Origin of the sequence: Bifidobacterium mongoliense DSM 21395, assembly GCF_000741285.1 — a bacterium.
Lineage (GTDB): Bacteria > Actinomycetota > Actinomycetes > Actinomycetales > Bifidobacteriaceae > Bifidobacterium > Bifidobacterium mongoliense.
In genome coordinates this window covers 1-54,785 of sequence record NZ_JGZE01000013.1, presented here as the reverse complement: position 1 = coordinate 54,785, position 54,785 = coordinate 1, and the positions used below count along the sequence as shown (strand labels likewise).

74 protein-coding genes, 1 tRNA gene and 1 pseudogene (1 of these 76 running past the window's edge) are annotated in these 54,785 nt (G+C 59.6%); 59 read left to right on the top strand and 17 right to left on the bottom strand.

Features of this window, described 5'->3' with window-relative positions:
* Nucleotides 1-290 carry the final stretch of a ribose-phosphate diphosphokinase gene (locus BMON_RS06250; protein ID WP_033512734.1) on the top strand. It extends 724 nt beyond the left edge of the window, so only the last 290 of its 1,014 coding nucleotides appear in the window; its start codon lies off the left edge, out of view; the stop codon is at nt 288-290.
* Between the two features lie 125 nt (nt 291-415).
* On the opposite strand, the gene BMON_RS06245 is transcribed toward BMON_RS06250, so the two are convergent.
* Genes BMON_RS06245 through mvk form a run of 4 tightly spaced genes read right to left on the bottom strand, consistent with a single transcriptional unit; the run spans nt 416 to nt 5,652 of the window.
* Nucleotides 416-1,030 carry a DNA-3-methyladenine glycosylase gene (locus BMON_RS06245; RefSeq protein ID WP_051917965.1) on the bottom strand — a complete coding sequence of 205 codons (615 nt, stop codon included), beginning with the start codon at nt 1,028-1,030 and terminating at the stop codon, nt 416-418.
* Nucleotides 1,031-1,032: 2 nt separating this feature from the next.
* A complete protein-coding gene (gene fni / locus BMON_RS06240) occupies nt 1,033-3,351 on the bottom strand; it encodes a type 2 isopentenyl-diphosphate Delta-isomerase (RefSeq protein WP_051917957.1) in 2,319 nt (772 codons plus the stop codon).
* 10 nt (nt 3,352-3,361) lie between these two features.
* Nucleotides 3,362-4,450: a diphosphomevalonate decarboxylase gene (mvaD, locus tag BMON_RS06235; protein ID WP_033512732.1), complete on the bottom strand. Its 1,089-nt coding sequence runs from the start codon at nt 4,448-4,450 to the stop codon at nt 3,362-3,364.
* Nucleotides 4,447-5,652 (bottom strand): mevalonate kinase, encoded by a 1,206-nt coding sequence (mvk, locus tag BMON_RS06230; protein ID WP_081882941.1) that lies wholly within the window; start codon nt 5,650-5,652, stop codon nt 4,447-4,449. Before mvk ends, mvaD begins: the two co-directional genes overlap by 4 nt.
* 69 nt (nt 5,653-5,721) lie before the next feature.
* Here mvk and rfbB point away from each other — a divergent pair, with 69 nt between their 5' ends.
* From rfbB to BMON_RS06215, 4 genes are all read left to right on the top strand, one after another.
* Nucleotides 5,722-6,816, top strand: a complete 1,095-nt coding sequence (gene rfbB / locus BMON_RS06225; RefSeq protein ID WP_033512730.1) for a dTDP-glucose 4,6-dehydratase — start codon at nt 5,722-5,724, stop codon at nt 6,814-6,816.
* 154 nt (nt 6,817-6,970) lie between these two features.
* Nucleotides 6,971-7,939 carry a hypothetical protein gene (locus tag BMON_RS09285; protein WP_051917956.1) on the top strand — a complete coding sequence of 323 codons (969 nt, stop codon included), beginning with the start codon at nt 6,971-6,973 and terminating at the stop codon, nt 7,937-7,939.
* 86 nt (nt 7,940-8,025) lie between these two features.
* A complete protein-coding gene (locus BMON_RS06220) occupies nt 8,026-9,396 on the top strand; it encodes an LTA synthase family protein (protein ID WP_051917955.1) in 1,371 nt (456 codons plus the stop codon).
* Nucleotides 9,397-9,481: 85 nt separating this feature from the next.
* Complete coding sequence (locus tag BMON_RS06215) at nt 9,482-10,453, top strand: glycosyltransferase (protein ID WP_033512830.1); 972 nt, start codon at nt 9,482-9,484, stop codon at nt 10,451-10,453.
* Here BMON_RS06215 and BMON_RS06210 read toward each other — a convergent pair.
* Nucleotides 10,450-12,153 (bottom strand): DUF6541 family protein, encoded by a 1,704-nt coding sequence (locus BMON_RS06210; protein ID WP_034885356.1) that lies wholly within the window; start codon nt 12,151-12,153, stop codon nt 10,450-10,452. The two genes, BMON_RS06215 and BMON_RS06210, sit on opposite strands and share 4 nt — an antisense overlap.
* 62 nt (nt 12,154-12,215) lie before the next feature.
* Nucleotides 12,216-12,866 (bottom strand): annotated as a pseudogene (locus BMON_RS06205) (DivIVA domain-containing protein); the annotation flags it as partial.
* A 271-nt stretch (nt 12,867-13,137) separates the two neighbouring features.
* Here BMON_RS06205 and BMON_RS06200 point away from each other — a divergent pair.
* A tRNA-Val gene (locus BMON_RS06200) sits at nt 13,138-13,211 on the top strand.
* Nucleotides 13,212-13,285: 74 nt separating this feature from the next.
* On the opposite strand, the gene BMON_RS06195 is transcribed toward BMON_RS06200, so the two are convergent.
* From BMON_RS06195 to BMON_RS06170, 6 genes are all read right to left on the bottom strand, one after another.
* Entirely contained in the window at nt 13,286-14,464 is a 1,179-nt protein-coding gene (locus tag BMON_RS06195; protein ID WP_033513178.1) for a tyrosine-type recombinase/integrase, read from the bottom strand.
* Nucleotides 14,465-14,583: 119 nt separating this feature from the next.
* The gene (locus tag BMON_RS09980; protein ID WP_272944905.1) at nt 14,584-14,829 is read right to left on the bottom strand and encodes a hypothetical protein; all 246 of its coding nucleotides are present in this window, start codon (nt 14,827-14,829) and stop codon (nt 14,584-14,586) included.
* An 18-nt stretch (nt 14,830-14,847) separates the two neighbouring features.
* Entirely contained in the window at nt 14,848-15,048 is a 201-nt protein-coding gene (locus BMON_RS06190; protein WP_033513180.1) for a hypothetical protein, read from the bottom strand.
* Between the two features lie 347 nt (nt 15,049-15,395).
* The gene (locus BMON_RS06180) at nt 15,396-16,238 is read right to left on the bottom strand and encodes an HIRAN domain-containing protein (protein ID WP_033513184.1); all 843 of its coding nucleotides are present in this window, start codon (nt 16,236-16,238) and stop codon (nt 15,396-15,398) included.
* A 51-nt stretch (nt 16,239-16,289) separates the two neighbouring features.
* Nucleotides 16,290-16,670 (bottom strand): ImmA/IrrE family metallo-endopeptidase, encoded by a 381-nt coding sequence (locus BMON_RS10405; RefSeq protein ID WP_033513269.1) that lies wholly within the window; start codon nt 16,668-16,670, stop codon nt 16,290-16,292.
* Nucleotides 16,671-16,704: 34 nt separating this feature from the next.
* The gene (locus tag BMON_RS06170) at nt 16,705-17,025 is read right to left on the bottom strand and encodes a helix-turn-helix domain-containing protein (protein ID WP_237745357.1); all 321 of its coding nucleotides are present in this window, start codon (nt 17,023-17,025) and stop codon (nt 16,705-16,707) included.
* 89 nt (nt 17,026-17,114) lie between these two features.
* Between BMON_RS06170 and BMON_RS06165 the strand changes: the two genes are divergently transcribed.
* Nucleotides 17,115-17,399 (top strand): hypothetical protein, encoded by a 285-nt coding sequence (locus tag BMON_RS06165; protein ID WP_051917952.1) that lies wholly within the window; start codon nt 17,115-17,117, stop codon nt 17,397-17,399.
* Between the two features lie 54 nt (nt 17,400-17,453).
* Here the strand turns inward: BMON_RS06165 and BMON_RS09975 are convergent, their stop codons facing one another.
* A complete protein-coding gene (locus BMON_RS09975; protein WP_152595788.1) occupies nt 17,454-18,101 on the bottom strand; it encodes a hypothetical protein in 648 nt (215 codons plus the stop codon).
* 61 nt (nt 18,102-18,162) lie between these two features.
* Here BMON_RS09975 and BMON_RS06160 point away from each other — a divergent pair, with 61 nt between their 5' ends.
* The 44 genes from BMON_RS06160 to BMON_RS05965 all read left to right on the top strand — a co-directional run bounded on the left by BMON_RS06160 (nt 18,163) and on the right by BMON_RS05965 (nt 46,762).
* A complete protein-coding gene (locus BMON_RS06160) occupies nt 18,163-18,957 on the top strand; it encodes a phage antirepressor (protein ID WP_033513188.1) in 795 nt (264 codons plus the stop codon).
* Entirely contained in the window at nt 18,954-19,151 is a 198-nt protein-coding gene (locus BMON_RS06155; RefSeq protein WP_033513190.1) for a helix-turn-helix domain-containing protein, read from the top strand. The genes BMON_RS06160 and BMON_RS06155 overlap by 4 nt, the downstream gene beginning before the upstream one ends.
* On the top strand, nt 19,148-19,330 hold the full coding sequence (locus tag BMON_RS09970; RefSeq protein WP_033513191.1) for a hypothetical protein: 183 nt from the start codon (nt 19,148-19,150) through the stop codon (nt 19,328-19,330). The genes BMON_RS06155 and BMON_RS09970 overlap by 4 nt, the downstream gene beginning before the upstream one ends.
* A gap of 98 nt (nt 19,331-19,428) precedes the next feature.
* On the top strand, nt 19,429-19,686 hold the full coding sequence (locus BMON_RS09610) for a DivIVA domain-containing protein (protein ID WP_237745358.1): 258 nt from the start codon (nt 19,429-19,431) through the stop codon (nt 19,684-19,686).
* Nucleotides 19,683-20,168: a single-stranded DNA-binding protein gene (ssb, locus tag BMON_RS06140; RefSeq protein WP_051917951.1), complete on the top strand. Its 486-nt coding sequence runs from the start codon at nt 19,683-19,685 to the stop codon at nt 20,166-20,168. Before BMON_RS09610 ends, ssb begins: the two co-directional genes overlap by 4 nt.
* Before the next feature lie 14 nt (nt 20,169-20,182).
* Nucleotides 20,183-20,686: a hypothetical protein gene (locus BMON_RS06135; RefSeq protein WP_033513195.1), complete on the top strand. Its 504-nt coding sequence runs from the start codon at nt 20,183-20,185 to the stop codon at nt 20,684-20,686.
* Between the two features lie 324 nt (nt 20,687-21,010).
* Nucleotides 21,011-21,925: a hypothetical protein gene (locus tag BMON_RS09280; RefSeq protein WP_152595790.1), complete on the top strand. Its 915-nt coding sequence runs from the start codon at nt 21,011-21,013 to the stop codon at nt 21,923-21,925.
* Entirely contained in the window at nt 21,922-22,134 is a 213-nt protein-coding gene (locus BMON_RS06125; protein WP_033513197.1) for a hypothetical protein, read from the top strand. Before BMON_RS09280 ends, BMON_RS06125 begins: the two co-directional genes overlap by 4 nt.
* Nucleotides 22,131-22,496, top strand: coding sequence for a hypothetical protein (locus tag BMON_RS06120; protein WP_033513199.1), 366 nt, complete (start codon nt 22,131-22,133; stop codon nt 22,494-22,496). The genes BMON_RS06125 and BMON_RS06120 overlap by 4 nt, the downstream gene beginning before the upstream one ends.
* 136 nt (nt 22,497-22,632) lie before the next feature.
* The gene (locus tag BMON_RS06115) at nt 22,633-22,941 is read left to right on the top strand and encodes a hypothetical protein (RefSeq protein WP_033513201.1); all 309 of its coding nucleotides are present in this window, start codon (nt 22,633-22,635) and stop codon (nt 22,939-22,941) included.
* Nucleotides 22,938-23,069 carry a hypothetical protein gene (locus tag BMON_RS10530; RefSeq protein WP_272944904.1) on the top strand — a complete coding sequence of 44 codons (132 nt, stop codon included), beginning with the start codon at nt 22,938-22,940 and terminating at the stop codon, nt 23,067-23,069. The genes BMON_RS06115 and BMON_RS10530 overlap by 4 nt, the downstream gene beginning before the upstream one ends.
* A 37-nt stretch (nt 23,070-23,106) precedes the next feature.
* Entirely contained in the window at nt 23,107-23,286 is a 180-nt protein-coding gene (locus BMON_RS06110; protein WP_156098627.1) for a hypothetical protein, read from the top strand.
* The gene (locus tag BMON_RS09965; protein WP_156098626.1) at nt 23,283-23,429 is read left to right on the top strand and encodes a hypothetical protein; all 147 of its coding nucleotides are present in this window, start codon (nt 23,283-23,285) and stop codon (nt 23,427-23,429) included. Before BMON_RS06110 ends, BMON_RS09965 begins: the two co-directional genes overlap by 4 nt.
* Nucleotides 23,426-23,830, top strand: a complete 405-nt coding sequence (locus BMON_RS06105; protein ID WP_152595791.1) for a hypothetical protein — start codon at nt 23,426-23,428, stop codon at nt 23,828-23,830. Before BMON_RS09965 ends, BMON_RS06105 begins: the two co-directional genes overlap by 4 nt.
* Nucleotides 23,827-24,039 carry a hypothetical protein gene (locus BMON_RS06100; protein WP_033513205.1) on the top strand — a complete coding sequence of 71 codons (213 nt, stop codon included), beginning with the start codon at nt 23,827-23,829 and terminating at the stop codon, nt 24,037-24,039. The genes BMON_RS06105 and BMON_RS06100 overlap by 4 nt, the downstream gene beginning before the upstream one ends.
* Nucleotides 24,036-24,212 carry a hypothetical protein gene (locus BMON_RS09960; protein ID WP_156098625.1) on the top strand — a complete coding sequence of 59 codons (177 nt, stop codon included), beginning with the start codon at nt 24,036-24,038 and terminating at the stop codon, nt 24,210-24,212. The genes BMON_RS06100 and BMON_RS09960 overlap by 4 nt, the downstream gene beginning before the upstream one ends.
* The gene (locus BMON_RS10125) at nt 24,209-24,547 is read left to right on the top strand and encodes a hypothetical protein (RefSeq protein WP_033513207.1); all 339 of its coding nucleotides are present in this window, start codon (nt 24,209-24,211) and stop codon (nt 24,545-24,547) included. Before BMON_RS09960 ends, BMON_RS10125 begins: the two co-directional genes overlap by 4 nt.
* Nucleotides 24,544-25,146, top strand: coding sequence for an oligoribonuclease (gene orn / locus BMON_RS06090; protein ID WP_033513208.1), 603 nt, complete (start codon nt 24,544-24,546; stop codon nt 25,144-25,146). Before BMON_RS10125 ends, orn begins: the two co-directional genes overlap by 4 nt.
* Complete coding sequence (locus tag BMON_RS06085; RefSeq protein WP_033513209.1) at nt 25,143-25,901, top strand: hypothetical protein; 759 nt, start codon at nt 25,143-25,145, stop codon at nt 25,899-25,901. The genes orn and BMON_RS06085 overlap by 4 nt, the downstream gene beginning before the upstream one ends.
* 67 nt (nt 25,902-25,968) lie before the next feature.
* On the top strand, nt 25,969-26,169 hold the full coding sequence (locus BMON_RS06080; RefSeq protein WP_034885352.1) for a hypothetical protein: 201 nt from the start codon (nt 25,969-25,971) through the stop codon (nt 26,167-26,169).
* A gap of 165 nt (nt 26,170-26,334) precedes the next feature.
* On the top strand, nt 26,335-26,934 hold the full coding sequence (locus tag BMON_RS06075; protein WP_161786344.1) for a DUF4145 domain-containing protein: 600 nt from the start codon (nt 26,335-26,337) through the stop codon (nt 26,932-26,934).
* Complete coding sequence (locus BMON_RS06070; protein ID WP_033513211.1) at nt 26,934-27,584, top strand: hypothetical protein; 651 nt, start codon at nt 26,934-26,936, stop codon at nt 27,582-27,584. The genes BMON_RS06075 and BMON_RS06070 overlap by 1 nt, the downstream gene beginning before the upstream one ends.
* A gap of 27 nt (nt 27,585-27,611) precedes the next feature.
* The gene (locus BMON_RS09605; RefSeq protein ID WP_081882938.1) at nt 27,612-27,959 is read left to right on the top strand and encodes an HNH endonuclease; all 348 of its coding nucleotides are present in this window, start codon (nt 27,612-27,614) and stop codon (nt 27,957-27,959) included.
* A 429-nt stretch (nt 27,960-28,388) separates the two neighbouring features.
* Entirely contained in the window at nt 28,389-28,589 is a 201-nt protein-coding gene (locus tag BMON_RS09955; protein ID WP_052122229.1) for a hypothetical protein, read from the top strand.
* Between the two features lie 64 nt (nt 28,590-28,653).
* Complete coding sequence (locus tag BMON_RS06055) at nt 28,654-30,012, top strand: terminase (RefSeq protein WP_337588750.1); 1,359 nt, start codon at nt 28,654-28,656, stop codon at nt 30,010-30,012.
* Nucleotides 30,009-31,460 carry a phage portal protein gene (locus BMON_RS06050; protein ID WP_033513219.1) on the top strand — a complete coding sequence of 484 codons (1,452 nt, stop codon included), beginning with the start codon at nt 30,009-30,011 and terminating at the stop codon, nt 31,458-31,460. The genes BMON_RS06055 and BMON_RS06050 overlap by 4 nt, the downstream gene beginning before the upstream one ends.
* On the top strand, nt 31,393-32,205 hold the full coding sequence (locus BMON_RS06045; protein WP_051917947.1) for a VG15 protein: 813 nt from the start codon (nt 31,393-31,395) through the stop codon (nt 32,203-32,205). Before BMON_RS06050 ends, BMON_RS06045 begins: the two co-directional genes overlap by 68 nt.
* A gap of 65 nt (nt 32,206-32,270) precedes the next feature.
* Nucleotides 32,271-32,825, top strand: coding sequence for a hypothetical protein (locus tag BMON_RS09275; protein ID WP_051917946.1), 555 nt, complete (start codon nt 32,271-32,273; stop codon nt 32,823-32,825).
* 13 nt (nt 32,826-32,838) lie between these two features.
* Nucleotides 32,839-33,795 (top strand): major capsid protein, encoded by a 957-nt coding sequence (locus BMON_RS06035; RefSeq protein ID WP_033513221.1) that lies wholly within the window; start codon nt 32,839-32,841, stop codon nt 33,793-33,795.
* The gene (locus BMON_RS09950; protein WP_152595794.1) at nt 33,788-34,006 is read left to right on the top strand and encodes a hypothetical protein; all 219 of its coding nucleotides are present in this window, start codon (nt 33,788-33,790) and stop codon (nt 34,004-34,006) included. The genes BMON_RS06035 and BMON_RS09950 overlap by 8 nt, the downstream gene beginning before the upstream one ends.
* Before the next feature lie 2 nt (nt 34,007-34,008).
* Complete coding sequence (locus BMON_RS06030; protein WP_033513222.1) at nt 34,009-34,404, top strand: Gp19/Gp15/Gp42 family protein; 396 nt, start codon at nt 34,009-34,011, stop codon at nt 34,402-34,404.
* On the top strand, nt 34,391-34,714 hold the full coding sequence (locus BMON_RS06025; protein WP_033513224.1) for a hypothetical protein: 324 nt from the start codon (nt 34,391-34,393) through the stop codon (nt 34,712-34,714). Before BMON_RS06030 ends, BMON_RS06025 begins: the two co-directional genes overlap by 14 nt.
* A complete protein-coding gene (locus BMON_RS06020) occupies nt 34,714-34,950 on the top strand; it encodes a hypothetical protein (protein WP_033513226.1) in 237 nt (78 codons plus the stop codon). The genes BMON_RS06025 and BMON_RS06020 overlap by 1 nt, the downstream gene beginning before the upstream one ends.
* Nucleotides 34,947-35,345 (top strand): hypothetical protein, encoded by a 399-nt coding sequence (locus tag BMON_RS06015; protein WP_033513228.1) that lies wholly within the window; start codon nt 34,947-34,949, stop codon nt 35,343-35,345. The genes BMON_RS06020 and BMON_RS06015 overlap by 4 nt, the downstream gene beginning before the upstream one ends.
* Before the next feature lie 55 nt (nt 35,346-35,400).
* On the top strand, nt 35,401-35,991 hold the full coding sequence (locus BMON_RS06010) for a phage tail tube protein (RefSeq protein WP_237745356.1): 591 nt from the start codon (nt 35,401-35,403) through the stop codon (nt 35,989-35,991).
* A gap of 95 nt (nt 35,992-36,086) precedes the next feature.
* A complete protein-coding gene (locus tag BMON_RS06005; protein ID WP_033513230.1) occupies nt 36,087-36,467 on the top strand; it encodes a hypothetical protein in 381 nt (126 codons plus the stop codon).
* Nucleotides 36,368-36,847, top strand: coding sequence for a hypothetical protein (locus BMON_RS10120; protein WP_152595795.1), 480 nt, complete (start codon nt 36,368-36,370; stop codon nt 36,845-36,847). Before BMON_RS06005 ends, BMON_RS10120 begins: the two co-directional genes overlap by 100 nt.
* 39 nt (nt 36,848-36,886) lie before the next feature.
* Nucleotides 36,887-40,063, top strand: a complete 3,177-nt coding sequence (locus BMON_RS05995; RefSeq protein ID WP_033513234.1) for a tape measure protein — start codon at nt 36,887-36,889, stop codon at nt 40,061-40,063.
* 271 nt (nt 40,064-40,334) lie between these two features.
* Nucleotides 40,335-40,925 carry a hypothetical protein gene (locus tag BMON_RS05990; RefSeq protein WP_156098624.1) on the top strand — a complete coding sequence of 197 codons (591 nt, stop codon included), beginning with the start codon at nt 40,335-40,337 and terminating at the stop codon, nt 40,923-40,925.
* A 217-nt stretch (nt 40,926-41,142) separates the two neighbouring features.
* Nucleotides 41,143-41,829: a hypothetical protein gene (locus BMON_RS05985; RefSeq protein ID WP_152595797.1), complete on the top strand. Its 687-nt coding sequence runs from the start codon at nt 41,143-41,145 to the stop codon at nt 41,827-41,829.
* Complete coding sequence (locus BMON_RS05980; protein WP_033513239.1) at nt 41,826-43,016, top strand: hypothetical protein; 1,191 nt, start codon at nt 41,826-41,828, stop codon at nt 43,014-43,016. The genes BMON_RS05985 and BMON_RS05980 overlap by 4 nt, the downstream gene beginning before the upstream one ends.
* Before the next feature lie 2 nt (nt 43,017-43,018).
* Complete coding sequence (locus BMON_RS05975; RefSeq protein WP_033513241.1) at nt 43,019-44,053, top strand: hypothetical protein; 1,035 nt, start codon at nt 43,019-43,021, stop codon at nt 44,051-44,053.
* 28 nt (nt 44,054-44,081) lie between these two features.
* Nucleotides 44,082-45,125: a hypothetical protein gene (locus tag BMON_RS05970; protein ID WP_033513243.1), complete on the top strand. Its 1,044-nt coding sequence runs from the start codon at nt 44,082-44,084 to the stop codon at nt 45,123-45,125.
* Nucleotides 45,122-46,762 (top strand): hypothetical protein, encoded by a 1,641-nt coding sequence (locus tag BMON_RS05965; RefSeq protein ID WP_034885349.1) that lies wholly within the window; start codon nt 45,122-45,124, stop codon nt 46,760-46,762. Before BMON_RS05970 ends, BMON_RS05965 begins: the two co-directional genes overlap by 4 nt.
* A gap of 368 nt (nt 46,763-47,130) precedes the next feature.
* Here BMON_RS05965 and BMON_RS05955 read toward each other — a convergent pair whose 3' ends face one another.
* A complete protein-coding gene (locus BMON_RS05955; protein WP_081882937.1) occupies nt 47,131-47,994 on the bottom strand; it encodes a site-specific integrase in 864 nt (287 codons plus the stop codon).
* 129 nt (nt 47,995-48,123) lie between these two features.
* On the opposite strand from BMON_RS05955, the gene BMON_RS05950 reads away from it, so the two are divergent.
* From BMON_RS05950 to BMON_RS09945, 6 genes are all read left to right on the top strand, one after another.
* Nucleotides 48,124-48,432 (top strand): hypothetical protein, encoded by a 309-nt coding sequence (locus BMON_RS05950; RefSeq protein ID WP_033513724.1) that lies wholly within the window; start codon nt 48,124-48,126, stop codon nt 48,430-48,432.
* A gap of 94 nt (nt 48,433-48,526) precedes the next feature.
* Nucleotides 48,527-49,717: a GH25 family lysozyme gene (locus BMON_RS05945; RefSeq protein WP_033513722.1), complete on the top strand. Its 1,191-nt coding sequence runs from the start codon at nt 48,527-48,529 to the stop codon at nt 49,715-49,717.
* A 60-nt stretch (nt 49,718-49,777) separates the two neighbouring features.
* The gene (locus BMON_RS05940; protein ID WP_202805452.1) at nt 49,778-50,068 is read left to right on the top strand and encodes a phage holin; all 291 of its coding nucleotides are present in this window, start codon (nt 49,778-49,780) and stop codon (nt 50,066-50,068) included.
* A gap of 231 nt (nt 50,069-50,299) precedes the next feature.
* Nucleotides 50,300-50,824 (top strand): DUF6932 family protein, encoded by a 525-nt coding sequence (locus BMON_RS05935; RefSeq protein WP_152595829.1) that lies wholly within the window; start codon nt 50,300-50,302, stop codon nt 50,822-50,824.
* Nucleotides 50,821-51,858 carry a hypothetical protein gene (locus BMON_RS05930; RefSeq protein ID WP_152595828.1) on the top strand — a complete coding sequence of 346 codons (1,038 nt, stop codon included), beginning with the start codon at nt 50,821-50,823 and terminating at the stop codon, nt 51,856-51,858. Before BMON_RS05935 ends, BMON_RS05930 begins: the two co-directional genes overlap by 4 nt.
* Before the next feature lie 211 nt (nt 51,859-52,069).
* On the top strand, nt 52,070-52,300 hold the full coding sequence (locus BMON_RS09945) for a hypothetical protein (protein WP_152595827.1): 231 nt from the start codon (nt 52,070-52,072) through the stop codon (nt 52,298-52,300).
* 177 nt (nt 52,301-52,477) lie between these two features.
* Here BMON_RS09945 and BMON_RS05925 read toward each other — a convergent pair whose 3' ends face one another.
* A complete protein-coding gene (locus BMON_RS05925) occupies nt 52,478-52,792 on the bottom strand; it encodes a Txe/YoeB family addiction module toxin (protein ID WP_081882934.1) in 315 nt (104 codons plus the stop codon).
* Nucleotides 52,779-53,030 carry a type II toxin-antitoxin system Phd/YefM family antitoxin gene (locus BMON_RS05920; protein WP_033513718.1) on the bottom strand — a complete coding sequence of 84 codons (252 nt, stop codon included), beginning with the start codon at nt 53,028-53,030 and terminating at the stop codon, nt 52,779-52,781. Before BMON_RS05920 ends, BMON_RS05925 begins: the two co-directional genes overlap by 14 nt.
* Before the next feature lie 208 nt (nt 53,031-53,238).
* Between BMON_RS05920 and BMON_RS05915 the strand changes: the two genes are divergently transcribed.
* Both BMON_RS05915 and BMON_RS05910 read left to right on the top strand, forming a co-directional pair.
* Nucleotides 53,239-53,949 (top strand): potassium channel family protein, encoded by a 711-nt coding sequence (locus BMON_RS05915; protein ID WP_161786354.1) that lies wholly within the window; start codon nt 53,239-53,241, stop codon nt 53,947-53,949.
* Between the two features lie 156 nt (nt 53,950-54,105).
* A complete protein-coding gene (locus tag BMON_RS05910) occupies nt 54,106-54,540 on the top strand; it encodes an arsenate-mycothiol transferase ArsC (protein ID WP_033513716.1) in 435 nt (144 codons plus the stop codon).
* 20 nt (nt 54,541-54,560) lie between these two features.
* Here the strand turns inward: BMON_RS05910 and BMON_RS05905 are convergent.
* On the bottom strand, nt 54,561-54,785 hold a 225-nt coding region (locus BMON_RS05905; protein ID WP_034885347.1), incomplete at its 5' end, for a hypothetical protein.

Genomic DNA, 54,785 nt, shown 5'->3' with positions numbered 1-54,785 from the left:
AGGCGGTGCGCACCCTGCGTTCGGCCGGCGCCCGCAGCGTCACGCTCGTGGCCACACACGGGATTCTCTCCGGCCCGGCCGTCCAACGGCTCCGCGATGCCGACGTGCGCGCCATTATCCTCATGGACACCGTGCCTGTGCCGCAGGCCAAACGCCTGCCGAACATGGTCGTACTCTCCGCGGCGCCACTGCTGGCGGCTGGTATCCGTTCGGTGTTCGAATCCGGTTCGGTGTCGACGCTGCTCAACGGCCTGCCCACCGATATCCACCCGCGCAACATCTACGCCTGATCGCTTCGTGCGGGCTCTTCGCTCGCACCGCACCCGCACCCGCACCCGCGCCGCACCACACCACGCCTGCTCGGCACTGCGCCGCACCCGCACCCGCTACACCTACACCCGCACCGCGGTACTGTTCAGCGGGAAAGGTAAAGGTTGCCCTCAATGATGTAGCGCCTGCGGCGTTCCACCGCCTTGGAGATGCCGATCCGCTCGGTCGCGTCGACATGCTCGCCGGGCTTGAGGCCCGCCAGTTCGATGCGCAGCGGCGGTCGGGTCAGGTCGTGGCCGTAGAGATCCATATCGATGCCGAGCGCCATGCACAGCTTCGCCGGTCCGTTGAGCGCCGTGGGCCCCCGTTTACCCCGTCGTTCCTCGATGATGCCGGTGCCCTCCAACGGTTCGGCGGCCCGGAGCAGCACCCCGGACCCGAATCCGTCGACGCCGGCGGTGACGTTGATGCAGTGGTACATGCCGTAGGTGAAATAGATGTAGGCGTGACCCGCGAGGCCGAACATGGCGCGGTTGCGATGGCTTTTGCCGTGGAAGGTGTGGCTGGCCGGATCGTTCTGGTCATACGCCTCCACCTCCACGACGCGCACGACGAGCCGGGCTCCGTCGAGCTCGCGAATCAGGTGGCACCCCAGCAGCCGCCGAGCGGCCTCATCGGCCGTGCCGGTCAGCGCGTCGGGGAAGGTAAGATCCGCTGCAACCGACGTGGAGCCCGGCACCGCGGCGGAATCCGCGACCATGCTCATTCCTGCGCCGCTTTCTTGACGTTCTCGTTGTTTTCGCCGTTCTTGACGTTTTCGCCGTTCTTGACGTTCTTGACGTTCTCGCTGTTCTCGCTGCGGTGGGCCAGGGACCGCACGTCGACGCCGAGCAGGTCGGCGTGCCTGGCGGTCAGCCCGTCGACGAAGAGATCGGTGTCACCCAGTTCACCGACGGTTCTGGCGCCGAGCAACGCCATGATGGAACGGATCTCGGCGGCCCAGCGACCGATCTCGGCGGCGAGCCCTCGCTCGCCTTCCCGGTCGAGCACGCCGAGGAAATGGCCGGAGACGCCGACGGCCCGCGCGCCCAAGGCGAGCGCCTTGACCACGTCCAGCGGATTGCGCACGCCACCCGAAGCGAGCACGTCGATGCCGACCGGATCGGGTCCCTGCAACGATTCGAGCAGGCACAGCGCGGTCGACTGCCCCCATTGCCCGAGGGCGGAGAAATCGCCTTGGGAACGGCGGGCATTCTCGATCACACCGAAATCGGTGCCACCCCGGCCACTCACGTCGACGGTGGTGATGCCGAGAGCGGCCAGTTCGCGGACCGTCGCACGGCTCATCCCGAAACCGACCTCCTTGACCACGACCGGCACGTCGACGGCCTGCGCGATGGCGCGGATGCGGTCCGGCCAGGTGCTGAAGTCGCGGTCTCCCTCGGGCATGATGATCTCCTGCGCGAGGTTGATGTGAATCTGCAGGGCATCGGCGTGGAGCATCCGCACGGCCTCGACGGCCTGGTCCGGGCTCACCGTGGGGCCAATGTTGGCGAACACGAAGCCCGTGGTCTGCTCGCGGATCACCGTGAAGGTCGGGGTCAGGGCGGGGTCTCGCAACGCGGCGTGCTGTGAACCGGAGGCCATGGCCACGCCGGTCTCGCCCGCCACGTGTGCCAGGGCGCGGTTGATCTCGCCCGTACGCGCCGACCCGCCGGTCATCGCGTTGATGTAGAAGGGCTGCATCCACTGGCCGCCGCACACCCGTACCGATGTGTCGACCTGGGAGACGGAGACGCCATGCAACGCGTGATGAATGAAGCGCAGGTCGTCGAAGGCGTTGGCCCCTTCATGCTCATGCTGACGCAGCGCCAGCCGGACATGGTCGTCCTTGCGCAGGGAACTGGCATCGTGCCATTCGGGGGTGTCGGCGAGGGGCTGGCCCACGGTGAGTTCGAGCGGCACGATGCCTTGCGCCGCCCACTCGCGCCGAATATCCGCGGCGCGCAGCGCATCATTGGTGATGGCGATGCCGCAGTCGCCGCCGCCGGCGCCCGAGGTCTTCGCTGCCGCATCATGTTCGAGCGCGATATCGATCAGCGCGGTGAGCTCGGGGGTCTCGATGAGCGTGCCGGTGAGGCCGGAAAGGCCGGCCAACAGGTCCCGCGCCTGACCGATATGGCGCCGTATGCCGTCCATATCCGCATGGGTCAGTGCCGTGGCCAGCTCATCGACGCAGCGGTCGCTGGCGTCGAGGAAGCGCTGGTAGCGTTCGTGATGATCCTCAGCGTTATGCCGATGCACGTGGGTGACGAGATCTTCGGTGGATGCCGGACGGCCCGTCCACCCGACCAGCAGCGACGGGGCGGGCGCAACCCCCGCCGACCCCCCGTGCGAACGGTCGCCGAACACCCGCAACCGGGTGATGCCCAAGCCCGGCCAGGGCATGGCGATCAGCGCCGACACCTCGGTGTCGGCCAGGCGCTGCTTGACCCAGGCGCGGTCCACGGCGCAGAACCTGATGCAGCCGCCGAAGAGACTGGCGGCAATATCACCGCCGGACCCGACCTTCTGGGCGCGGCTCGAGGCGATGAATGCGAGTTTGTATTGCATCGTCGGCTCGAGGTCGAGATCGTAGAACCCGAGGAGCGCCTTGACGCTGGCCACAGTGACGGCGGCGGAGGACCCCAGACCGTATTTGCGGCCCGAATCGTCATCGAGCTCGCTCACGATGGCGATGTCGAACACCCGCACCGCGATGCCGGCGTGCCTGACGACCTCATCGACGGCACGTATCGATTCAAGGATGAAGGCCGCCCCCGGCCGCGGTTCATCGACCACGCACACGCCGTCGGGGCTGCGATGCCATGTGGCATCGGCCTCGGGGTGGCCCTCGGATCGGATGCTCCCGTGACCGTCGGCGGATGCGGCGGGACTGACGCGGACGGTGACGAAACGATTCACGGCCACGAGTATGGCGGGGTGGCCCGATTCGACCACGGCGTACTCACCGGCGATGTACAGCTTGCCCGACGCCTGGGCCTCGCTCGACGGATATCCGTGTTCCTCTGCGCCCATCATGCTTTCGTCCTTACTCGTAACCGTTCTCCATCACGACACCCGGCCCACGCCGATGCACCTGAACCGCGCAGCCGGGCAGACGGTCTCGCAGTGCCTGGGCCACGCGCTGGGCATGCCCAGCATCGGTGAGGACCTTGACGTTCGGGCCCGCATCCATCGTCGACCAGGCGGGCAGACCGCTCGTGCGTACCGCCTCGACCGCATGCAGTGCGGCCACGGTCTGCGGCATCCAATAGAGCACCGCGGGCCGCGCCGCGATCATGGCGGCGTGCATGCCGAGGGCGTTCGCCTCGCTAACCTCGCCGAGCTTCTCGAGATCCTGCCGGGCCACGGCATCGAGCGCCTCGCGCATATCGCGTTCGCCCGCATCGATCCACGCCGGGTACAGCGGCGAAGTGTCCACCGTGCGCCGCATGCCCGACCGGCTGGAGAGCTTCTTCTGTCCGGTGGATACGGCGATCACGATAATGGCGAGATCCATGGCGCAAGGCACCGGCTCGGCGTAGGACGACTCGTCGTCATGCCCCGCATGCCATTGCACCAGACCGCCGAAGACGGAGCGGCAGGCCGAACCCGAACCGCGGCGGGCGAGTCGGGAGAGCCCACGTGGACTGAGGTCGAGGCCTGCGGCGCGCGAACCGGCCGCCGCCAGTGCGGCGAAAGCGGAGGCGGAACTGGCCAGACCGGCGCCGTACGGCACGGTGTTGCGCGAGACGATGCGGACAGGCGTATCGATACCCGCCATGCGGCGCACCAGATCCATGAACTTCGCGACCCGTTGCAACGCCGTGCCTTCGTGGCGCCGGCCGTCGATGATCAGGGTGTCGCCCGAGGTCGGGGCCACCGTATCGGTATCCGCGGCGGCGGCATCGGCACCGTCGGCAACACCGTTGTCAGCACCGTCGCAAGCATCGTTACCGAACGTCACCGTGGTGGTGGTGCTCAACCCATCGAGCGTGAGCGAAAGGCTGGAGGATCTGGGGATGATGAGCCGTTCATCGGCCTTGCCCCAGTATTTGATCAGTGCGATGTTCGCATGCGCGGTGGCCGTGGCCCGCCGTGCGTGACGCGTCGCGCGATCATCGACCGGCTCGGTCATAGGGCACCGCGCTCTTCCACCGTGTTTCTGGCGTCACTGGTCCTGGCACCGCTGATATCCCTGTCATCGGCGGTATTCCTGACATCGCCGGCTCCCTCGGAATCCGGGGTGTTGAACCGGGTGTTGCCGACGCTGGGATTGTTGCTCAGCTCCCGGTCCACCTCCACATCAAGCTGGTTGAGCGGATGGATCCACACGGCCGGCACCCCGAGCGCCAACAGGTCATGCCGTATCGTGCGCGCCGAGGAGAGGTCGGCCGCAAGCGCGATGATGCAGCCTCCCAGACCGCCTCCGGTCATCTTGGCGCCGACGGCGCCGCTGCGACGCGCCTGCTCGACCATGGCGTCGGCCTTGGGATGGCTGATGTGCAGTTCGCTCAACAGGGCATGGGCGCGGTTCATGCGCCGTCCCAACGAGTTCAGACCCCCGTCGCGCAGGTCATCCGCGGAGTGGGCCGCCAGATCACCGAGTCGTTCGAGGATGTCGTGGACACGGTCGTAGTCACGCTCGTATTCGCGGCGTACCGCGTCGACCGCCTCCTTCGTGCTGCCGGCGATGCCCGAATCGGCGATGACCAGGTAGGCGGGCATGCGCACGTCGATGGAGGTCATCGTGCCATTGACGAACCGAACCGGATCGTCGCCGCAGATGGTCACCGCATCGAGCCCGGACGGGTGACCGTGGGTGACGACCTCGGCGCTGTTCGTCATCGCCACGATGTCGTCATGGCCCGCCTGCACGCCGGCCGCATCGACGATGGCGCGGATGACCGCGCCGGAGGCCGCCGCCGAGGATCCCAGACCGCGACCCGCGGGGAAGTCCGAGCGAGTGACGATGTCAAATTCCTGATCCGGGTAGCCGGCGAATTCACGGGCCACCTCGACCGCCTTGAGCACACCCCCGAACTGGTCCGGTGCACCGGCCAACGGCCCGTAATAGCCCAAGGCCCGCAGGGTCCCCGGACGGCCGTTCCTGACCGGCACGGCCCACGCCCGCATCCGCAGGCTCATGATCGGCACCGCGATCGCCGGGTAGCCGTAGACCACGGAATGCTCGCCCATCAGAATGGTTTTCGCCCATGTCTCACCGTATCCGCGGTGTGGTTCCGGTGCCGCGCGATGCTGTTGATGTTGTTGAAGTGCCAATGCCGACCTGCTGTTTCTCCTCTTGATGTCCTTTACGGATTCTAATGGAGACACCATCGACCCACTCCGCATCGGCGTAGAGATAGTGCGCAGATTGCATATCGTTCCAAGCCGTAGGATGGAGGTATGAACGCTTGCAGCGAGCCTTGGCGGCCCCGTCACATCCTTGTGACCGGTGGTGCCGGATTCATCGGCGCGAACTTCGTCCACTGGGTGGCCCAGCACCATCCCGAGACCCATATGACCGTACTCGACCTGCTGACCTACGCGGGCAAACGCGAGAGTCTCGAAGGAGTCCCGAACAACCAACTCACCTTCGTGCGCGGCGACATCTGCGATGCGGCGTTGGTCGAATCGCTGGCAAGCCCGACCGGCGGCATGGTTGGGCGCGGCGTGCCGCCGGTCGACGCCATCGTCCATTTCGCGGCCGAATCGCACAATGACAACGCGATCGCGGATGCGACGCCCTTCCTGCGCACCAATGTGCTCGGCACCCATGTACTGCTGGAGGCCGCGCGCCGCCACGACCTGCGCTTCCACCACATCAGCACCGACGAGGTCTATGGCGATCTGCCGCTTCCCGGCGAATCCCCGGACCCCGACACCGACCCGTCCCGCGCCACACGGTTCACCGAGGAGAGTCCCTACCGTCCTTCGAGCCCCTATGCGGCATCGAAGGCGGCGGCCGACCATCTCGTGCGCGCCTGGCACCGGACCTACGGCCTGCGCACGACGATCTCGAATTGCAGCAACAACTACGGCCCCTACCAGCATGTGGAGAAGTACATTCCCCGACAGATCACCAACATCCTGTGCGGCAGACGGCCCCGTCTGTACGGCGACGGCCGGGCGATACGCGACTGGATCCATGTGGCGGACCACTGCTCGGCCGTCTGGGCGATCCTCACCCGCGGTGCGATCGGCGAGACCTACATCGTCGGCGCCGACGGCGAGCGCAGCAACCTGGAGGTACTGGGCGGCATCCTCCAAGTCATGGGGCGTCCTGCCGACGACTTCGAACATGTCACGGACCGCCCCGGCGCGGACCGTCGCTATGCCCTGGCTGCCACGAAACTCAAGCGGGACCTGCAGTGGCATCCGGAGCACACCGATTTCGCCAGGGGCCTGGAGGAGACGATCCGCTGGTACGCCGATCACGAGTCGTGGTGGCGCGGCGACAAGGAGGGCACCGAGAGGCGCTACCTGCGGCAGGGGCACTGATCGGAGCGGTCCGATCCGGGCATCTCCCCCGCGTCGCCGACGCAACCGCATCGGCGAGACATGCGGCAAGGCCATCATGGTCGGCGTCGCCGCATGTCCCTAAGGTAGTGGGGTATTGATCACCGAAGACCTACCAAGGAAGCCACGCGGCACTATGATGCGCCATTATCACCGTCCACCCCACCATATGACACCCGTTCCGGGGGGCATCACGCCGGCAGACACTGATGACGCTTTCGATGGCGACACCACCACCCCCTCACCTGCACCGACACCAACTCCGACCTCCCATCGGCGCATCCGCCACGCACAAGCCGGCAGACGCATCGTGCATCGCAGGGTCTCATCGACTCGGCATATCGTCGACGGCAGGTCGCAAGGCCTGGCACCGACGGAATCCGACACCATCGATGGGACGGCCCTCCCGGTCGGCACCGGCGACGACGGCATGCCCGCGATCATCCCGCCGTCCGCCGCACCATTGCTGGCCACGCTGCGGGCGTGGAGCATGCACGCCGCCTCCGGCATCAGTGCCGTGTGGTCCCGTCGGCCCCGCTACTCCTATGTGCTGTACCTCGTCGTCTTCGTGCTCATGACCCTCGCCGCCACCCTGGCGATTCAAAGCAGCGTGTACGTCGAACCAAGTTACGCGCCCGACGCCCAGGTGGATGAGGCGACACGTGCCGCACAAAGCATTCGGGGGCAACTCACTGTATTCGTAACACAGACCTGGCTCACCCACCGTTACCAGTTCCTGCTCAATCTGCTGATTCTGGCGATTGTCTACGCAGCAGTGATTGCCCTCATCAACCGCTTCTGGGTGGCAACCGCGGTATACGGCATCGTGATGGCCATATACGCGGTGGCAAGCAAATTCAAGATCCAAATACGCAAAGAACCAATACTCTCTGCAGATCTCAACTTTCTCACAGGCGGCAACACCGGCGACATTCTCACCTTCATCCCCCAGGACGGATTACAACAGGTCCGCACTGCCATCGCCTGGCTCGCCGTGTTCCTGGCGGCCTGCATCGCCCTGCAGTTCCTTGATGCCCGTCAGGCGTTCATCCCCACTTACTGGCGCAAGCCTTCGCCGGTCCGAAGCATATCGCCGGCAACCTGACCCGTCTGACCGCCGTGCTCAGCACCATCGTCTTCTTGTTCTCTTTCACGTGGAACTTAAGTTCACCTGACTCTTGGTCGGCACGCATGGCCGCATCCTTCGGAGACGAGCCCCATCTCTGGGATGGCTGGGGAGATGCCGCCACCAATGGCCCGGCCATGACGTTCCTTCGGCTGGCCCACACCAATGCGATGGACAAGCCCGAAGGCTACGACCAAAAGGCCATGGCGCAGATTGCGCAGCGCTATGCGCACGAAGCCGACACCGTCAACGCCACTCGATCCGGCAACCTCACCGACAGCACCGTCATCCTCATCCTCTCCGAATCATTCTCGGATCCCACACGGGTGCCCGGCGTATCGTTCAGCGAGGACCCGATGCCCAAAATCCGCGCCATCAAGGGCGCCACCACCTCGGGCTACATGCTCTCCACCGGCTACGGCGGCGGCACGGCCAATATGGAGTACCAGGCGCTCACCGGTCTGGCGATGGCCAATTACAACCCATCGCTGACCATCGCCTACCAGCAGCTCGTGCCGCAGGAACGCTGGGTGGCAACCTTCAACCAGATGTGGAACGCCAAGCACGGCGACACGGCATCGCAGGCCACGCACACCTTCATGGACAATATGTATTTCCGTGCCCGGAACTACAAGAAGTTCGGCTTCTCGCAGTTCTGGACGTTAAACGGCGAGCACAAGATCACCGGCTGCTCACCGATTGACCGCGCGTGGTATGTCTCCGACCAATGCACGTACCAGCAGGTCCTCTCGCGTCTCAACCACGGCAGTGACCCCAGCCAGTTCCAGCAAGTCGTCACCATGCAGAACCACATGCCCTACAACGATTGGTACGACAACAATCAGTTCAAGCAGGCCGACACCTCGCAAGCCCTCACGGATGCCGAACATGCGGATGTGCAGACGTACGCGAAGGGTGTGCAGCACACCGATGACGCCACCGCCGAACTGCTCACGCAACTCGACCAGGTCGACCATCCGGTCACGGTGATCTTCTACGGCGATCACCTGCCGGGCATCTACCCGACGGCATATGCGAATCCGGACAACGTGCTCGGCCTGCATGAATCGGATTACTTCATCTGGTCGAACGCCGCTTCGCCTTCGCACACTGCCAAACTGCCGGACGACGCTGCCCGGTACACCTCGTCGAACTACTTCATGGCCCAGGCCGCGCAGCACATGAACGCCAAGGTCTCGCCGTACCTGGCTTTCCTCACCGCCATGCATGCGCAGATCCCCGCCATGTCGATCCCCGCCGCGAGCGGCCACAGTGACGGCAAACCCGTGTATCTCAACGCCGCGGGAGAACAGGTGGCGCCGAAGGACCTCACCCCGGAGGCCCAACGCATGCTGCGCGACTACCGGCTCATCCAGTACGACCTGAGCGTGGGCAAGCACTACCTCAAGGACACCTCGTTCCTCACGGCCCGATGAGGGAAATCGCACACTGTCGCACGATGGAGCGACGCAGCAGTGCCCTGTCCGGCGCACACCGATGCCGGCACTTATACTGGGAACCATGCTGATCTCCGTCACCGCCGTGGTCGTGTCCTACAACCGTGCCGGCCTGCTGCGTGAATGCCTGGACGGGCTGTACACGCAGACGCGCCGCCCAGACCGCGTCATCCTCATCGACAACGCGAGCACCGACGGCGCGGTGGCGGTCGCCCGCGCACATCCACTCAAGCCCGAGATCACCGTGCTGGACCATAACGTGGGCGGCGCCGGCGGGTTCTGCGCAGGCATCGCCCTGGCCCTAGGGTCGAACGACACGACGCACGTATGGCTCATGGACGACGACACCGTGCCCACCCCCACCGCCCTGGAGCGACTGCTCGAAGCCGGCGAGGAGGCGCGCGAGCGCAACGCCGTCTGGCCGGCGGCCCTGGGATCAAAGGCCGTGTGGACCGATGGCCGAGAACACCTCATGAACAAGCCGCGAGAGCGGACCTGGCTGGCGCTGGGCGGGCGGCACCTTGTCCGTTCTGCCGGCGCCTATCAGGTGCGATCCCTGTCGTTCGTCTCCTGCCTGCTCAGCGCCCGCGCGATACGCGCCGCGCACGCCCTGCCGCGCAGCGCCTTCTTCCTGTGGAACGACGACTACGAGTTCACCACCCGGCTGCTGAGGCGGGCCACGGGCTATTACGTGCCCGACAGCGAAGTGGTGCACAAGACCAAGGTGTTCGGCTCAAGCGACGCCGACCCGGGCCCACGGTTCTTCTACGAAGTGCGCAACAAATGCTGGGTGCTGCGCCACTCGGGCGGCAATTTCACGCCGGCGGAATACGCCGAACTGCTGCTCAAGACCCTGCGCCGATGGGCGCTGACCATCATGCGCTCGCACGACCGAAAACTGACGTTCTCCTGCCTTGGGCGCGGCCTGCGGGAAGGCCTCGGCACGAACCCACGGAGCAACGCCGTGCTGCTGGCGGGCAATCCGGAGGTCGTCGCGGCCATCAGAACCGTTGAACCGAGTGCCGTCGAACGCTAGCGCGGCATCCCACACGCGACGATGCGGTAGAGCACGGCCCTCCCCTGGCGGGCGACGGGTTCCATGGCCCCGGGCACCGGGCGCATACCGTCGAACATGACGTGCTGGGGGTCGTGGGGGGCGAAGGACCCGCCCATGTCGAGATACCAGCGCAAGTCGTTGCGTTGGATGATCGCGCACACTTCGGGGTCGGTGTCGATGGCATGCAGATTGCGGGCCAGGTAGTCGTGATCATGGTCCCACATCATGCTCAGATGCGGGTAGAACGGCGTACGCCAACCCACGGCGAGCAGGAATCCACTGCCGTTCCACGGATCCGACACCACCCGCTCGCCTTCGGGCACCAGCGCGCTCATGCGTTTGAGCATGAGGTATTCGTCACGCGAAAGCATGGGGGAATCGGCGTCGCCGGCCGCGAACCCATATGTGCGCCCCACCGCACGACCCATGCCGTCCAGCTGGGGGTTGATCGCGCAGGCCATCAGGGCGAACGCCACGACGAGCACGGCGACGATGGACCGCGTCCACGGCCGTCGGGCGACGCACCGGGCACCGTATGTGGTCACGAGATGGCCGACCGCCCAGCAGATGAGGGCGGCGGCGACGATGGGCCAGGCGGCGAAGGGCCGCCGCTGATCCTTGTACCACAGCGCGGTGAGGACCTTCGCCCAGTCGGCATGCGTACCGGCGCTGCTGACGAAGATGACGCCGAGCAGCACGAACGATGCGACCAGCATCAACGACTCGCGGCTGTGCACCACCAGAGCCACGATCAGCGCCCCGACGATCAGCACCGCGACAGGCCAGAAGACGGCCAAAGGCGTGTTGGAGGAGTCGATCGGGCGGCCGAGCAGGAACCGCATGATCGCCGAGGGAATATGCTCCGTGGGTTGCGCCGGCCCGCCATTGAGGTGGGCGGCGATGGGCCGATCCACACCACGCAGATACATCAGCACGAAGACCCGAACGCCGAGCGCGAGCACCGCAGCGATAACCAGCGCGCCCCCGACGATCAGCGCATGGAACAGGGCCTTCGACGACCGGCGCACGGCGCGCAGCACATCGAACACCCACACGACTAGCACGGGCAGGGCGAGCAGCAGCCCGGTCATCATGACACGGAAGTGGCATAGGGAGACGGCCAGCACGGCCACGGCGATCCAAACCAAGCCCAGCCCCGCGTCGCGCACACCGCGCTTCCAACCGCTGGCGCACCACGTCCACACGAGGCCGAGGGATACGGGCAGCACCACATTGCCGGCGAACATGGAGTACAACGTGCCCCAATCAAGGAGCAGGAAGGGCCCTGCGGCGCATACCGCAGCCAGTAGAGGGGCGAGGAAGTCGGTGATCGCATGGGCCCCGCAGATGCGACGCACGAGGAACAGCACGGCGGTGGGCCACAACAGCGCCGCAAAGACCAGCCAGGCGCTGGTGATCGCGGCCGCGGCGGTCGTGCCGCGTACGGCGAGCGCACCGAGTGCGGCGAACTGTTGGAAGGCGATCGGGTAGACGTCGCGGATCGGGGGCAGGGCATGCAGCGACGAGGCCTGCCCGGTGACGATGATGCGCGCGACGATGTTGTCGTGGAACACGGAATCGTAGTTCTGGGTGATCTGGTCGGGTGAGGGCACGGCATGGATCAGCCGGACCGCCGTCGACACCGCGGCGAGCACCACCCCGGCGAGCGCAGGGGTCACGCGCCGCCACCAGCACCGGCACCTGTGGCCCGTGCCAACGCAGACGAAACGGCGGACTCGTCGTATCCCGAGACCCGCGCGAAGGATTCGAGCCTCGTAAGCAGATGCGTACATACGCTGAGGTAGTAATCGACCTGGCGCTCGTCGTAACCCTTCTTGCCCTTGCGTTGAGTGAAGACCTCGTGCGACACAGAGGCGGCACTCACGCCCTGGTCATCGGTGTCATGATGCTGAGGCTCCTCATATGCGGTGTCCATGGCTTGCAGCTCGGACGACACATGGGCCACGATGCGGTCGACGGCGGCGTCGACCTGAGCACGGTCATACGACGGCATCTTGGCTTTGCCGGGTGCGAACCGTTCGCCCATGGATCGCTGCGCATGCTCGGCCACCTGGGCGAACAACGCCTCGATCTTGGCTCGCGAAGCGACCCGACCGCCCTGCGAGATCTCCCATGCGGTCTTTTTGTCGACCACGGCCCGTTCCAGGCGGTCAAGCGCGGCATCGACCTGCTTGTATTCATAGCCACCACGCCGCATATCGAAAGACGCACCCTGGATGTCCTTGGATGTCAGTTGCGCACCCTCACCCTCGTACAGGGAATGCGCCCGTTCGAGAAAAGCGTCCACCTGAGCGACGTCGTATCCCCACTTGCGCTTGCCGACACGTGCTATGCCGAACGCATCCCGCTCGTCTTCGGGTTTATGAGCCATGGAACCTGACCTCCTCAACACAATATATCGACCCTCACTGTACGCGATTACTCAGACGCTGGGGCCCACGCAGCGATGCGCGTTCCGTGGGTGAAGACCGGCGCGGCCCTGTTTCGTTCCTGCCGACGCCCACACTTTGCCCTGTTCCGTCCCCTCCTGCGCCCCACGGACATATGCATGCCGATTCTCGCCCAAACCCGTACACCTCCCCTCGCCGATCGGCGCCACTGCGTGCGTCGCGGTCCTGCGATGGGCTACACTGATGCGGTGCGGGCGATTAGCTCAGTTGGCTAGAGCGCCACCTTTACACGGTGGATGTCGGGGGTTCGAGCCCCTCATCGCCCACAAACCCCTCAGCCCAATGATTCCAACACTTCCACTGTCTCCGTGAACCCACGAAACACATAATCAGGCACAAATCAGGCACAATTTTCCGCAGGCACACCAACAGAAAAACTCCGATCGGTGTGAGTCTCCACATCCACTGTCGCATCCACCATCCTGGCCACATCATCAAGGTCCGAATCAAAAAGGTCTGCATACACGTCCAACGTCATCGATGCGCTCGCATGACCAAGCATCCGCTGCAGTGCCTTGACGTTCGCCCCGGCATGCACAGCGATACTCGCCGCAGTATGCCTTAGATCATGCGGTGATGGCATATCATCCCACGCGTATCCCAACCGTTTCAACGCCGAAACCCACCACGTACGATTATTACTCCTGTCCCCCACCGACTGCGGACGAATCGGCGCACCCGACGCATCAGAAAACAATCGATCCACACTCCCCCGCCCGGCACAGATCTCACGCAACGCCGACTCCACCACACGCGGCAACGGAACCGACCGCGTCTCCCACGACTTCGGAGCCCCCTGCACATACCCTGAACCCACACGCACCAAACTCGACGCAACCCGCACACGATGCGCACGAAAATCAACATCCCCTACACGCAACGCCGCAGCCTCACCCCAACGCAACCCACAAAACCCCAACAACAACACCAACGCCCTGCGCTCGCGGCCCATGGATTGAGCGTTGGCACATTCGTCCGCGAATGCGATGACCTGTGAGGCTGTAAGATAAATCCTCCTGATTTTTCTCCTGTGACGTTTAGGGACTTCAACTCCGTTCAGCGGGTTCGAGGGTATGCGTCGGTCAGTGACCGCGTCGTCGAGGATCCCACGCATGATGTTGACCGCCTTGAGGGTCGTGCTGGCGCTGCGCTTGGATGACAGTCTAGCCACCCATCGTCTTAACCCGTCTGGATCAACGTCGGATACCGGCACCTGCTCCCATTCTGTTTTCACATGTGTGTTCCACACGATGGAGACCCTGTGCGACCATGATGGCTTCCACAGCGGCTCATGCGTCGTGTACCAGGTCATGTATAGCTCGCCGATGGTGATGCGTCCACGGCGCGGGTCCACGTAGAGTCCCTTGGGGATGGCAGTGGTCACGTGCTCCGCCACCCATGCCTCGGCGTCTCTCTTGCGTCTAAACCCGCTTTTTCTGGCAAGGGAATGGTCGGGTTTGCGGTAACGGACCGTGTACCGGACTCCTTTGCTTGTCTCATATGAGAGTATGCTGGCCATGCCGTTGCTCCTGTCCATCTGCTTCGCTGCTATGATGGACGGCGAAGCGATCGAGTCTCATTGATTCTCGTTTCATCAGGCCCCGCGCATCCCCCTAAAGATTGGCGGGGTCAATTAATTCATTTCAGCGCTATTGGTTGGGCGTCTACGCTGATATTTTGATACCCATCACCATCCTGAGTAAGCATCCAGGACAATTTCGTCGCTTTTACCGATTGTGTATTGGCAATCTCGTCAGGGGCGAGGATATATTCGAGATCCGCGCTTTGCCCCGGCTGAAGATCACTATCAAGTTGCGGATACGTTTCTTGCAGAATCTTGCCCGACGCATCTAATTCCGCAACAGTCAAAGACACGGCTTTCAACGGCTTGTCGCTATCCGGTTATTTGAATAGATCCCAGAAGCTGAACGTTGTCTTCCTGTAGGCCTTGTTGTACGCGGCTTTGCGTGGGTTCTTGACCCAGCCCATGCCTTTCTTCCCGTATCCGGGGATGATGGTCTTCTTTGCCTGACGTTTCCACTTCGACGTGGTTCGAGCCTTGATCGAGCGTTTCAGACTCGGCGTGCGCATTCCAAACCTCATGATTCCTCGATTCCCTTATATGAAAAAGCCCCGCCGAAACGAGGCCGGTGGTCTCATCCTACGATGGTTGACCCGTGGGGAAGTTTGCTGAAGGTCTTACCACATTTGTTACATACGAACTGTGTTTTGGTCTTGCCGAGACCGGCGCCACCAGCGACGGCTCCGAGCGGCCCGAGTACGAGACCCCCAACTATGCCCTTCGTAAGGGAGAGCTTCTTCTTCTGTCCGGCCACTATGACCTCACGATGACTGCAGAACATGGGATTCCTTTCCTCGAGTAACAATGCTGATTGAATGATAGCGCGGTAGGATCTCACGCGTATTACCTGCGATCGAGGACTAGCTTATTACTTACGTGAGGGAAGCATCAGCTCAAGCTCGAATTTCTTTGGGCCTTGTTTGATGTGCGCCAAACATGAGCAGGGGAGTCTTCTTTTGACGTAGATGAAATATCTTTCGGATTGAGTCGCCGATATATATCCCACCGATTCGCCGTCAACACTCGCCCAGATGGTTGGTGCATCCTTGTACTTTCCCTTTGGTATGGTGCCTGTGTCCAATGTTGCCCATACCCATGATTCATCACCGTATTTGGCGAGTATCTCTTGGGCGTTCTCTTCGCCATTGACGGCTATAAGCCAGTCCGCATCCAGAATTCCGACACCCGGGAATGTATTTTTGGTTGGTGGTGCAGAGGGGTCTGCCTTAAGAATCAACAGGTAGCCCCCATCGTTTTTAAAGTATACTGCCGCTTTCGCAACGGCAAACATGCCCCGGGATTCCAACGGCTGCAAGAATTGCTGCCATTCATTGGTTTTTTCAGACGGTATGTACCCAACGATGAGACCGTTGATCGTCACTACAACTGCATTCCTGTCATGGGTGTTGTTCGGCTGCCTTCTGACTTCCGCATCAAGCTCGAGCGTCCGATCCCACTGTCCGGCCGGCATGACCTCGCCCATGCGGTTGCCTATGACGGTGGTGATTTCTCTATCGTGGTAATAGGGTCCCGCAACCGTTATCCTTCCCACGGGGAGCATTCTGCTGGGAATGCCGCCAGTCGGAATGATTAGATTCTGCCTTTCATCATCCATGGACTGTTTACGGGTCTTGCCGCCCTTATCTTTATTCTGTTTGGCCCCTGCACCAATGAGAAAAATGACGGCAATAACGATGAGCAGCAAAATCATTTCTTCTCTTTCCCCCTAACAACGATGCTGAAAGAATATCACCGAATAATCTCAGACATACTGCCGCCTGTCGAGCACGAGGGCTTGGTAGTCTTTCACCACCTGCTCGGTCACATCCAGTTCCAGCGCAATGAGGGCCGCATCGCCCTCATATATATTCTCGGCGCTCGCATACTCTACTGGGTCCAGCAACAGTGTCGCCGTCTCGCGTCTGGTCCTATGCTCCATTCTTGCACCCATAGTGCCTCGGCAAGTGTTGTCCCCATATACCCAGTGGATAAGCTCATGGGCCAACGTACACCGTTTCATTGTGTATGTCATATTCCGGTGAATGAGTATCAATTTTCGAACATCGTCATAGAGACCGTAGTAGCCGTGTGGGAGTATCGCGCTGCGCACCTCGATGTCAAGATTATCCACCACGTGCCGCATGGCCCCGTAGGAAAGGCCACGCAGCACGGGTAGGTCATGCGCCCTGGTCGGCGTCATACTCCGCCTCAATATCACGATCCTCGTTATACGAGGCAGCAAGACCTAAGTCACTTTGTTCAGCTGCTTTAATGAGTATTGCGAAGGCGTTGGCACCTATTGCTTCGGCAATTCTGCTTACGTCGTTTGTGTTAAATGGCTTTTCCCCTCGCATACGCGAGTAGAAATAATCTTGCGATATGTGTGTACGACGCATCACTTCAGCGTTCGATATTCCCGCAGCCTCTATAGCACTCTGGATTTCCCGTGCCACTTCGTTTGAAAACTCATCTGATGTGTTCATTCCTTTTCTGCCCATGCCTACAATGTACGCCATTTACGTACTACGACACGCCGTAGTACGTATTTGAGTTGACATATGCTCCGTAATTACGTACAGTTTGAACCATGATCAAACAAACAAAGCTTGATGAGCAGAGCATCGCAATCGCCGATGCGGTCAAGGCTGAGGCAGCGAGAGTCGGCGTGAGTGGTAAGCGGCTTGCGCAGGATATCGGCCGCGATCGTAATTACATCTATGAGCGGTTCCGTTATGAAAAGCCCTTCGATACCAATGACCTTTCCATCATCGCAAAGAGTCTTGGCATTTCACTGGAGTCGCTCTTCCAGTCAGCAACATTTGGTCAACAGATCCATCGGGCCTTCGCTCCCACTCAGGTGCGTGCGGCATGATTTGGTTTCTTGCTATTTCTGCTGCGTTTTCTGCCGGAATTGCGGCACGTCCGCTCATTGAGGATCTTGTTTTTGCGATTTGGGGTTATCGCTCCGTAGAGGTGGGAACCGCTTACGTATCCACGAAGCCATCTTTGAGTGAGAAATCCTGTACCAAGTCAGATTTGGGGCGTGGTCCCGCGGTTCTGGAATCGGGCGTCTCGGTTGATCCTCAAACTCCCCTTTGAGAGGCATCTGATGGTATACGCGTTTGCCGAGTCTCGTTGGCTGAAGCGTCCAGTGTATACAGAGGGCGGTTCTATCTGACTCCTCATACCAAAGAACAGCACGGAAAGTATCCCCTGGTTGCACCAGATGAATATTTGGAGATTCCATAATGATGCTCTGGCCCTGTGAATTTTCGGTTTGCTGGATGATCCTCACGTCAGCACCAATCGCATCTAAATCGACGTTGAAAGCCGGGCCATCGCCATCGTTGTGGAGTATAAGCACTTCATCGGGATCGGTTTTCCCATCGTGTGTGTGCCACCCGAATAACCCCGCGAGTCTGGCAGGGCTTGAAGGTCCGTCGGTTTTCATGATGTACCAACTTGCCTCTGGCTTGTTTCGCATGGGCCACCAAACAGAATAGACGGCTGATACGAACGCGACGCAAGCAGCAATCCATGTAGCCACATCGCCGATTTGAATTCCAGTATCCATACTCAGATTTTCCCATAAATATAAAGCCCCGTTGCACCGGGGCTCAGATGAAAGGTCAGTAATGAACAGTCTAATCAAACCCTTCGATTTCAAGGGTACACCGGTACGGACCATCACCTATGAAACGGGCCTGACATGGTGGGTGCTCAAGGACGTCTGCGACGCACTTGATCTAAGCAACCCATCGAAGGTCGCCGCACGTCTGGACGATGACGAAATCGCCAAGTTCGATTTAGGCCCTAACTCAGAGTTAGGGCGTGGGTTGAACACCGAAGCCAACATCGTCAACGAAGCCGGTCTGTACAAGATCATCCTTCGCAGTGACAAGCCGGAGGCAAAGGAATTCCAACGTTGGGTCACCCACGAGGTGCTTCCCTCGATTCGCCGGCACGGTGGTTACATGGCCGGCCAGGAGAGCATGACGCCGGAGCAGATGGCGCTCGCTTCCATGAGGTGGCTGAACAGCAAGGTCGAAGAGCAAAAGGCGCAACTCGTTGCACAAGCTCCCAAGGTTCTGTTCGCCGATTCGGTGGCCGCTTCCAACAGCAACATCCTGATCGGCGAGATGGCGAAAATCCTCCGGCAGAATGGCGTGGAGAACATGGGAGCGAACCGTTTCTTCCAATGGCTTCGCCAGAATGGGTATCTCATCAGCCGCAACGGCCGCGACTACAACATGCCCACCCAGCGCTCGATGGAGCTCAAACTCTTCTTCGTCAAGGAGACCACGATAACCCATTCGAGTGGCTACACGACGGTAAGCAAGACACCACTGGTGACCCCGAAGGGTCAGATCTACCTGACTAACAAGTTCCTCGGCGCGAACGCCATCAAACGACTGGAGTTGGCGAAATGACCACGGATACGTTCCTCACGCCGAAGCAGGTGGCCGAACGGCTGGGTATCAGCGTCGGGACGCTGGCGCAGTGGCGTTATCTCGGGCTGAACCTGCAATATCACAAATTCGGTCACAGTGTGCGCTACGACCAGCGCGACGTCAACCGGTACATCCGGGCCAGCGCTCGGCAGGGGACGGGGGAACCGCGATGAGTCTCATCGAATGGATCCACGTCATCGTCATGGCCGTGCTGGCCGTCCTTATCATCATCAGCCTGTTCTGGTGGGTGTTCGCCCTCGCCAACGGCATCTTCGCGATGGGCCCGTTCATCGGTCTGATGGCCGGAATCGCCGTGTCCGGCATTCTCTCGGACAGGGAGCACACCAAATGAGAATACGAAACCCGTTCCGCAGGAAACCGCGTCCCGCCGGCATCGACACGGAGATATGGCGAGCCGTGGCGCGAAGCCCGAAGGCGATCGTCAAACCCGTGAGCCTGCTCACTCCCAACGATATACGCGACAAGACCTTCACGACGCATCGTCTGCGTGAGGGTTACGACATGGGTGAAGTCGATGACTACCTCGATGAGGTCCAGGGCACGGTGAACCGGCTCGCGCGCACGTGCCGGAGCCTGTCGCAGGAGCTGGCGGCCAAGCAGCTGGAGGTCTGCAGGTACCGGCGCATGGTGATGAGCCGCGGCAGCTATACGAGATGGTTAAAGACACATGAGGGAGACAGCAGATGAGCGATGAGTTGACGATGACGATGACGGGGAACCTGACGGCGGACCCGGAGCTGCGCACGACGTCGAAGGGCATGTCGGTGGTGAATTTCACGATCGCCCACACGACGCGGAGTTTCAACCGCAGCACCTCGCAGTGGGAGGACGGGTCGGCGACGTTCATGCGTTGCAGTGCGTGGCGTGACCTGGCGGATCATATCGCATCATCCCTGTCGAAGGGCATGGCGGTGGTCGCGACTGGTCGTATCTCCCAGCGGTCGTATCAGGTGCAGGACGGGTCGACCCGGACGGTGATCGAGATGACGGTCGATGACATCGGCGCCTCGCTGAAACGTGCGACGTCGCAGGTCACGCGCATCCAGTCAAATAACCACGGTGCTATGAGCACCGCGCCGCAGACGTCGTCACATAACGGCAATGGCCAGGGCTTCGGGATACCCGAGGATGACCCATCGGACCCGTTCAACCAGCCGGCCGAATTCTAGGAGGGAATACGAATATGGGTACATCACAATCGAAGTACACGGACAGCGAACTCGCCGACCTGGCCACACTACCGGAATTCGAGTTGAGTCCCGGTGAGAAACGTGCGGTGACCAGGTGGAAGAAACGCATGGTCAAAGAGAACACCCCGGTCATCGCGAAACCGGTGGAACGGGCGCTCGCCGAGTCGAAGACGGACGTGTCGGTGGAACCCGAGCGCGCGTTGGAGACGGCGAAGGAGTTGACCTGGTATGGCGAGCAGTGGCCGAATGGCGCTGAAATACCGTTGGCCGAGCATGGCGGGAAGTTCTATCGCGAGGCCCGTGCCTTGCGTGAGTTCGCGGGTCGCGTGGCCCGTATCGACAAGGGGTTGACGCGTCAGCAGGCAGTCAAGGTCCGGTTGCGTGTGATCAAAGGCGAGTTCGCAGCGTTCAAACCAGCCCACACGTTCGACGCGCGTCTCCTCGTGGAGAACGGGTCGTACAGCGTGCTCGTGAAGTATGTGGGTGGTGCGAAGTGAGCGACATCGTGAGCATACCGGTCATCGACCTGCACCCGCACCCGTCCAACCCCATCAGCGATGAGGAACAGGCAGCACTCAACGGCAAATACCAAGAGGAGGAATCATGAAACTACCCTCAGGGCCACGCATACTGGCCACCAAACCCGACAGCAACAGACAAGCATTCCACGTCACCCGGCAACCAGTCAGCCAAGAACAACAAGAAATCATAAGCCTGGCGCTCGCTGACACGGAGTACATCAATCAGTGCCGGCAGGCGAAGACAACGGGGATGTCGCCCAATCACCTGCGGTGGCGTTCGGACAGGTTAAAGGGGTCGGTATGACCGGGTATGCGCAGTTGGATAACGGGTTGTGGAGCAATGAGAAAATGCGTCGTATTGCCGAACGGCACCCACGTGAGTTCGCTCTTTGGGTGTTCTCGATTAGCTTTTGCTCGGACAAATTAACCGATGGGATGCTCACTCAATACGCGATTCGGAAGATTTTATGTGTGAAATCGGCTCAGGAGCGGCGCATGATCGAGCTGAATTTGTGGGAAAAACGAGGTGATGACGTGTATGTGCATGACTATTTGAAGATGCAGAACAGCCGTCAGGATATTGAGGATTCACGGGCCGCGAATGCTCGGAGACAGGCGGAATGGCGCGGTAGACACCGGGGAAGTGGGAACGATGGTAACGCGTTACGCGATGTGTCACATAACGCGTTACGTAACGCTGATGTAACGCAGGCAAATACAAATACAAATACAAATAAAGAGAGAGAAGAGAAAGACTCCACTCTCTCGCAGGATGATGTCGTGAATTGGGAGCCGAAGCGGGAGCATTTCGCATCGGCCCGCGACTTGTCGGAGCGTGGATACCCGCTGGTGGACGTCACTGACCTGGGCACGGAGTTCAGGCTGAGTCTCCAGGCGAAGGGTGTTGACCATTACGGTTATCGGAATCTTGACGCTGCGTTCAGCCAGTGGATTAACAAGCGGGCGAGGAGTCTGCGTGACTCGCGCCAGGTGCCAGGCTTCGCCCCGCTGCCGGACATCCCTGCGCCGGCGAAGACGTGTCATCACACGTGGAAGTGCCGGCATGTCCTTGATCTGCTGCACAGAGAGGAGGCCACCGCAGGCCCGGACCTGTTGGCTCAGCGGGCAGCTGAACTACTCAACGCCGGTAAGACACCCGAGGAGGCGCTCACCGTATTGGGGTTGGCCATGGATGAGACGGAGGCGGTCGCATGAATTGGATGGATAAGCGTCCCGAGGATCTTGATGGTCACCGGTTCCGGGCTGCTACCAGGAGTGGGGGCGTACTCGAGGGCACGTTACGCATCATGTCTCCTCACCTGCTCAAGGATGGGGATGATCTCGCTGCCGTCATCTATCAGACTCCCGACGGGAGCATGCACCTGAACGACCTGCTCTTCAGCAGCATCGAGGTGAAAGCATGAGCCAGCCCACACGGCGGACCTGTGACCTGGTGGACGCCCGGGATGAATGCCGCTGCGTGTGCTGCGGCAAAAGCCTGTACTTGGTGCTGACGTTCAGCCGCCACCACCGGCACATGCGCTCACATCCCTTCTCCGGATTGCATGAGACGAGCAATGTCATCGACGTGTGCGGATCAGGCAGTACGGGATGCCATGGGTGGATCCACAAACACCCACGGGAGGCCATGGCCAACGGCTGGTTGGTGAGCGGTTACGACGACCAACCGGAGACCGTCCCCATCCTCACCGCACAACACGGATGGGTGCTCCTGGATAACGACGGTAATTGGACACCATATGAACAACCGACGGAGGAATCATGACACAGCTGGATATTTCTTTCACAACCGAAGACACCGGGGATATTTCCATGGCATTCGTGACCGAAGCACTGGAAAAGGTCGGTTTCAAAAACGCACGTTGCTACTCAATCGCAGTCGATTTAGAAGAGGAGGAATCATGGCACAGGAATACGAACCGACAGATCAACAGGTAATTGATGACTATATGCCCGACGAGGAGGACATAGGTTTTGACGCGCGAACGATGTCGATAGGTGAATGGAAGAGGTTGAAGATCGCCGCATTCGACCGTTGGCTTGCTGCTCATGATACTGAGGTCAGAGACAAGGCACTCACACTCACCGACGATGAACTTGCTATCGCAGAGGGCGCATATGAGTCATCCATCATGAAATATGAGGGTGATGGTGTCGGTGCCATGAGCATCGCGCTCAAGGCCGTCGCAGAAGACAGGGGGAAGCAATGAGTATCGCAACGTATGAAGCCGAAGAGTGGGCGCAATCACGGTATGTCGGTTCCTCCCATATCGAGCGTCATGACGGGCATGCCGAGTCTGTGCCGGATTACCCGCAGGAGATGCAGTCTCAGGGCTGAGGGGTATGTCGCCGGTCGCACGGCCGGAATAAGCACCTTGGAGGTGGAGGAGGCCGCTTACGCGCTGTGGAAAACCGAGGTCAACGCGGTGGGCCTGCCCCCGACGGAAGCCGAGTACACCGACGCTTGGGAAAAATTGAGCATACAGACGCGCGACATGTACAGATCAAAAACAAGAACAGTGCTCGAAGCAGCACGGAAGGTGGTGATGGAATGACGCGCAGTGATATTACCACCATGCTGAGCGAGCTCGTGGAAAAACGGCTGCGCTCGCGCTACCGCTTTGACTGCGAGGAATACTCCGCTGGCCGTACCGCGAACCCGACCGAAGCGGTGCTTGAAAAGGCGGTGTCGGAATGAGGATTGAATTGACGGTCGATGTACCACCAGCCCACTGGGTCACCGAAAACGGGCCACACGGCTCCCACTGGGCATTAAGCAGGAAGCGCAGAGCGTTGAAGGAGCTCGGCTACCTGCGGTGCCTCAACGGCGCGCGCGGCGTGCATATGGCGAAGGCGCATGTGACGGCCTACGTGCAGTATCCATCGAACAACCGGGCCGACCCCACGAATGCGGGTCCCACGGCGAAACCCATCATCGACGGGTTCACGTGGGCGGGATTGTGGCTGGACGATGATTCCGCGCATGTGCTGGGGCCGGACTTCCGCAGAGAGCAAGGAACCACGGGCGTCAAAGGCTTGCATCGTATCCGATTCGTGGTTGAGGATGCGAGCGCCGTGGCGGTTGGGAGGGAAGCATGAAGGGACGTAGCGCATTGATCGCGGTGGTTGTGATGATGGCAATGCTTTCGGGGTGCGGTGGTGTCGCTGGTAGCCAGGAAAGGCAAGAGCAGGATACACAGGTTTCGTTTGTGACGTTGAAACGTCCCGATGACGGGAAGGTGTTGTGTGCCGTGTACAGCAACGGCCAGCAGGGTGGGTTGTCGTGTGATTGGGATGATGCGCAATGACCACCACACGCGGCGAAGCCGACCTCACCGTCGAACACCAGCCCGACCGGGTGAGAATCACAGTGGACCAGTCCGGCAGGCAGACGGTCATCGCCATGCCCGCCACCACAGCCATGGAACTAGCAAGAAGAATCACCGCTTCAGCGGCGCTCGCCATGACGGAGGAAGCATGAGCAGGCATGCACTCCCCGTCAAATGGGACGGGCATCCCATCGTCTGGGATTTGGACGTCGGGTGGACGCCGGTGGGCGATTTCACCTTCGGCGGAGGAGCAAGCCGGCTCGGATGGCGTGGCTGCCGTCAATGCCACACGAAGATCCTGCCGCGCATGATAAGCGGCCGGGTCATGTGCCCCGGCCCGCGCAGGCTCGTGCTCTACCGGTGCATGACCTGCGGGTACACCACCGTCAGCGAACTCGACGACCACGGGTGGCACGAATGGACCCTCGACGACAGCGACTACGGCGACCAGGGAAGCAACTACATGGAACAAGGAACACTGATATGACCAACACGAAACCAAACCAGCGCTCGCAGGACGTGCTGATATGGACGGATATCGAGACCACGGGATTGGATCCCGAACTTCATTCGATCCTCGAACTGGGCATGAAGGCCACCGACTGGAATCTGGAACCGATCTCCGGCGTGAACGACCTGCACGTGGTCGCGCGACCGGATGTCATGGTCATGCGACGCATGGAGGCGATACCACTGCAAATGCACACGGACAACGGGCTGATCGACGAATCCAACAAATCCATAGTCCGAGAGACCGACCTCACCACCTACATCATCGAATGGACCTCATGGCTCCGCACGAAAACCGACGGCAGGATCATCCTCGCCGGCTCCTCCGTGCACTTCGACCGATCATTCATCGAAAACCTCCCACACCCGTATACACGCCCAGCGCTCGCCGGGGTCGAACACCGGATGCTGGATGTGAGCACACTCGACGAGATCGCCAGACACCTGTACCCCGACACATACGAGCACCGGCCCGAGCGCACCACGGACCACCGAGTAATGCACTGCCTGGCCGACAGCATGCACCTCTACCGGTACTACCTCGACAATCTCATCGGAAAGGACCCATCCAAGTGACCCAATGCAAGCAATGCGGCGCACAGACGCCCGGCATCGACTACTGCCACAACTGCACCACCGCATTCACCAACAACCTGCGGTCACTGGCCACGGGACTGCCGGAACTGCGATTGATAGCCGCCAGAAAGGCATCGGTCACGGCCCGCCAGCACGGAGGCGGCAACAGAAGCGTGGCCCCCATACCGCTGAATATGAGCGCCTATCAGCTGCAGACCGACATCATCCGATTCGCCGGCATGCTCGGTAAGGCCCTGACATTGCGGTACAACCGTCATATGCCCGCTGAAAGCATCCTCACCGCCGCCAGCCGGCGCGCACCCGCATTGCTGCAGCGTCGCGACGCCGCCAGCATCACCAGCATCACCAGACGGTACGAGCACAAGCTCGCCATGCAATTGACCCCGCCCGAGGACAAGCGACTCATCGGCACATGCCCATCATGCGAGCGCGACCTATGGTGTACGGACACCGAGATAGCCGGCCAGTGGATCGTCTGCAAATGCGGGCAGACTCTCAAAGTCAGGGATGTGCAGGAGCAGCACCTGCTCACCTGCGCCCTCGCATCGGGAGACCACGCACAAGGCACGGCAGCCGCCATCTCCAAACTCCTGAAGACCACCGGCATCGATGTTAAGCGCAAGACCATCAATGAATGGCGACGGCGCGGCATCGTGACCCCAATCAGCATGGACCGCAAATCCCCCATCTACCGGGTATGGGACATCTGGAAGGCAAGTACAAGAAACGTTTAGTAACTTTGTCAACGTACAATGGTGAATTGATATTCCTTATACAAATATGGTGAAAAATGGAGGCAGGATGTCTGCAGATTGGAAATATGCGAAGCTGGCAAAAGCCGCGTCTTCATTCGGCGGCCCAAAACAATTTGTCGCAGTACTGATAGGCGTGGGCGCGGCAGGTATGGCTGTGATAGAAACCGGCGCCATATGGATAAAGCATCAACTTTCAAAACCGAAAGATCCTCCAGAGGCCGATGATACCGAGGAGGCAGAGTCGTGAGTGGTGGGTGTGGCCAATATTTGCAACATTCAACTGTGGCCGCCATACTGTCTATAGTTTGAAGAATTCCATAAGCAGGGTCCGGGAGCAATCCCGGGCCCTTCGTGGACGTAAGATGATTCTATGGCTAATAGAATCTGCTGGCACTGCCAACACGACGCGCATATGACGCAGGAGAAGGCGGCGTACACGGTTGACGGACGTTGCCGAATAGTGGCTTTCTGCCGCTGTGATTCATGCGGTTACCCAAACGTAGTGATAGCTCGAAGAAATAACGCCAACCCGCCCACTTCGGCAGAATATGACTTCACCAACAATGAGGACTCGGTTTCCGAAATGGACTGGCTCCCGGAGAAATCGAAGTGGAAGGAGTATGAAGACGTGCCCACAGACATTGCCTCCGCTGCTTCCGAAGCCTATGCGTGCTTCTCGATCAACGCCAATCGAGCCGCGGTCCTACTGGCAAGGACGACCGTTGAGGCTATAGCCAAAGACAAGGGCGTGTCAAGCGGCAATCTAAAAGCCAAAATTGACACAATGGCCGAACAAAACATCATCACCGACCAGCTTAAGGACGAAGCCCACGAGATCCGATTTCTCGGCAATGATATGGCGCATGGGGATCTAGGAACTCCAGTGGTTGAGAGTGATGCTTCAGACATCCTCGGTTTCCTTGATACTCTGCTTGATTACGTCTATCAGCAACCCATCGCTATTCAGAAACGGCGTGAACTGCGACAGCAACGTAAAGCAAGGGTGGAATAATGCCAGATGATGCTTTCCGCCATCTCTCGATCGCATTACAGGGGCAACCGGAGGATATTAAGCTCTACCCGTTGGCTGAGCGTTCTACTGCCGAATCTTTATATGAAATGTTTCAGGAACTAAAAGATGGGTGCATAGATAACACAGATTCACGCCCAGATATCATATATCCAGAAAAGCAAATTTTCTTAGAAGAGTTCAGCCTTAATTTGCAGTCAGGATTTGAAGCTGACGGGAAAATAACTACTGAGCTAATTCGCAACAAGGAACAGCGGAAGCAACTGCCTCTAGTGCATAGTGCACAACTCGATGCTATTGTCGATGACGACATCATTGAAGAACTCAGCAATCAATTCCTCAGAATTTTGAAGCAGCATAGTCTAAGAGACTATAAACAGCAGTTCCCTGAATTTACATCAGTACTACTTGTATCAGATTTCACCCCAGCCTATCATTACCCACCAAAGCAAGATGGACTCGACCACCTATTCATGCCGGATATGTACTTTCATCAGCCAGTACAAAAAGCTGGCTGGGATTATCTTTTCTGGCATTACTGCGACGTTCCAAAGGAATATGTCCATCCAGAGAGCAGGGATTCACTGCACATGTACGAGCGCTCTTTCTTTGGATTGAATCATTCCAACTAATATTGTTACATTCAAGATGGTTGTGACATGTCACGAAAGAACAACCGCCGTGCCAATGGCTGGCGCAGGGACAAGGTAACAGCTCGTGTGCGTGCGGCCTACGACGTGTGCTGGCTGTGTGGCCAACCCGTTGACAAGTCCCTTCCTGCAGGTCTTCCCGGCAGCCCCGAGGTAGACGAGAAGATCCCGGTCAGCCGAGGCGGCTCGCCATACGACTTCAGCAACTGCTTCCTGGCCCACCGCTGGTGCAACCGCATCAGGTCGAACCACACCGTCGAATGGGCACGACAACGCATTAGTCAGCTCAACTCCACCGGTCACGCTGACAACATCAGACCGACTTCGCTGCCATTGTCGACGAGCGGCGACTGGTAACCCTGGGTAGGTGACCCCCGTCACCCGATTTATAGCCGCCTCGGGTGCAGTGCTGTTCTCTCCCCGCGTGCTGGAAACGTTTCACGGTATTCTTCCCTCTCTTTCTGAAACGTTTCCATTCCCATGAAAGGACTGCGGCGACTGGGTTTCAGACGGTTGGAACTGCTTGAAACGTTTCGGAGGTGATCGGCCTTGAGGTGTGCAGAATGTGGGGCCCGGATACCCGACGCCGCCCGGCACGGGAAGCCGCAGAAGTACTGCTCGTCGAAATGCCGGCTGCGCGCCTGGCGTCGCGAGAAGAAGGCGCAGGATGAGACTCCGGCAAAGCGACCGCCGAAGACAACGGAGTCCAGGAAACGAAGGACCGCACATCACGAGCCATGTAAAAAAAACACGGTCCAAACAGAACCGGAGTCGGAACCTTATGACGTGCTACTCAAACGCACCCAGCACCGGCTCCAGACCGCGATGTTCGATCCACGGACGCCGTCGACCAGTCTCTCGGCGTTGTCCAAACAGCTGCTGACGGTGACGAAGGAACTGGAGTCCCTGACCGGAGACGACGGGACGCCCGAGACAGTGAGCCTGACGGAGGTTGTTGATGACGCCTTCGACCCCGAAACTATCTGAGGCCGCCCGACGACTCGTGGTGCCGTCCGGCATCGTCTCATCGGATTGGCCCAGGGTAAGGGCATTGGCCAGACGCCTGTGCGGCATCGAATACGACCGCTGGCAGGACGGGCTCGGCATGGTCATGCTGGGCAAACGACGCGACGGATCCTACGCCGCGACCGTCGGCGGCATTCTGATCAGCATCTGCCGGCAAGCGGGCAAGACGTTCCTCATCGGCACGATGATCTTCATGCTCAGCATCCTTACACCGAACCTCAAGACACTGTGGACCGCGCACAGAAGCCGCACCTCGGACGAAACATTCGCGTTCATGAAAGGCATGAGCAACCGCAAAGGCATCAGACGCTACATCGCCGACGTGAGAAGCGCGAACGGCCAACAGGAAATCGTGTTCACGAACGGTTCCCGGATCATGTTCGGTGCCCGCGAACGCGGTTTCGGACGAGGCTTCGATGACGTCGACATCGAGATATTCGACGAGGCGCAGATCCTCACGGAAAACGCGCTCGACGACATGATCCCCGCGATGAACACCGCATCCAACGGTCTGGCGATCATGCTGGGCACGCCCCCGAAGCCATCGGACCCCTCGGACGTGTTCTCCACTCGTCGGAGCGAGGCGCTGAGCGGGTCGGACGACGACAAGATATACGTCGAGTTCGCCGCCGAACGGGACGCCGACATCGAGGACCGGGAGGCATGGAGGAAAGCGAACCCCAGCTACCCGCATCGGACTCCGACCTCATCGATACTGCGTCTGCTGCGTCAGCTCGGCCCGGACTCCTTCCGTCGTGAAGGATTGGGCATCTGGGACAACACCGTGACCGCGTCGGCCATAGACACCAAACGGTGGAAACGGGCGGCCGTTGACCGACCCGACACCAATGGTCTGATCGGCTACGCGATCGACATGCCACCGGACCGCAGCTCCCTCGCCATCGGCGGATGCATCAAACACCCCGATGATACGGCGCACATCGAACTACGCCGGTTCGAGTCGACCCAATCCAACGGTTCAGCCTGGGCCGTGGATTGGATCACGGAACGCTGGCCCCGTACCGCGGCCGTGGTCATCGACAACCAGTCCCCCGCCATGGCGCTCCTGCCCGACCTGAAAAAACGGCACGTGAAGGTCATCACCACCAACGCCGCCGACATGGGCCGCGCCTGCGGACGATTCCAGGACATGCTCCGCGACGGCACCCTCACCCACCTGTCCGAAGGAGCTCAACCAGCCCTCGACATCGCCGCCGCCAACGCGACCACCAGAAACATCGGCACCTCCGGCGCGATCGGCTGGAACAAACTCGGCACCGACATCGACATCAGCCCACTCGTCGCCTGCACTCTCGCCCTGTACGGCACATTCATCACCAAAAGAGATCCGAACAGAAAGCAGAGGATGATCCAACTACCATGATCACATTCCCCCAAACGATCTCCGGACTCACCACCGACGAGACCAACCTCTACCGCCGACTGCTCGCACGACTCCTCAGAAAACGCTCCAGAAACCGGATAAGAACCCAATACTACGACGGAAGAAACGCCCTCAAGGACATCGGATACTCCCTACCGCCAATCGCCAAGGACATCGAAATCGTCGTCGGATGGCCAGAAAAAGCCATCCAGGCGCTCGCCAACCGAGTCGTCCTCGACGGGGTCACGACAAACGATGGTTCCGAACTCAGCTCGCGGGTAACGGACATCATGGACGCCAACGATCTGAAGAACACCGCAGCCTCCGCGCACACTGACGCACTTGTGCACTCCTGCAGCTTCCTCGCGGCCTTGGCCGGGGATACCGAGTCCGGCGAATCGGACGTCATCATTCAGGAGTTCACCGCGGACACCGCGACCGGAGAATGGGACAAGCGCAGGCATGGGTTGCAGGATGCCCTGCTCTTCGATGTGACCGATGACGGCAGAGCCATCACTGGCATCTACCTCATGACCTACTCGCAGACCGTGAGCATCGTGCCGTCCAACCCCGGGTACCAGGTGTATTCCAGGGCGTCGAACAACGGACGCATCCCCTGCGAACTGCTCGCGTACAGGCCTGACTCGAAAAGACCGTTCGGGAGAAGCAGAATCAGCCGCGCGGTCATGAGCCTGACCGATAGCGCGGTCAGGACGTTCCTGCGAAGTGAGATGCAAGCGGAGCTGTATTCCGTACCGCCCAGATATTTCCTCGGGGTCAGTGAGGACATGTTCAAGGACGACTCTGGAAACATGATCCCCAAATGGAAGATCATGCTCGACCAGGTCCTCGCCCTGCCAACCGATAAGAACGGGGAGAAACCGGAAGTCGGCCAATTCCAACAGTACAGCTTCGAACCACATTCCGCCCAGTTGCGGCAGACGGCGACGATGTTCGCTTCGGCCACATCCCTTCCTCCCGACGAGATGGGAGTGCTCACCGACAATCCCTCGAGCGCCGAGGCGATAGACAAGTCAGCCAAGGAACTTTGTCTCGCCGCCGAACAATGTCAGGGATGGTTCGGCCGGGCATGGGGACGCATCATCGAACGCGCCCAGACCATGGCAGGGAGCGATGGCACCGTGCAAGCGGTCTCCTGCCAATGGAGGAACCCCTCCACTCCAAGTCGCGCAGCCGCCGCGGACGCCGCTGTGAAACTCGTGTCCGCCGGGATCCTTCCCGCGGACAGCGACGTCACGTACGACATGCTCGACCTGAGCGATCGACAACGCCGGACCCTGCGCATGGAGCAGCAGAACGCGCGGTCCCGGGACCGCATAGCGCAGTTGAAGATGCCGGCACCTGCAAGCGAGGCGACACATGAAGGACAACGGGATACCGGAGGCGCGGCAGCGGGAACTGCAGCGACTGCTGGACAAAGCGCATAAAAACTACCAGGCCAATCTCGGCAACCTCAGGGACGCGGCCACCGATGAGATGGAAACCGTACTCCAACGCCATCCCCTCGATGTCCGGGAACTCGTCGAAGAGTATGCACGTGACTCCTCCCAGCTCGCCAACGACTACTACGACGACATTCGGTCCCTCTGGAGCGAATACGGGATCAGGGATATGCCCGAATTCGACCACTTCGATCTCATCGATCCGGATCGCATGCTCTGGCAGGTGCAGGGCGGATTCAACGATTCCGATTACGCCGGTCTGACGTATCAGGAGGTTCAGGCAGGAAAATCACGGGCGGGAAAGACCATCGCCGACCTGTGGCCATCCTTCGACGACCTCGATGACGCGCAGCAGTTCATAGCGGATATGATCTCAGCCGGTTCGAGGTTGACCATGCAGCGCAACCTGCGGACCGACCCCACCCATCCGCGATGGGCGAGAGTGCCCCGAGGTGCGGTCACATGCGCGTTCTGTCTCATGCTCGCTTCGCGAGGTTTCGTGTATCTCAGCGATGAGTCCGCCGGGCTGCACAACGCTTTCCACACCCATTGCGACTGCGACATCGTCCCGAGCTGGGGCAGACAGACGCTCATCGGCTACGACCAAAGCCAATACGCAGATATGTGGCATCGGGCCAACTCAGATGGCGGTGACTACCGGAAGTCACTCGAAAGACTCCGCCGGCTCTTCCCCCAACAGGTCAAGGACGGGGTCGATACCGACTCCTGACCTCAACATTTCGCTGACCCGCGTGCAGCGTTGTTAATCACGCGTCCGACAATCAAGGAGAACCAATGTTCAAGTTCCGCAACCATATCCGCACGGTGGTCACAACGGATTCGACAGCCGGCGGCGGCGACGCCGGTCAGCAGGATCCGGATAAGCAGCCGGACGAGAAGAAATCCGATGAATCCAAGGATTTCAGTCGCGCGTTGTCCAAGCGTGCTGCCGAAATCGAATCCAAATACTCGGATTACGCGGATCTCAAGGCCAAAGCCGTGAAGTACGACGAAGCCCAGGAAGCCGCAAAAACCGAAGCGCAGAAACTCCAGGACCGTTTGGCGAAGGCCGAAGAGGAACGGGATGCGCTCAAGGCGGCTGCGGAACACGGCAAACTCGTGGATTCGATCTGCGAAGAGACAGGGCTCGACCGGAAGGTCGTATCCATGCTCTCCGGTGATGGCAAGACACTCGCCGCCAACGCCAAGACCATCCAGGAGATCATCGGAAAACAGAAAACCGACAACCAGAAAAAGCAGGGGCGACCCCTTGCCGTACCGACGAACCGTGGGAACGACACCGTGACAACGGCGAAACAACTGCTCTCCCAAGCGTACGCGGAGAAGTAAAGAAAGGCTGAAAATGGCACTCACACTAGACGAATCGGCGAAACTCTCGGAGGACACCCTCACCCGGGGCGTGCTCGAGACGTTCGTCCAAAATAGCCCGATCCTCGACCGACTGCCCTTCATGGACATCGAGGGCAACGCTTACGCGTACAACGAGGAGGCAACCCTCCCTGGCGTAGCATTCCGCGGTGTCAATGAGGCGTACAGCGAATCCACCGGCACCGTGAACCAGAAAAGCGAAACGCTCAAGATCCTCGGAGGCGACGCCGATGTAGATCGGTTCATCCAGAAGACCCGCAGCAATCTCAACGACCAGCGCGCCGAACAGACCGCACTGAAGACCAAGGCTCTGAGCTACAAGTTCCAGGATGCGTTCTTCAACGGCGATGTCGCCGTCGACCCGAAGGGATTCGACGGTCTGAGGAAGCGACTCATCGGCAATCAGGTCGTCGAAGCCGGGCCGAACGGCATCCCGATCGTCGGGACCTCCAATACCGACATCCATACCTTCCTCGACTCGCTCGATAACCTGCTCGCCGCCGTACCGGGCATCAACGGCACGAACGGGGCCATCTACGCGAACTCCGCGGTGATCCGAAAGATCGGGTCGGCTCTGCGGCATGTGAGCCTCGATGCGGTCCTCGAGGAGGATATCGCCGGAAAGCGGAGCATTCAGTGGAACGGCATCCCGATTCTCGAGGCGGGACAGAATCCCGACGGAAGTCAGATCCTGACGGTAACCGAGACGGAAGGTACCGCAAGCAACACCACATCCCTCTACGCCGTACGGTTCGGCGAAACCGAGGGTGACCAGGCAGTCACCGGATTGACCAACGGCGGGGTCACCACCGAGGATCTCGGCGAATTGCAGGAGAAGCCCGTGTACCGCACGCGCATCGAGTTCTACTGCGGTCTCGCCGTGTTCGGCGGCAAGGCCGCGGCCCGACTGAAGGGAATCATCAATGACTAGCGCAAAACCACAGGCGACACCCGAACCCAACGAAATTGCGGAAGAGGGGCCCACGGATACGTCGGTTGAAGAGGAGACATCCTCCGCAGTGGACCCCGTCGACGTTGGAACGGGACGCACCGAAATCTACGAAGCGACCCGCCCCGACGGAGTACGGTTTCGCATCACACGCAACCTCGACACCGGCCGGCAGCACATCGAAGAGGTCTGACCATGTCTGACTCGTTCGCCACAGCGCAGGATCTTTCCGACCGTTGGCGAAAGCTCAGCGATGCGGAAACAACCACCGCTGAAGTGCTGCTCGCCGACGCCAGCGACAAGATACGCAACCGTGTGAGTCAAGCCGACGACGAGAACTGGTGCGCCGCGAACGCACGGACCCTGACCCGGATATGCTGCTCGATGGTCAAACGGTCGATGCAGCAGTCCTCCACCGGCATGCCGGAGGGAGCGAGCCAGTCAAGCACCACGGCCGGCCCGTTCACGGATGGATATACGTGGTCCAATCCCGACGGCAACCTCTACCTCACGGCGGAGGAGCTCAGGGACCTCGGCATCTCCCAGGGCCGGGCGTTCACGGTGGGGATGGTCGGCCATGGAGACGATTGACGTCTACCGGGGATCCGAAGAGAAGGATGAAGACGGCAACGTCATCCAAGGCGCGGTGAAACTCTGGAATTCGTTCCAGGGGCTCATCGCCCCCGTCACCGTCCCGGAAACCCCATCGGAGATCTCCCTGGGCGTGACGTACGACCACACCATCTACATCCGCTCCACGGCTCCGACCGGCATCCTCGACACGGATCTGATCGGCGTCAGGGGGCGAACAGTGCCCGTCGACGGTGTGGTGGCCGTGTGGAACGACACGCATGGCAACCATATCGGAGACGTCATCAACGTGAAACTCAAGGAGGGCTGATGAGCAACGTCAAGGTCGTGCTCAACCGCGACGCGTTTCGACAGCAGATCCTGCACAACGACACGCTGTTGGATGATGTGCAGGAGCAGATGGAGGGCATGGCTGAGGTGGATCGTGCCGTCACTGTGTACCGCAACGACGACCGTGACACCGGCAACGTGGTCGCCACGGCCCCCGCGCGGTTCGAGGCGGCGCATGGTGTCCTCACGCAGATGCTCGGCATGGTGCGCGTATGAGCGTGTATCATCCACCCGTCTGCCCCAGGCGCGTCGAACCCGTCATCCTTGACCTGCTGCGGCGTGAGCACCAAGACGTGACGTTCGGCTCGCTGCGCTCGCCCGACAACCCGATAAGGGAATGCGTGGTTGTCGGCGAGCCGCAGGGGCCGCAGTCACCCGTGACCCAGTACGTGCGTCTCAGAGTGAGCGTGTGGGTGCGTAGGGATGACATGACCGGGGATATCACGGCCGCGCAGCATCTGGCGAACGACGTTATCTCCACGATCACCTCGAAAGGGGCCATCGACCCGATCGTGTCCGCCGAACTATCCAACGGCCCCATACGGATAGCGGACGACGCTGACCCCATCTACATGTACGCGATCATCCTGCTCGCGGTCCGCACGGACTGACCAATACGCATGCCGCCACATGCCATGAACACACAACAACGAAAGGCATATGGCAATGGCAGACAATGACTACATCACGAGCGGCAACAACGCGGACCTCGCAGCCCTCATCAAGGATTACGCGCTCTTCCTGTTCAAGAAAGGCGAAACGTACACGTTCCCCTCCTCGGCGCAGTGGACGCCTCCCACGGGCAAGCGTCCCGTGGGCTACAACTCGGAGGACGGTTCCACGCTGCACCCAGAACCCGGTGATACCACCGAGATCAAGGGACACAACGGCGACGTCGTCGTATCCGAGACGGAACCGGGCTACTGGACCATCCAGTTCGCCGGCATCGAATGCCGCAAGAGCATCGCCGAAGCATACTTCGGCGTGGAGGCCGACGAGTCCGGCGCGTTCCATGTCAAAGACGCGACCACGCCGCTCGAGTACGGAGTGGTGCTGGCCGGTCTCGACCAGCACGGCAATCCTATCGTCTTGGGAGCGGCGAAGTCGAAGGTGTCCGACCGTGACGACATGACGTTCAAAAGTTCGGACACCATCAAGTTCAATCTCACGATGAAGTTCTTCAAGGCACCTGACGGATTCCAGTTCCACGTGTTCGGTCTCCTCGCCGCCGAAAAGACGGCGACCGCCGGCGCTTAACCATTCTTCCCGACGCCGCAGGATGGCGGTCCGGCGACGCCGGGAACCCACTTGCTTCCAAGGACCGCCCCCATAAACCTCTAAGGAAAACCAGCATGAGCGACACCAACTACGCGACCGTCCAACCGGAAATCGACGAGAACACGCCCGAATACCCCGACGTACACCTCGAGGCACTCGACATGAAATTCGACCTGCCCAACCTGAACAGCGCCGACCTGCCCATCGAACTGATCAACGTGATCCTCATCGTGAAAAGCAAGATCGTCCTCTCCGAAGAGGAGAACTACCACGCCATGGCCGTATGCCTCGCCTACTTCGAACAGATGCAGCCCAACCTATGGAACAAACTACGCAAATCAGGCAATCCACTAGGATGGCTCGCCGGAATCGTCAAGACCTGGGCCATCGAATCAGGACTCGACCCAAAAGCGTTCACCTCCTCATCCTCCTCCAAACCCACCAGGGCGCGCTAGACCACGACTGGCTGAAAAACTACCAGCACACCTACCGGCCACCACACCTCGAACAATGGCTCGACGCCCCCAGAAACCACAAACCAAGATCAGCCATCAGCTACGGCACCGCCTGGCAGCTCACCCGCGAAATCCTGCGCGACCACACCAGCGCCAGCTACGCGGCGCTCGCCAACTGGTCATACACGCCGACCGCAGCGGAGATCAGCCTCTGGGACCAGTTCGAGCTCGAGGGACGGCTCAAACGCAAAGGATGGCGGCCATGGACCGACCCACGCACCGACCAGTTCCACCAGACCCGACAGGAAACCGACCGGGAACATAAGGCGCGCATGGAACGACGCCACCGCCTCAACGAGGTGTTCCACATCACCGAATGACCCCACCGCCATGGGATCCCAAGCACAGCAAGGAATCCCATGGCGCAGGACATCGGCACCGTATACGTCCAGGTCAAGCCCTCCGGCAAGGACTTCGGCAAAACCCTCGAAGGCCAGATCACCCCCAGCATCGACAAGGCCGGGGCAAAAGGATCCACCAGCCTCACCAGCCGACTCGGCAGCGCGTTCGGAAAAATCGGCAAAATCGGTCTGGGCACGATCACCACCATCACCGGCGGCATCGTCGCCCTCGCCGCCAAAGGCGGATTCAGCCGCGCCCTGAACATCGAGAACGCCAAAGCCAAGCTCAAGGGCCTCGGACACGACAGCGCCTCGGTCAGCGAAATCATGAACGACGCGCTCGCCTCGGTCAAGGGCACGGCTTTCGGTCTCGGCGACGCGGCTACGGTGGCGGCCAGCCTCTCCGCATCCGGCGTGAAGCAGGGCGGTCAGCTGACGAACGTGCTCAAGACCGTCGCGGACACCGCGCAGATCTCGGGCCGTTCCCTCACGGACATCGGCACGATCTTCGGGTCGGTCGCGGCCCGCGGCAAGCTCCAGGGCGACGACATGCTCCAGTTGATGAGCAGCGGCATCCCGGTCCTGCAGATGCTCGGCAAGCATCTCGGTAAGACGTCCGGCGAGGTCAGCGCCATGGTCTCCAAGGGGCAGATCGACTTCCAGACGTTCGCCGACGCCATGCAGGAAGGCATGGGGGGCGCGGCGCTGTCCGCCGGCACCACCTTCACCGGCGCTCTGGCGAACGTGAAGGCCGCGCTGTCCCGTCTCGGCGAGCAGGTCGCCACGCCGATCCTCGATGGTCTGCGGGGACTGTTCAATCAGGCGATCCCCCTCATCGACGATTTCACTGCGACCGCCACGCCGATCATGCAGAAGGTCGGGGCGGGGCTGCAAAGCGGGTTGGAGAACGCGATTCCCTCGATCCAACGGTTCGCGGGTAAGTTCACGGCCCTGTTCCAGCCGCTCGTGCAGCCCGTCAAGGTCCTGTGGGAGCAGATCGGATTCGTGTTCGACCAGATCGGCGAATACGGCACGGACATGGCATCCTCCCTTGAGACCATCTTCGGCGGTCTCATCCGCATCATCGGCGACCTGACCGGCTCCTTGGGCTACGCATTGGGAGAGCTGACCGGCTACTCCGCCATCAGCGCCATGGCCTCCACCGTCGCCACCGCGTTGAGATTGCTCGGCGACGCCGTCAAATTCGTCGCCGACAACATGGATTGGATCAAACCCCTCGCCACCGGCATCGCCGGCATCATCCTCGCATCCAAAGGGCTGACAGCCGTAACCAGCGGACTCGGGGCACTCGCAACAGGAGCAAACGGAGTCGCAGCAGCCGCCACCGGCATCTCCAAATGGGTAGACCTCACAATGCAACTCGGCGGCATCCTGCCGGCATTCAAACAAATGGCCTCCGGCATGGAACTCATCAAAAACGCCCAACTCGCCTGGTCTGCTGTGACCAAAGCCGCAACCTCCATACAAGTCGCATTCCAGGCCGTCATGGCCACCACACTCGGACCCATCGCGCTCGCCGTTGCGGCGATCGCCGCGGTCACCGCGGCCGCGGTCTGGTTCTTCACCCAGACGGAGGTGGGGCGCAGGGCATGGTCATCGTTCACCTCATGGCTGGTGTCCGCATGGCAATCCGTGTCCTCCGCGGCTGTGGGCATTTGGAACGGCCTGGGATCGTTCTTCTCGGGACTGTGGTCATCGATCACGTCGGCGGCGTCCTCGGCTTGGAACGGATTCGCTTCATCACTCACCGGAGCATGGCGGGCGACGGTGTCAACCGCGTCCGTGGTGTGGAGCGGCCTGATGTCGTTCTTCTCCGGGCTCTGGTCGGGCATCACGAACGGGGTATCGACGGCGTGGGACGCTGTCGTGTCCGTGTTCACGTCGGTCGCATCAACCATCGGCGGGATCATGGCGAACATCGTCACCGTGATCGGCGCGGTGCCCGTGTGGATCGGCCAGCAGCTCCTCTCCGGCATCAACGGACTGTTCTCGTCGCTCATCAACCTGCTCACCGGATGGGCATCCAACAGCACAGGCATCGTGCACGCACTGCTCGAGGAGATCATCTCCTACATCACCACCATATGGACCGTCATCAGCGGCATCGTGAGCACGGGCGTGAACCTCATCCGCACCATCGTCGTGGCCATCGTCGACCTCCTACAGGGAGACTGGCAGGGCGCATGGTCGGCGATCAGCGGCTTCTTCCAAGCCACGTGGAACGGGATCGTCACGTTCTTCACCCCGATCATCACATGGCTGCAATCCATCGTCACGACCGTGATGTCAACGGTGCAATCCGCGTGGAACACCATATGGTCGGCCATCAGCGGATTCTTCGATGGAATCTGGAACGGCATCGTCACCGTCGCTACCGCAATGGGTACTGCGCTCTCCACGGCCATCACCACCGCCGTGAACACAATCGCCGGGGTGTGGAATTTCGTTTGGAACGCAGTCTCAGCATTCTTCGCCGAGGTGTGGGACGGCATCGTCAGTTTTTCGGGACCGATCCTCTCCAGCCTCGGAGGGATCATCACCGGGGCGATTAACGGCATCCGTGGCGTGTGGAACTCCGTCTGGTCCTCCATCAGCAGCTTCTTCGGCGGCATCTGGAACAACATGATCGGCATGGCCAGCTCCGCGGTCAACGCAATCGGCGGCGTAGTTGGACGGATCTACGGCATCGTATCCGGTGCACTCTCCGGGGCTGGCCAATGGCTCGTGAATGTTGGCAGCAACATCGTCAGTGGATTGATCAATGGCATCACCGGGTCGTTCGGATGGCTGAAAAAGACCATCACGGATCTTGGAAACAATGCGCTCGACTGGGCGAAGAGCGTGCTCCACATCCACAGCCCCTCCAGGGTATTTAGAGATCAGGTCGGTTTCATGATCGGTGCCGGCATGGCCCTAGGCATCGATGACAGCGGCAAGGTCGTTCAACGATCACTCAAGAACATGAACATGAAGCTCTCTGACGGGATCAAGATCGGGCCCTCGACGCTGGCTATAGCGCAGCCGAACGGTGATGCCCCATTCGAACCCGACAGCAACTCATCGTCCATGGCTCAAGTGTATGCGCCGGTTTCGGTGGATGCGCGTGGTGTGGATGGCGTGACCGCGGTGGATTTGATGGCCGTAAAGCTTGTGCAACGGTTGAGGAGGCACTAATGGTTGACGTGGATCGACTTTATATCGGTGATGTGAGATTCGACGGTGATGGCATCAGCCTGATGGATGTGGTATCGAGCAGAACGGCATCAGCGGATGGCGTGATACCCCTGATGACAAGACCGCATACCAGGAGCGCGCTACCGGCTATGGGTCCTTTCCAATCACCGGGCTTGATATCCGTCGCGGCGACAGGATCGTGGATGCCTCACTCGTGTTCGGGCGGATGGATCGGACCGCTCTGGCCGCGTTGTCAAATCGTTTGGGTGGTATGCAGGACACGGTGCAGCCTGTACGTGTGGTCGACGGCGATGATATGACGGCTCTGGCTGTCGTATCGTTCGATTGGCCCCGCACGTGGAACGTGAGCGGGGGAAAGTTCAGTGCGACCCTGCATTGCACAGATCCTAGGAGATACTCATTCCAGTCTCACGAATGGTACCTTTCCGGCTCCTATGACGTTGGATCGGGTTTCGACTACAGCTCACCCGAAGGAGTGGATTACCCGATCTCATATGGCGACGACGGTGTGACCGCATCGAACAGCGCGACTCTCACGAACGAGGGTAACAGCGTCGCATACCCCACGTTCACTACTATCGGCGACTTTCCCGGCGGCTTTCGCCTGCAGGCGGCGGACGGGTCGATTTTGGAGTGGTCAGACAGGGTAAGCTCGGCCGCCCCGGTCATGATCGACACGTTCAATCACCGATGCATGATTCTCGGCACCGAGTATTCCACGCCGCTTTCACGGCGCGAATGGTTCACGGTCCCGAAATTCGGTTCCCTAGGGGTGTCACTCGTCCCTCTGCAGTTATCAACCGGCATGATGCGCGTCATCATGCATGACACATACATGTAATGGAGGTCGGAAAATGACAGGTGTGGGCATCCCCCGTGCAGGGGGAAAGGGGCGTACCGCTCTGGATGATCGTCTGATCACCGCATCCGAGTATTCGATAGGAGTACTGCGTGGGTGCGCCATCGTAACATCATCGAGCGGCCTGTCTTACCGGGTGAGCCGTGGGAATGACCCGGCGAACGTAGCGGTCGGATCGGCGTCCGCTGCGGACGGGAACGTGATATTCCCCATTACGGACGGGGCGTCCGTGCTCACCAAGGCCGGGGACAGCGCACTGCCACGCATCGACTCGATCTACGCGGTGCAGCACAACCCGGGAACCGGAGACACGGACAACGACGTGGTGCTCATGGTCGTGCAGGGCCTCCCATCCTCAATACCATCCGAGCCAGCACCGCCGGCCGGGATCTCGGTGAAACTCGCGTCGCAGACGGTGCCCGCGGGCATGACCACGACCAGCGAGACAACCCCGTACGGAGACATACAATACTCGATACCCTACGGCTCACTCCTAGGGGAACTGGGATACGGGTCGAACAGTGGGTCGCAGAAACAGAACTGGACCCCTGGACAGTGGTGGCCACAGGCCCCTTGCACCACCGCGTATCTGCCAACAGATCGTCTCGTGACGGTCAACTTCGTGAGTCGCGCGAGCATCGAGGGAGATACCCCATCAAGCTTCTATGCACGTCTCATGGTCGATGGAACGCCGGTGAGCGATGGACTCGACGAATGCCCGGTGTTCTCGGTATGGGCACGCCAGCCGGTGTCGTTCCGCACAACGCTATCCGGTGGCAGGGCCCACAACATTGACGTGCAGATTAGTCCGAACACCAACCGTCAGCAGTTCCAATGGCGCGGGCTACGCTACGTGGAAGTCATAGATGGGGGGGTAGCAGCATGAGCGAACGTCTCGACCTGGTCGACCTCACGACCGGCAGACTACTTCGGGAACTGCCCGACGTGGATTTCTCCTGGGACCGACAACTGCGGGACTCCCAGATCAACGCGCGGCGACAGAACATGAACGAGGACGGAATCACCTCACTCTCTCTGCCATGGAACGCGTTCGACGACGAAACGAACTACGAACAACTGTTCATGCCTGGGTACCGTGGGGTGCTCTACAGTCTTGACGGGGTGCCGCAGGTGCTCTCCGAGATATCCGACACCGTCGACGATGGCGACACCATCCAAATCACACTCAACTCGATACGCGCAATGCTCGACCGTCTACACGTGATACCCGAGCAAGCAGTCCAAGATCAGATGCGAGGAGACCCTACAGCCATCGCTCATGCCGTGCTCACCATCAACGGAGTGGACCTCGGCTCCATCGGCAAACGCGAACTCATCGCGGTAACCCAGAAGGGCCACGCGCTCCCCCCGATCTCATTTGACAACGACAGGCCGGGAAACACCAACGACCATGAACGCAACGTTCGCGGGTTCAACCTCGCAAACATCACCGCAGGACATTTGCTCGACAATCTCGCGAATCTCGGGCCGGACATCGACATCCGCCCGGTCATGGTCGACGACCGGACGATCAGACTGAACTACACCTGGGGCCACCCACAACTCACGCAACCGAGGATCTGGACGTTCGACTGGAAGAAAGGCGCACCGGGAGGTGACGTGCTTTCGTGCAGCTTCCAACGTAACGCCGACAACCTCGCCGACCGTGTGTACGCGACCGGCGGCGGCAGCGACGAGCAGACCCTCGTCGCCGTCGCGCAATCCCCACGCATTCCATCCGACAGACTCATGCGCGAGAAGACCGTGTCCGACACCAGCATTGAGGACCAAGGGCAACTCCAGAACCTAGCGGACAACGAACTCAAAGTCTCGCAGGACGTGCAGGGCCAGTTGACGATACGACTCGCCGTCCACGGCGTAACCCCCGTGTCAAGGATCTGCCCGGGAGATCTCGCGGACATCACGATCGCTGGACTACCCAGCATGAACAACGCTCGCGCCCGCACATACCGCATGCGCTTCATGAGACTTTCGGGCGAGAAAGGCAATCCCATCGCCACGGCCCTCATGGACGTGGTCAGCGCCACCAGCTACGACATCTTGGAAGAGTGAACATGAAACACGTTGACCTGACGGATTTGATCGGCGCTCTGTCAGCGGCAGTTGATTCCGCCGGTCAGAACCTTACCCGTCCCAGCGTGGGCGACGTGTATCGCAATGGTGACGGCTCCAAGACCATTATCGGTGGCGGCACACCCACTGGCGTGACCCAGTGGGTGGGGGACACAACCGCTCCCGGCAGACCAATCGGCATCACGGCCACGTCACGTAATGGTGCGGTCTGGGTGACGTGGGATGGCACGTTAGATGGCGGTATTCCAACTGACTTCTCGCACGTTCAATTCACTCTGGCGGATGATGGTAGGACTATCGATCTCGGCTCGTTAGCTAAGGCGGGCACGTTGACCGTAGCCAGCCTGACACCCGATGATGTGGTGATAATCACCGCCACTGCGTATGACGATGCGCATGACGACACCGGGAAAAGTACACCAAACGCATCCACGCCTTCCGACCCGGTACAGGTGACGGTTGCCTCCGCTGTAGACCCGGAGACCGTGGAAAGGGCGCAGCAGGATGCGCAAACCGCGTTGAATCAGGCCGGTCAGGCTGCTCAGAATGTGGTACCCCAGTATGCGGTGTCAGGCAGTGACACTGATCCGCCCGATACCGGTTGGAGTACTGATACCCCGAGACCGTTGGCAAACCAGTACACGTGGATGCGCACCGTGACGACGCACGGGGATAAAACCACAACAACCTCGGCTCCGGTCAGGACCACTGGTAACAGTGCCATACTGATCGATATTCATGCTACGCGTGGGATCGCGTTTCATAACAATGACATTGATACCACGTTACGGCTCACAGTGTTGTGCGGCGCGAGACGGGTGACGACGTTGGACGAGCTGCATGCCGTGCTGGGATCCAGCGCGTATATCCAATGGACCGCGCTCACCGGATCGGCACGCACGCCGGTCATTATTAGCAATTCTGATCCCATGGTCACCGACGATGGGTTCTCGCTCACGTTGTCTCCCGACAATGTGGACGTTTCTGTGACGTTCACTGCGGACGTCATGTCGTAAATCATGTCAGTAAGTGAAAGAAGTCATTATGGCTGTTATTGCATCCGCACAAACCACTGTTGTCGATCTGACCGACGGGTATAGCGTCATTCTCTCCTCGGAGGTATACACGTTTCAGGGGACGACTACCGCTGCGAAAGCCGGGTCGACCACTACGCAGGTGATTGCCCTGCAAGGATCCACTCAGATACCTGCTTCAGTAACCCTGTCGGAAGTCGTGTCACCCAGCGGCGTCACGGTTACGAAAGACTCGAATGCGACTGCCCCCACGCTGACTATCGCGGTTTCCTCATCGGTTACTGCTCCGGGCAATGTGGACATTCCCGTGCATGTTGGTGACGATATCGTGGTCCATAAGATTTTCAGTTTCGGTATCGCATTCACCGGCACGACCGGCAACAGTGGTAAGGGGATTAGTGGAACGCCTGCTGTCACGTATCAGGCGTCTGCGAGTGGCACCACCGCGCCGACGGGCACTTGGTCTGCGACTATCCCAGCGGTTTCGGCTAGCCAGTATTTGTGGACGCGTACCGTCACCACGTATACGGATTCGTCGACGACCACCGCCTACTCCGTTGGCATGATGGGGGCCAAGGGTGATGCTGGCAACAATGGTAAGGGCATTAGTGGCACGCCAGCGGTCACCTTCCAGGTGGGTACGTCGGGTACGACGCCGCCGACTGGCACATGGGGTACTTCGGTGCCGAGTGTTCCGGCCGGCCAGTATTTGTGGACTAAGACGGTTACCTCCTACACGGATTCGACGAGTACTACCGCCTACTCTGTTGCCTACGCGGGTACGAATGGGTCGGATGGTGCCGATGCCATTACGTTGACGGTCACCTCATCCAACGGTTTTATTTTCCGTAATACGGGTATTGAAACCGTGCTCACGGCCCATGTGTATAAGGCTGGTGTCGAGGTGACGGGTACTGCACTCACCGCGCTGGGAACCGTCAAATGGTATCAGGATGGTGGCAGTACGTCAGTTGGTTCCGGTGTCACGTACACGATTGACGCTGGCGACGTGAGTGGGAAGGCGTCGTACACTGCACAATTGGAGACGGCATGACGGTAATAGCACGCGATGATGTGACGCTGGCACTGGTTACTGATGTCGCTTCGACGGCGCACTACTTCCAGCTGAAGGCTAGTACGGCGTCGGCCCCTACCGCACCGACCGTGTATCCGGCACCATCCCCGTGGGTGACTACTGAACCGACCTACACGGAGGGTGCCACCAACAGCCTATACACGGTTGACGTGACGGTGTTCTCGGATGGCATGTTCGACTATACGCCCGTGAGCCTGTCCAGCTCGTACGAGGCAGCGAAGGCCGCATACAACAAGGCCAAGCAAGCTCAGTCCGCCGCTACCGCCGCGCAAACCACGGCTGACGGGAAGAACAAGATATTCAGTAGTGCGAGCGAACCATCCCATACCGGTCTGGTAGCGGGTGACCTGTGGTTCCAGTTGGACACGAACAAGAATGTGACCGGCATCAAAGTGTGGAACGGGACGGCGTACGCCAACTACGTGCTCATGGCCCAGCAAATCCTCGTCGCCGGTAGCATAGGCACCATCAGCCTGGCGAATGGCGCGGTCACGGCTGACAAAGTGACAGCCAGCGAAGCCCTGCTGAACAAGCTCCTCGTCAGAAAAATCAAGGCCGACGACATTGACGTGGGATCACTCGCGGCCGCGATCATCACATCCGGGGAATTCCAAACCGCATCGTCTGGCGCTCGCGTTGTCATGGACACCAAGGGCATCAGAGCATACGATGCCGCGGGCAACACCACGTTCCAGATCGAAGCGGCAACCGGGAAGGCTAGTCTGGTCGGTGGTATGCAGACCGCGCTATCGGGCAAACGTATCAGTATCTCGCAGTCTGGTGATACGGGGAAGGTCGCACTGCTCAACGACGGGTCGGAACTTTCGAGTCTGACATTCATTGACGACACGGACAAGAGTGGTTATGTGTACACCGGGCTCTACACCGGGCAGTCTGGTCAGTTCATGCAATTCGCTACCCTGGTCGATAGCGTGAATCATCAGCCGGATCCGAAAGTGTACGATGTGTCGATAACCGCTCGCGGGAAAATGCTTCTTGACGCGAGCAACGCGATAAACGTGAACGGTACATGGTTCGCACATGATCTAGCATCTCTCCCCACTGCACCTCAAGTCGTCGGTGGTCAGGGGACGAAGGCCTTCGTCGGTGGGATCGAGTACGCATTCGATGGTGGCGGCGCGTGGGTTTCCCAAACCCACACATGGGACGATGCCGTGTGTGTGGCAGTGCCCACATCAAGCTCAAGCACGGTAAACGGCACTACAAGCGTGCGGATGGACACCATGACCGGTGATTCAGCTGCGTACACGCGAGGATCAAATTACATACAAGTCGCCCATGCAGGAACATATCTCGTGAGCGGTGCGGTACAAGTGTCTGGAGTGTCGGGGGGATCTCATCACGCCAATGTGGCAATCGGCGTGGACGGTTACTCCTCGTCCAACCGGTACATGAGTAAGGAGGTTGGTGGCGGACCTGGTCTCGACGGTGCGTGGATTACGGCGGTGTACCCTGCTGTACCTATCGCGCTCACTGCAGGGCAGCGAGTGTATCTCATCGTCGCGTGCGACGTTGCTGGGGCCGTCATACAGCCCAACGGCTGCTTGCTCTCCATTACCCGAATAGGCGACTGACCGATATCCTTCTGCAGTGGTTATGCGCCTACCCACATGCCATGGAATATGGCATCAGTAGCATTGTCCTGTTGGGGGCCCCAGACGATGTGACCGTCAGGCCTAACATAGAATGCTGGACCGGTATGCCCATAACTGGTCTGATCCGATTGAATCATCGTGACCACGGTTGGACGGTACGCTTTCGGGATCATCTCACCCATGTCGCTGTTCATCTGCACAGTTCCACCGACTGTAATTCGCCCCATGAGTTCCACAATTCCCTGTTGTTTGCGTACCGATAATGCCTGTATTGACCCTGATGCCGTTGGTTTGTAATATCCAATAGCCGCATTGCACACAATCCAACTCGGCTGGGTTTGGGAATGCTATTTGACGATGAGATGCTCCCAGTCGCGTTGCGCCTCCCGCAGGATGGCGATGTCGGGTCGTAGGTAGTATCTGGCGGTGGTGGCGATGTCCGAGTGCCCGAGCTGTCGGGCGACGACGCTGATATCGACTTTCGCCTGCAGCGCGGTCGTGGCCCAGGAGTGACGCAGATTCTTCGCGGGCACGTAAGGCAGCCCCTGCCGTTCGCACCATGAGCGGTAGTGTCGGGCGACCTGCTGCGGGTTGAGGTCTCCCGTCACCTGCCCCGTGCCGCGCAGTTGCCGTAAACGCACGAGCGCGAACCTGGGCAGCACCACGTCCCGCAGCGACAGATCGGTCTTCGGCCGGTCGACGACCACATGTCCGGCAACCCATTGCGCGCCACGACGAATGTGGACGATACCACTCCTGTAGTCGATATCCTCCCACTCCAGCCCGCATGCCTCCTCCCTGCGTAACCCCAGACATACCGAGCAGATCAGCCATGCCTCCAGCTCGTGCCCGTAAAACCCCTTGAGTAGTCGTCTTATCTGTCCGGCGTCAAGCGTGATGGCCATGTATCTGGCGGCATGGGGCAGTTCCGGCTCAATCGCGGTCATGGCTGAATCGGCGTGCCCGAGCACGACGGCGCGCCTGAGCATGCCACGCATCACGGCCCACGCCTTGCGTGCCGCGCCAGCCTGCGTGAAATCGTGTAGCCAGGCACTCACCTCACGCACGTCAAACGCGGCGGACAGGTCCCATGCCTCCCACCGGGGGGCAATATGCCGTTCCCACGCGGACCGGTACCCCACAAGGGTGCACTCCCGTAACGTGGCGCGGTCATGCCAGTAGATGCTTTCAACAAACTCACCAAACAACATGCGTATTCCTCCCTGGAAACCCACACGCCGCACGGCGGATGCATGCGAATCATCTGTGTGGGTTTCCCTCTGTCAATAATCGTCCGTAATCAGCCGTTATCTGGGTGACGGTAATAGAAAGCAGGTCCCATGGCCGATAACATCGATACGGTCTCCGCGCAGATCGTGGATTTGGAGAAGCTAATGACGCAACGTTTCGATTCGGTCGAAAAACGGCTCGACGGGCTGGAATCGCAGGAAGTGCATGAAAGCGACATCAAGCACGTGAACCGACGTATCGACGACCTGAAAGCATCCGCCGACTCCGATCACGCCGATCTCAAGGCCAGTGTCGATGACATCAAGGGCATGATGTGGAAGGCGGTGGGGGCCACCGGCACCATCGTCGGCCTGATAGTCGGCTTGCTGGAGTGGGCGATCCCACTCATCATGCACTAGCCGCGTCAAACAATTCTTTCCAGCCACCCGTACGGGTGGCTTTTTCATATCCATAAGGAGGATAATGCGAAAACGTAAACGTTTTTATGGTCTGATGGCCTTGCTTACAGCTGTGATGATGCTGGTCGCGGGGACTGCCTACGCGGATGTCGGTTTCGACGCGGCCAGCTATCAGGGTTGCTACAACGCGCACGCAGCGGTCAATGCCGGTGCGAGGTTCAGCTTCATCAAACTCTCAGAAGGCACTGGCTACACCAACCCGTACGCGGGCTGCCAGCTCACCGCATCGCGCAACGCTGGACTGCGATTGGGAGCCTACCATTTCGCGGACGTAGCAGGACTATCCCCACAGGCCGAAGCGGACAACTTCCTCAACGTCGCACGCAGCCAGGGGCTCATCAACGCGGGCGTCATCCCCGTGCTCGACTGGGAGCCAGCAGGCAATCTCAAAGCCAATGTCGCGTGGGCCAAGACATGGCTTGACACCGTTGCTGCAGCATGGGGCACGAAGCCGTTGATCTACATGAGCGCCAGCACCATCCATATCGCAGACTGGACGCCGGTATCCTCGTCCGACTATGGCCTGTGGGTGGCCGGATACCCCAAGGGGTACGCGGGTGACCGTCTGCGCGACCCCGGTTCCGTTCCCTACTCCGTATCGCCGTGGGGCTTCGCCGCCGCATGGCAGTACAGCTCCTCTGGCTCCGTCGCCGGAGTCGGCAGCGCGGTGGACGTCGACTGGTTCTACGGTGATGCGGTGACGTGGGCGAAGTATGCGAACGCCCCCATCGACACGGTGACCAAGCCAGCCGTCGAGACGCCGACCACCACGGTCAAGCCTGTGCAGACCACCACGACACCAACCGGTGACGCGAACGCCCTGGCGACCGCTGTGATTCAGGGATTGTATGGTAATCAGCCGCAGCGCGAGAAGCTGCTCGGCAGTCGGTATGCCGAGGTCATGGCTATCGTCAACCAGCGGCTCTCCGGCGGGGCATCGACCGCGTCCGGCTACTACGTGGTCAGGTCGGGCGACTACCTGAGCAAGGTGTGGCCCAACAATTGGCGGACCATCGCCTCGCTCAACGGTCTGCGCAGCCCCTACACCATCTATGCCGGGCAACGGCTGAAGACCAGTGGCACATCGGGGCGCAGTTATGTCGTGCGCTCCGGCGAGACGCTCGGCTCCATAGCCCGCAGGCTCGGCGTCAGCCAGTCGAGCATCCGCGGCTACCGGTCCGGCAACCCCAATCTCATCTACCCCGGCGAAATACTCAACTACTAAGGAAGGTTTATATGACAGACACCACTACGACTCCATCCGTAACCCAGCATCATGGACGGCGTGGGCAATATTCCACCAACGACGCCTACAGTTGTCATCAACTCCGTTCTTCCCCCGGCGAAGGAGAACATCGACGTCGAATTGCCAAGCGGTCTGATTTCCAATCGCACCTACGACATTTTGAAGTGGGGGGCAATCATCGGCCTGCCCTCCATCGCCACGTTCATCGTCGGACTTGGCGGCATCTGGGGCATCCCCTATGCCCAGCAGGTCGCCTATACCGTCACCGCCGTGGGAGTGCTCCTCGGAGGCTTCCTCGGCGTGAGCTCGATCAAATACAACAGCAAATAACATCGCTGTTGCCAAGCGTCGTTAATGCGATTAACAGCGAAAACGCAAGTAACGCCCTCATCTCCTTCGGAAGGTGGGGGCGTTTTTCGCGTTTCTTGCATCTGTCAGCGGACTGCACATTTAATGCGAACAAGCAACTTCTGCATGCACGTACTACATTCGCGCCTCAGTCCCCCACGGGAGGCGGTGGACAATTCGGATATATATAATTAGCGTGTATTGTTCTGAAGTATGCCAATTTGTGACGAAGCTGTCTTCCGGAGTAAGCAAGTGCTCCCCTATCGTGGCCCGTTTAATCCCTATCTGGCCAGTGATAAAGATATAGAGGATTTACTGCTTTTTACGCAACGGAGAGAAATTCTGTGGAATAACTTCCTCCGCTGGCGCACGGAAATCAAAAAAATGCTGGGAGACTCGACCTTCTGGGTGAATGGTAGCTTCGTGACCACCAAACCTGATCCCGAGGATATAGACGTAGTGGTACTTGTATCGTTTCAGGCATACAAACAAGCAAATATTAGCAATCCGTCGAAGCTTTCGGCACTGAAGACGATTTTTCGACAGAAACGGGATGGATCCAAGGAGAGGGTTCAGCCGTACGGTGGACTCATAGACTCTTTCATAGTACCGTGCGACAATATCGATAAAGACGATGTAAACCTGAAATATTGGGATCGTCAGTGGAGTGGAATTAACGAGTCTAAGCACTATCTAAGTACATCACTTAGCCAGAAAGGGTTTTTGGAGGTGAGATGACCACCATGGATACAGCACTTTCACAAGACTTAGCAATGTCCTTTCGTGATGCAATAAGAAACGCTCTGATGCAGGAAGACCCGATTATCCGTGAGGGGCTTCTCAACTCACTGGAACTCTCCACAGAGGGTAACGAGAAGCTGAACGCGATATTTCGCAGTGAAACAGCTCCCGCACAGGCAACAGCCATTGTGCATATCGTTGAGGCTAAAACACGAGAGCACTCTGCAAACGCTCTCTCCGTTTCGAAGTTCCTTGGCAAGTTGGTATCAGCGGTTAATGAGGTAGCCAAACAGAAACTCGGGGCAGAACGTAGGGCACCGCAACTTTTGATCACAGGGACAGCTCCGGGATCCTTGGAAATAACGATTCAAGCGCCAGATGATGTCCGAGCTGGTGATTTGCATAGTCACTATGCAGAGAACGACATCGAGATTCCTGAGACCGCTGAAAGCGCGGCCCTGAAAACCGTCGGTGCGTTGCTGACGGCGGCCTCTTCGGAAGAGCTTGATGATAGAGAGTCGCCAATTTCCGCACAGCTCGCGCAATTGACTATCAAAGCTAGGAAGAACATCTCATCCATGACCAAAGAAGTTCGCAAAACGGACTGGACGATTCACGGGGAGATACTCCAACGAAGGCAACAACCGCTACGGATTCAATTTACTCAGTTGGGTGCTCTAAGGCTTGAGCACGAGCTCGGCTCGGTTCCCGAAAAACCTGATAAAGAAATCATACGTGGGTATTTGGATGGGTATCGGCGCAGCGAAGGCATATTGTATGTGAAACGGAGCCTTGCTGATACCCGTGCATTGCCGATTTCGGTTAGCGATCCAGATCTTATTCAACAAGTTGCCGAATACTCAATTCAATCAGAGCGCTTGTACCGGCTTGACATCCTGAAATATGAAAAACTAAATACGCTAGGTGATATAGCAACCACGTCTCGGTCATTGCAGGCAATAGACATCGACCTCGGCAACGGGATTCAAGGGACTGTGGATTTCGCCCTGCATGGCAGCGAAAACACTTGACATGACCACGATTCGCCCCGGCTCTCCTCTGGAGGGTCGGGGTGTTTTGTTGTTTGTGGTTATTTTGTGTTGAGGTATGCGCTGAGTTGTGTGGTGGCGTTGCGGTCGACGCCGCGGCGTCCCATGTCGTAGTAGTCGATCATTTCGGGTGAGGTCCAGCCTCCGGATGCCATGATGTCGCGGTCGGTTATACCAGCGTCGCCAACGGGTCATGAATCTGATGCAAGCCCGAAAGGACCAACTCCTAGATTTGCTGAACACGCCAGTACCCATTGAAGATCGTCGTCGCCTGTCTGCCGAACTAGCTGATCTGAAACAGGACATTGTGGCGCACCGGCATGACGACGACGAACGTGTCTGGGATGATATGCGCCGCAAATGGGGTCAGCACATCAGTAGTCAACGTGGAAATCAGGCACAAATCAGGCACACTTTATTGTGAAAAGCAGTGAAAAGCAGTTATTAGTGTGATGTCGCAATGTTTCATAACACTTACTCCCTAATGCGTTTTCGGCTTATTCAATGGTGACGCAGCAAATGAAGTAGCAGGGTTCGAGCCCCTCATCGCCCACTGGAGACAGTGGTTCAGTAGACCACGACTCGCAATACTTAACCAATATCAATAATGGTCTCGCACGGAGTAGAGATGGATGCCTCGACCATCCACACTATAGATAAGCCGGTGTTCTTGTGTAATACGGCGACTCCACGTGCCCGATAGGTTATGCCGCAGTGGCTCCGGCTTCCCCAGCCCAGTGAATGGCTGTTGATCGATGGCCACAATCAGTCGCTGGATACGTTCGAACCGCTTCGGATCCGTTCTTCGCCACTCGAGATAGTCGTCATGCACCCCACTCGCCCACAACACATGGCGGGTGAGCTGATACCGAATCCCGCCAATGACGACAACAGGCAGAGGCCTAGAGCTCGTCATACTCTTCCTCGGTTCCTTCGACACTCTGACGCATGCCGGAAAGGACGCGGCGGTGAAGGTCGGGATTCGATTGCACACGCAATGTCTCCATGAGCGATTCGTAATCGTCCTCACTCATGACCACGACATTGTCGGCCGAATCACGATTCGTGACCAGCATCACGTCGGCATCGTCATGGATCCTACGCATGGTTTCCTTCATGCTCTTGCGAAATGTCGTATACGGCAGAGTAAACATGGCAACCTCCAAGTAGTACCATTAGCTGTACGATAGTACCATATATAATCCAACACCTGCATGGATACTTCCTGATTCACGCCCTCTTTCCCCGATTGACGACTGCGTCGCCCAATGGTGACGGCCCGGTCACATCATCGACGATATGACACTGGGAATTTGGGAGAAACATACCGAATGACCGCTCACCGGCCTGTCCGTGGCTTTCGTGGCCATATATTCCTGGCAGATTCTGGTGCAGCCCACCGGCGTCTGGAACGGTGCCGCCGAAGCAGCACTGAACGTCATATGGATCTGCTTCGCCTCGGACTATGTCATCTCACTCTGGCTCACCAGCGACACCTGGACGTGGTTCAAACACCACCTATTCGAGCTGGCAGTCGTGGTTCTGCCCATGTTCCGACCCCTTCGTATGCTACGGGTCGTCACGGCGCTCAACTCGCTGCAGCACACGGGCGGCATGGCGCTGCGCGGCCGCATCGCCGCATACGTGGCCAGCTCCGTCACCCTGGTCGTTTTCATCGGCTCATTGGCCGAACTCGATGCGGAACGCAACGCCCCACACGCCGTGATCACCAGTTTCCCGAAGGCGCTGTGGTGGACTTTCGTGACCATCACGACGGTGGGTTATGGCGATTATGAGCCGATCACTGCCACCGGCAGGACCATCGCCTTCGTCATCATGCTCGCGGGCATCGGTCTAATCAGCGTGGTCACAGCAACCATGGCCTCATGGATTGTCGACGAAGTGAGCGCGGAAGACAAGAAGAACACCGAGATCTCGCATGATCAGGTCGAACGACTGGGCGCACGTCTCGCGCATATGGAAGCGATGCTCGCCGACATGCAGGCCCGCACGGGTACCGACCTCAAGGAAGAGCGCCACAACCTGGTCGCGAAGGATGATCCCCTACAGTGACGCACCCCATCTCACAGTCATTGAGAAGCACCGACCCGGGCTCCCCCGGCACAGCCCGCGGACCTCCTCGCGTCGTCTCAATACCAGTTGCAACACCTTTGGATTGGAGATGGTCTGGAGGGCATTCGTTGAACAGCCCAGGCATATACTGGGTGGATGTACACAACGTGCCGTGATAAGGACTTCACCTTGGCCTTCGTTTGCACAAAGAATGCATGTCGCAGTCAGATAGCGCAAGCCTGGGCACGCAAATATGCGCCTCCCGGTCTGAGGGCGGTCTCGGCAGGCACCCATCCGGCTGCCGAGATAGATACCGAGGTCGTACGGATCATGAAAGACCAGTTTAATATCGACTTATCGGGACAGCAGCCCAAGACACTGACTGCAGTGGGGAGAATCGACGTGCTGGTGACCATGGGATGCGGTGTTTCATGCCCCTACGTTCCCGGCGTGCATCTTATCCCGTGGGACATTCCCGATCCCATGGGTGGTGGTGATGATGGGTATCGAGAGATCATCGATATGCTACGCAGAAAAGTTCATGAGCTCGTGTCATCCGCGCATATCCAGAATACCATTAACAGATATTGACAGATATTAACGCCCGTTGTCTAGATTGAAGTGCAACACTGTGGCTGGTGGGGTAAGTTTAGCAGTTCCTGCTGGTAGGCTTCGGCGGGTGTCTGGTAGCCGAGCAGGCGCATGGGCCGGTTGTTGATCTCGTTGACGATCGCCTGCAGCTCGTCGGCCATGTCCGGGGTGATTCTGCCGCCTTTGGGCAGGTAGCGGCGTAGCATGCCGTTCCTGTTCTCGTTGCTTCCGCTGCTGCCAGGAGC

Coding starts and splice junctions, on each gene's coding strand:
- BMON_RS06245 (WP_051917965.1), bottom strand. CDS start 1,030: ATGGTCGCGGATTCCGCCGCGGTGCCGGGCTCCACGTCGGTTGCAGCG.
- fni (WP_051917957.1), bottom strand. CDS start 3,351: ATGATGGGCGCAGAGGAACACGGATATCCGTCGAGCGAGGCCCAGGCG.
- mvaD (WP_033512732.1), bottom strand. CDS start 4,450: ATGACCGAGCCGGTCGATGATCGCGCGACGCGTCACGCACGGCGGGCC.
- mvk (WP_081882941.1), bottom strand. CDS start 5,652: ATGGTGTCTCCATTAGAATCCGTAAAGGACATCAAGAGGAGAAACAGC.
- rfbB (WP_033512730.1), top strand. CDS start 5,722: ATGAACGCTTGCAGCGAGCCTTGGCGGCCCCGTCACATCCTTGTGACC.
- BMON_RS09285 (WP_051917956.1), top strand. CDS start 6,971: ATGATGCGCCATTATCACCGTCCACCCCACCATATGACACCCGTTCCG.
- BMON_RS06220 (WP_051917955.1), top strand. CDS start 8,026: ATGGCCGCATCCTTCGGAGACGAGCCCCATCTCTGGGATGGCTGGGGA.
- BMON_RS06215 (WP_033512830.1), top strand. CDS start 9,482: ATGCTGATCTCCGTCACCGCCGTGGTCGTGTCCTACAACCGTGCCGGC.
- BMON_RS06195 (WP_033513178.1), bottom strand. CDS start 14,464: ATGGCCAGCATACTCTCATATGAGACAAGCAAAGGAGTCCGGTACACG.
- BMON_RS06190 (WP_033513180.1), bottom strand. CDS start 15,048: ATGAGGTTTGGAATGCGCACGCCGAGTCTGAAACGCTCGATCAAGGCT.
- BMON_RS06180 (WP_033513184.1), bottom strand. CDS start 16,238: ATGATTTTGCTGCTCATCGTTATTGCCGTCATTTTTCTCATTGGTGCA.
- BMON_RS10405 (WP_033513269.1), bottom strand. CDS start 16,670: ATGCGGCACGTGGTGGATAATCTTGACATCGAGGTGCGCAGCGCGATA.
- BMON_RS06170 (WP_237745357.1), bottom strand. CDS start 17,025: ATGGGCAGAAAAGGAATGAACACATCAGATGAGTTTTCAAACGAAGTG.
- BMON_RS06165 (WP_051917952.1), top strand. CDS start 17,115: ATGATCAAACAAACAAAGCTTGATGAGCAGAGCATCGCAATCGCCGAT.
- BMON_RS09975 (WP_152595788.1), bottom strand. CDS start 18,101: ATGGATACTGGAATTCAAATCGGCGATGTGGCTACATGGATTGCTGCT.
- BMON_RS06160 (WP_033513188.1), top strand. CDS start 18,163: ATGAACAGTCTAATCAAACCCTTCGATTTCAAGGGTACACCGGTACGG.
- BMON_RS06155 (WP_033513190.1), top strand. CDS start 18,954: ATGACCACGGATACGTTCCTCACGCCGAAGCAGGTGGCCGAACGGCTG.
- BMON_RS09970 (WP_033513191.1), top strand. CDS start 19,148: ATGAGTCTCATCGAATGGATCCACGTCATCGTCATGGCCGTGCTGGCC.
- ssb (WP_051917951.1), top strand. CDS start 19,683: ATGAGCGATGAGTTGACGATGACGATGACGGGGAACCTGACGGCGGAC.
- BMON_RS06135 (WP_033513195.1), top strand. CDS start 20,183: ATGGGTACATCACAATCGAAGTACACGGACAGCGAACTCGCCGACCTG.
- BMON_RS09280 (WP_152595790.1), top strand. CDS start 21,011: ATGACCGGGTATGCGCAGTTGGATAACGGGTTGTGGAGCAATGAGAAA.
- BMON_RS06125 (WP_033513197.1), top strand. CDS start 21,922: ATGAATTGGATGGATAAGCGTCCCGAGGATCTTGATGGTCACCGGTTC.
- BMON_RS06120 (WP_033513199.1), top strand. CDS start 22,131: ATGAGCCAGCCCACACGGCGGACCTGTGACCTGGTGGACGCCCGGGAT.
- BMON_RS06115 (WP_033513201.1), top strand. CDS start 22,633: ATGGCACAGGAATACGAACCGACAGATCAACAGGTAATTGATGACTAT.
- BMON_RS10530 (WP_272944904.1), top strand. CDS start 22,938: ATGAGTATCGCAACGTATGAAGCCGAAGAGTGGGCGCAATCACGGTAT.
- BMON_RS09965 (WP_156098626.1), top strand. CDS start 23,283: ATGACGCGCAGTGATATTACCACCATGCTGAGCGAGCTCGTGGAAAAA.
- BMON_RS06105 (WP_152595791.1), top strand. CDS start 23,426: ATGAGGATTGAATTGACGGTCGATGTACCACCAGCCCACTGGGTCACC.
- BMON_RS06100 (WP_033513205.1), top strand. CDS start 23,827: ATGAAGGGACGTAGCGCATTGATCGCGGTGGTTGTGATGATGGCAATG.
- BMON_RS09960 (WP_156098625.1), top strand. CDS start 24,036: ATGACCACCACACGCGGCGAAGCCGACCTCACCGTCGAACACCAGCCC.
- BMON_RS10125 (WP_033513207.1), top strand. CDS start 24,209: ATGAGCAGGCATGCACTCCCCGTCAAATGGGACGGGCATCCCATCGTC.
- orn (WP_033513208.1), top strand. CDS start 24,544: ATGACCAACACGAAACCAAACCAGCGCTCGCAGGACGTGCTGATATGG.
- BMON_RS06080 (WP_034885352.1), top strand. CDS start 25,969: ATGTCTGCAGATTGGAAATATGCGAAGCTGGCAAAAGCCGCGTCTTCA.
- BMON_RS06075 (WP_161786344.1), top strand. CDS start 26,335: ATGACGCAGGAGAAGGCGGCGTACACGGTTGACGGACGTTGCCGAATA.
- BMON_RS06070 (WP_033513211.1), top strand. CDS start 26,934: ATGCCAGATGATGCTTTCCGCCATCTCTCGATCGCATTACAGGGGCAA.
- BMON_RS09605 (WP_081882938.1), top strand. CDS start 27,612: ATGTCACGAAAGAACAACCGCCGTGCCAATGGCTGGCGCAGGGACAAG.
- BMON_RS06050 (WP_033513219.1), top strand. CDS start 30,009: ATGATCACATTCCCCCAAACGATCTCCGGACTCACCACCGACGAGACC.
- BMON_RS06045 (WP_051917947.1), top strand. CDS start 31,393: ATGAAGGACAACGGGATACCGGAGGCGCGGCAGCGGGAACTGCAGCGA.
- BMON_RS09275 (WP_051917946.1), top strand. CDS start 32,271: ATGTTCAAGTTCCGCAACCATATCCGCACGGTGGTCACAACGGATTCG.
- BMON_RS06035 (WP_033513221.1), top strand. CDS start 32,839: ATGGCACTCACACTAGACGAATCGGCGAAACTCTCGGAGGACACCCTC.
- BMON_RS09950 (WP_152595794.1), top strand. CDS start 33,788: ATGACTAGCGCAAAACCACAGGCGACACCCGAACCCAACGAAATTGCG.
- BMON_RS06030 (WP_033513222.1), top strand. CDS start 34,009: ATGTCTGACTCGTTCGCCACAGCGCAGGATCTTTCCGACCGTTGGCGA.
- BMON_RS06025 (WP_033513224.1), top strand. CDS start 34,391: ATGGAGACGATTGACGTCTACCGGGGATCCGAAGAGAAGGATGAAGAC.
- BMON_RS06020 (WP_033513226.1), top strand. CDS start 34,714: ATGAGCAACGTCAAGGTCGTGCTCAACCGCGACGCGTTTCGACAGCAG.
- BMON_RS06015 (WP_033513228.1), top strand. CDS start 34,947: ATGAGCGTGTATCATCCACCCGTCTGCCCCAGGCGCGTCGAACCCGTC.
- BMON_RS06010 (WP_237745356.1), top strand. CDS start 35,401: ATGGCAGACAATGACTACATCACGAGCGGCAACAACGCGGACCTCGCA.
- BMON_RS06005 (WP_033513230.1), top strand. CDS start 36,087: ATGAGCGACACCAACTACGCGACCGTCCAACCGGAAATCGACGAGAAC.
- BMON_RS10120 (WP_152595795.1), top strand. CDS start 36,368: ATGGCTCGCCGGAATCGTCAAGACCTGGGCCATCGAATCAGGACTCGA.
- BMON_RS05995 (WP_033513234.1), top strand. CDS start 36,887: ATGGCGCAGGACATCGGCACCGTATACGTCCAGGTCAAGCCCTCCGGC.
- BMON_RS05990 (WP_156098624.1), top strand. CDS start 40,335: ATGCAGGACACGGTGCAGCCTGTACGTGTGGTCGACGGCGATGATATG.
- BMON_RS05980 (WP_033513239.1), top strand. CDS start 41,826: ATGAGCGAACGTCTCGACCTGGTCGACCTCACGACCGGCAGACTACTT.
- BMON_RS05975 (WP_033513241.1), top strand. CDS start 43,019: ATGAAACACGTTGACCTGACGGATTTGATCGGCGCTCTGTCAGCGGCA.
- BMON_RS05970 (WP_033513243.1), top strand. CDS start 44,082: ATGGCTGTTATTGCATCCGCACAAACCACTGTTGTCGATCTGACCGAC.
- BMON_RS05965 (WP_034885349.1), top strand. CDS start 45,122: ATGACGGTAATAGCACGCGATGATGTGACGCTGGCACTGGTTACTGAT.
- BMON_RS05955 (WP_081882937.1), bottom strand. CDS start 47,994: ATGTTGTTTGGTGAGTTTGTTGAAAGCATCTACTGGCATGACCGCGCC.
- BMON_RS05950 (WP_033513724.1), top strand. CDS start 48,124: ATGGCCGATAACATCGATACGGTCTCCGCGCAGATCGTGGATTTGGAG.
- BMON_RS05945 (WP_033513722.1), top strand. CDS start 48,527: ATGGCCTTGCTTACAGCTGTGATGATGCTGGTCGCGGGGACTGCCTAC.
- BMON_RS05935 (WP_152595829.1), top strand. CDS start 50,300: ATGCCAATTTGTGACGAAGCTGTCTTCCGGAGTAAGCAAGTGCTCCCC.
- BMON_RS05930 (WP_152595828.1), top strand. CDS start 50,821: ATGACCACCATGGATACAGCACTTTCACAAGACTTAGCAATGTCCTTT.
- BMON_RS09945 (WP_152595827.1), top strand. CDS start 52,070: ATGAATCTGATGCAAGCCCGAAAGGACCAACTCCTAGATTTGCTGAAC.
- BMON_RS05925 (WP_081882934.1), bottom strand. CDS start 52,792: ATGACGAGCTCTAGGCCTCTGCCTGTTGTCGTCATTGGCGGGATTCGG.
- BMON_RS05920 (WP_033513718.1), bottom strand. CDS start 53,030: ATGTTTACTCTGCCGTATACGACATTTCGCAAGAGCATGAAGGAAACC.
- BMON_RS05910 (WP_033513716.1), top strand. CDS start 54,106: ATGTACACAACGTGCCGTGATAAGGACTTCACCTTGGCCTTCGTTTGC.